Raw genomic sequence first — 47,548 nt, forward strand, 5'->3', positions numbered from 1 at the left:
ACCGTCCAGACCGACGTTGCCGCGCCCGTCGGTCACGAGGACGAGTAGCGGTCGCAGTCCCGGATCTTTGAGGAGCAGGGGTCGCACGACCTCGCAGGCCTTGACCAGCCCAGTTGACAGTGGGGTGCGCCCACCGATCGGCAGTTGTGCTAAACCGCGCTGTGCTACCTCCACTGAGGAGGTCACCGGCACTAGAACTTCGGCCCGGTCGCGACGGAAACCGATGAGGCACACCCGGTCACGTTTGACGTAGGCGTCTAAGAGGAGGGACAGCACGGCCCCTTTGGAGGCGGTCATCCGGCCTCGTGACCCCATCGACCCGGAAGCGTCGACCACGAAGACCACGCAGGAGGCGGCTCGCCCGGCCCGTACCTTGGCCCGCCAGTCGATCGGCTTGACGTGCACCGCCACGTCAGGACGATCGTGGGTTCGACGTGACTTCTGATGAACCGCCGCTGCACGGAGGGTGGCGTCCAGGGCGAGATCTTCGGGACTGTCGGTGGGGCGGGCGGAAATGTAGCGGCCGCGCCAATCGCTGCTACGGGTGCGCAGTCGTCGCCCGGAAGCACGTCGGGCGTGGCGATCCTGGCCGGGCTCCAAGGGGCGAACAGCGAAAGGGTCACCGATGGCAGCTACCTGTTCGCCGATGCTTGATGGTTGATTCTGCTGGTCGTGCTGGCCGTTGTCCCGCTGATTGTGGGGGTCTTCCCGGTTGCCGGGTTGTTGTTCGCTTTGTTGCTCGCTTGAGTTGGCGAGCGGCGGGGCAGAATTCTCGCCCCCCTGCGGGCCTCCCGTCTGCGGGCTGGGCTGCTCGGGCTCCGGGGGACGTTGCTCGTGCTGGTCCGACTGATCATGAGAGTGTTGGCTTCGCGGCGGAGGAGGGTCCGACGGGGTTTCGGCGCGACGACGGTGTCGCAGCACCATCTCGCTGATCGTTAACACGTCGTCTTCGGTGGCGATGCCGCGACCGGCTAGGGCGGCGTGGGCTCGGGTGGCTTCGGCCATGACGATGTCGGCGCGGTGCCCGGCGACGTGGTTCTGCCGACACAGGCAGGAGATAAGTTCGGTGACGACCTCGTCAAGTCGGACGCTAGTGACGAGGTGTCGGGCCTTCTCAATGGCTGCGGCCTGACGGTCCTGGTCACCTTGCCAGCGGGCGCCGAACCCGGTCGGATCTGCGTCGTGGTCGAAGCGTCGCCGGATGATCTCGGCCCGGGCGCTCGGGTCAGACTCACCGTGCACGTCGACGCACAGCCCGAACCGGTCAAGCAGTTGGGGCCGCAATGACCCCTCCTCAGGGTTCATCGTCCCCACCAGTACGAAACGGCTCGCCAAGGAGGCTGTCAGACCCTCACGCTCCACCCGAACCGTCCCAGCGCAGGCGTCAATGACGAGATCGACGAGGTGGTCGTCGAGGAGATTGACCTCGTCGACGTACAGCACCCCGCCGTCGACCTCGCTGAGCAAACCTGGCTGGAGCACTGGACGTCCAGACACCAAGGTTGCCTCAAGGTCCAATCCGCCGACGAGACGGTCCTCGGTAGCTCCCAGGGCCAAAGTGCGCATGGTGTGACCGGGTAGCAGCTCGACGAGACCACGAACCAGCGTCGACTTGGCCGTTCCCTTCTCCCCGCTGAGGACGACCCCGCCGATACGCGGGTTGACCGCGCACAACAGCAGGGCAAGTCTGGCGTCGTCCTGCGCGACGATGGCGGTGAACGGGTAGGTCATCAGATCAGCCCCAGCCCGGTCAGGTCGAGCCCACCGGCGAGGGACTGTGGAGGCGCACCCACCCGAGTGTCCGGGTCGGCGCGGGGGTCGTCAGAGACCTCTTCGATGGTGCCTTCGATGTCGGCGTAGGTGTTCTCCAGTTCCCCGACGGTGTTCGGATTGGCCTCCCAAACGTGGCGCTGGGCGGCGTCGAGTAGTTTGTCGACGATGTTGTGCAGGGCGTGCGGGTTGACTTGCCGGAACCATTCCTGCATCGCCGGGTCGAGGGCGTAACGACGCGCCACGGCTTCCCACAGACCGTCGTCGACGACGTCGGCGGTGGCGTCCCACCCGATGAGGATGTCGAGCACCTTGGACAGATCACCGGCCCCCTTGTATCCGTGCCGCTGCAACCCCTCGATCCACGACGGGTTGAGGATTCGCGAACGCAGGATGAGGCGAGCTTCCTCCGTGGTGGTGCGCGTGGCGATGCGGGCCGGATCCGAAGAGTCCCCCACCAGCGACATTGGTGCCTCTCCCCGTACCGTCGTCGCAGCAGCGATGAGCCCGCCGTAGTAGTTGTAGAAGTCGGTGCAGCTGAGCATGTCGTACTCGCGGGTGTCCTCATTCTTGACGGTGACATCCATGCGCTTCAGGCTCGCAGTGAACCTTTCGGTCTCCACGTCCCCGAACACCCCCTCACCGTAAGCGTGGGAGGAGGCGGCGATGTAGGCCCTACCTAGGTCAGTCTTGTCCTGCCACGCTTTGGTTTCGATGAGTTCTTCCACCCCGGCACCGTATCCGCCAGGCGGGCATCCAAAGACCCGGAGGGTGGCCTTGCGACGAGCTTGCTCGACGTCAACACCCTGGGCGATCAGCTCGGTGACGTCGGCCTCGACATGCGTGCGCAGCATGTTGTCGTCGTCAGGTTCTGGGAGGGTCGCGACCATCCGCACCGCCCGGTCGACCATCTCGACGAGATTGGGGAAGGCATCGCGGAACAAGCCGGAGATGCGCGCAGAGACGTCGATACGGGGACGCCCCAGTTCGGAGGGTTCGATGATCTGCAACCCGCTGACGAGCCCGGAAGTCTCCCAGACTGGACGCACCCCCATGAGATACAGGATTTCGGCGATGTCGGCCCCGCCGCTACGCATGTTCGGGGTACCCCAAACCACCACCCCGACGGTGCGCGGCCACGGCTGGTCAGGGTGGGTTTGGGCATACTCGCGCAGGAGTTGATCGGCCAATTCGATCCCTTCACGCCATCCTGTCGGGGTGGGCATGGTTTGGGGGTCCAGGGAGAAGAAATTGCGTCCGCTCGGCAAGATGTGGGCGTTACCGCGGCTGGGCGCTCCCGATGGTCCGGGGGCCACGAACCCGCCGTCGAGAGCCGTCATGATGGCGTCGATCTCGTTGCTGGTGGCGTCTAGCCGTGGCATGAGGTCAGTAAGCACCCAGGTGAGCGTCTCGATGACGTCGCCGCGTTCGGCACCGAGCTGTTGGCGGCACAACTGGGCGGCCAAATCGTGCGCTCCGGTACCGTCAGAGCACCTGTTGTGGTGGTGGGCGACAACAGGGGTGAGCAGCTCCACGCAGCGGCGGTGCGCCTCGGCCATGAGCTGCCGGCCGGTCAGGCCATCGGGCAGGTCGGCGATGACGGGCACCGGCTCACCGGCTTTGGCACTGACCTCGTCGAGGCTGGTTCCCCAGGCATCCAGCACGGCTTCGCGCAGGGACGGTATCGGCCCGTTAGGCTGACGGGTGAGTTGGGCCACGTACTCCACTTCGGCGGCGATCGGGTTGTCGAGGTCGGCGACGACCCTGCCCAGCACGTGCAGACCATCGGCGATCTCGCGGTCCTGCAAGTCGAGCAGATGGTGGTGGACCCTGTCGAGCACCTCGACGGGATCGGCGTCGACGTCGGCACTTGTCAAACCCAGATCGGTGTCTAGACCAGCCTCGACGACCGCCTTCCATACCTGCTTCGCGACGGTTCTGGCCCGCTGGGGACTTTGCGACTGTGCCCCGGCGTGTTCACGCAGGATGCGGTCGATCTCGGCAGTGGAGTCGTACAACCCGGCCTGACGCATCGGTGGGGTGAGGTGGTCGACGAGGGCTGCGGCACTGCGCCGTTTAGCCTGGGTGCCCTCCCCAGGGTTGTTGATGAGGTATGGGTAGATGTTGACCATCCGGTCCAAGGCGAGCTCGGGGTAGCACTCCTCGGACAGGCCTAGCCCCTTGCCCGGCAGCCACTCCAGGCTCCCGTGGGTGCCGACGTGGATGACGGCGTCGGCCTTGAAGACGTCACGGATCCAACGGTAGTGGGCTAGGTAGTGGTGGGGAGGGGGAAGGAGGGGGTCGTGGAGGTCGGAATCGGTGACGGCCTCGAAATATCCTCGCGGGGGCTGGATCGTCAGCAGCACGTTGCCGTCGAGGTGCCCGGCGAAGGAAAACTCGTCGTTGTGGACGAACAGGGTGCCCGGATGCGGGCCCCAGGCGCGGTCCATCGACTCGCGCACCGTCGGTGGCAGGGCCCGGTACCACGGGCGGGAGGTTGCTAGGTCGGCGTGGGCCTCGGCGCGCTGATGCATTTGCTCGGGGGTGAGCCAGCGCTGGTCGCACGTCAGAGACGACAACAACGCCTGGGCGATGTCGTCGGCCGACTCGAACTGGTCGGGGACGTCGTAGCCCTCCTCGGCCATCCGGATGAGCAGCTGGCGTGCCGACTCGAAGGTGTCCAGTCCGCTGGCACAGCCGATCCGGTCGTTGCGCGGCGGATGGTGGTGGAAAACTATCGCCACTTTGCGTTGACTGGCCGGAGTGCGAGCCAGCCGGGCCCACGAAAGGGCCAACTGGGCCATCGCCTCGGGACGACCAGGGACGGGGACCAAGTGTGGCACGACGGCTCCGGTGAGGTCGTCGACCTTGTCAATCTCTCGGGTGGCCAGGAACTTGGTAATAAGGGCACCATCGAACTCCGGTTGAGCGGCCTGGGTGGCAACGTCCATCGCCCCCATCCCCTGGGCCTCCCATGCCGCATGCGGAGCATAAGAAGTGAGGGCATGCAACACGCTTACCCCGAGCTTCGGGTAGGCGTCGGCATTGGCAGGCACACCGACCGTCATGGACATGCCGTGGACGTCAATAAGAGTGTCGATGACGCGGTTGCCGTTCTCGTCGTACAGCAAGGTCTCCAGAGTTTGGGCCATGCCGAGATTGCCGCGGCGAGCGTCAGGCAGGCGCAGACAAAAGAAGGGCACGGTGTTGGCATCGAGGGCTTCAACCGCCTCAACGAGAGCCTCAATATGCGCGGTGTTGTGCTCCAACCAGTAGCTACGCGGAAAGGTGATCCCAACGGTGGGCCGATCGGGGTCTAGGTGGCACCGGTACTCAGCGAGGTTGGTGAACAGGCCGTAACGAGGATGCCAGATCCCCTCGGTGGGGGCGGGGATGACGTCGGGGATGGGGGCTGATCCTCCGTTCACCCGGTCGATGAGGACCCGCAGCGCTGCTTCGACATTGTCCGGGCCGCCCATCTCCAGCAGCCCGACGAGACCCCTCCAGGTGCCGTCGTCGAGTCCGCTGGCCCAGTCCTGGGCGGCCAGGAGCCCGTCGTCATCACCAGAGGTGGGTTGGATGTGGATCCACGGCAGCGGCAGACCGGATTCGCGACGGGATCTCCACGCCTCAATCAGCGCGGGCCATGCCGGGCAGGAGGTGGTACCGCCGTGGAAACTGAGCACCACGGCGTCACTGCGGGCGGCCGCCTGGGCGAAGGCGCGGGCCAGTTCCGGGTCGGTGACCTGCTCCTTAGTGCGGCCGAAGAGGGTGATATCGAGACCGATGGTGCGTAGCCGGGACAAGGCTTGGCTGACGAGTGTGAGCTCGCCGCCGGTGGCAGAGAAGAAGCACAGGGTGGTCATGATGCACACTCCAGACGGGCGAGGGTGCCGTCGACGAGGCAGGCTAGTGGGGTGCGGCGCTGTTCCGGGTCGGCCCAGGCGTTGGCCTCTACGCGGGATGGGCAGTCGCCGGGGCATCGCCCTGCTAGAGCACAGCTGTGGCAGGGCCCGTGCAAGGTGTGGCGATCCGGTGCGAAACGTCGCCGTAAGTTCTGCCAGTCGATGCTATGGACGGTTCCCGCCCGGGACGCCACATCCCCGACGGCTTGGGAACAGGGGTAGATGCTGCCATCGGGGGCGACCGCCATCGATTCCCCGACCGCCGCATGACAGTAGGGTCGGTTCGTTACGGGAAGCAGGCTTCGGCCCGAAGGGTCGACGGTGCTTGTCGTAGGTATCGGGCCACTGCGGAGCGCAGTTCTGACGGTCTCTAACTCTCGCCAGCGCAGGGGCGTGGCGCGCAGTGCGTTGATCTGTGCCAGGCTCCGGTAGAGCGTGGTGATTCCGTCGATGACGGCCTGGTCAGCGGGGACGAGATCATCTCGCTCGGCTGCGTTCCCGATTGCCACAAGTGGGTCGAGCCCGAACCCGGTGATGTTGGGGAACCCCGCCAGCGTGAGGGCCAGCTCATCGAGGTGATCGACATTGCGGGCCGACAGCACCGTCGTTACCCGCACCGGAATGTCGGCTTGGGCGAGCGCGAATAGGCCGCGGAAGGTCTGCGCTGCTGATCCGCGCGTCGCCTCTTGCACGGCGGGTGGCCCGTCGATGCTCACCCCGACCCGGAGGCCGTAGCGTTTCAGCATGGCGATCATGTCGCCGTTGAGGCGGGCGCCATTGGTCTGGATGCCGCAGGTGACCGTTGCTCCCCTGATTGCCACAACCCGTCGGGCGACGTGCTCGACGACAGAGGGCACCAGGGTCGGCTCACCACCGGCCAGTTGGACGTGGGCAGGCCGTCCGGTGGCTCGTGCACCTTCCTCGACGAGGTCCAAGGCGGCGTCTGCCACTTCGATGGGCATCCGGGCGCCTCGACGGTCGCGGCGGTAACAATAGGAACAGGCGAGGTCGCAGGCCGCGGTTGGCCACAGGACGAGGTAGCGCACGGTCATGGCCGGGTCTGCCCCTTCCGGAGAGCGATCAGGTGATCATGGAGTTGGGACAGGGTGAGCAGCACACGGTCGTTGACCGCCCAACCTTCGGCGGTGACGCTGATTGTCAGCACTTCCTCACCTGGCTGCTCGACGACCCGATACCCGGATCGGTTCAGAACATGATGGGCAAGATCGGCGTCCACACCGTGCCCAACGACCCGTGCGACCGGACGCCCGGTATCGGACTGCCAGAAGGTGAGAGTGTGAAGGTCAAAGGTGATTCCTTCGGTGCGGAAGGCCGATTCGAGTGCGCCGTTGCGGGCTAGATCCTCCGGCCCTCCGATCGTCACGTCCGTGTCGTGTCCGGCTACCCATAGGGTGTCGGCGTAACGCATCACCGGCTCGATGTCATGGCTGCACACCACTACGGCGATGTTCCGGTCCGTGCATACCCCGCGCAGCATGCCGAGTAGGGCGATCCGTCCTGGCGGATCGAGGAAGGAGGTTGGCTCGTCGAGCAGCAGTATGGACGGCTCCTGGGTCAGCGCTCGAGCGACCATCACCCGTTGGCGCTGACCGTCCGACAGCTCGCCGATGAAGGCGTCGGCTAGATCGGTCGCTCCGACGGCTGTCAAAGAGTCATCGATGACGGCGTGGTCGCGGGGCCTCAGACGTCCCCCGATGCCAGAGTGCGGGTGACGCCCTAGCGAAACAATGTCTCGACACGTGAGACGAGCTACCGACACTTTATCAGTGAGGACGGTCGACAGGGTTTGGGCGATCTGACGGCGCGACATCCGTGACGTCGCTGTGCCGTTGAGCTCCACCTCGCCCCGTAGACTCGGCTGCAATCCCGCCACCGAGCGCAGCAGGGTCGACTTGCCGGCACCGTTGGGGCCGACGAGCCCGACCATCTGTCCGGCCTCCACCGAGCCCGTCACCCCAGACAGCACTGTGGTGGTGTGGTGGCCTGACCGGTATCCGACGTCCAGGCTCTTTACAGCGAGACCCATCACGTCGCCTCCGCCTCCCGGTACCAACGGATGAGGATGACCATGACGACCGGCGCGCCGAACACCGCATTGACCGCGTTGACGGGCAGCACATCGTCACCCGGCAGCTGGGCCAGAATGTCCGCCACCAAGGCTAGTGAGCCGCCCGTAAGAATGCACCCGGGCAGCAGATAGCGGTGGTCGGCGGTGCCCAGCACGCCGCGCGTCAAGTGAGGTACCGCAATTCCAAGAAAGCTGATCGGCCCGCAGAAAGCGGTGGCCGCCCCGGCAAGGATGGCCGTGCTGGCGACCAGCAGGGAGCGCACCACCTTGAGGTTCATCCCCATCGTCTGGGCGTACCGTTCCCCCAGTAGGAGGGCATTGAGGGGTTTGGCGAGCGGCAGACTGGCCCCGATCATGATCACCATAATCGGGACCATCACCTTGAGGTTATCCCAGGTCACGCCGTGGTAACTGCCAAACTGCCAGCGGGTGTATTGAGCAACGAGTTCTGGGCTGGCGCGCGACAGCAGTACCGTCACCCCCGACGACACGAAATACCCGATCATGACACCGAGCAGCAACAGGATCGTTGAGGAGTGGATAAACCGTCCTGTCAGCATGACGATGCATAACACGACGGTCGCGCCTAGAGCAGCCGCAACCATGATCAACAGGTCCGAGCCGATGCCCAACCCAGAGGCGAAGGCGGCCGCCCCCATCGACGTGGAGGCGGACAACACCACCAGGGCGACGCCCAGACTGGCTCCTGAAGAGATACCAAGCACGTAGGGGTCAGCCAGTGGATTGCGAAATAAGGTTTGCATCTCCAGACCCGATATCCCCAATGCTGCTCCGACGAGCAGCGCGGCGATGGTGCGGGGTTCGCGAACGTCGCTGACGATCGTCAAGGCGACCGGATCGACGTGGGTGCCGCCGGTGATGATCGTCATGACGTCACCGATCGGGATGTTCACTGAGCCTAGGGCCAATCCGGCGAGGGCCACCAAGACGAAGATCACGGTGAGGATCACGAAACGGACGGGCAACGGTAGCCCTCGCCGTCGTCGCTGCGTCGTCACTTGGCGGTGGCCTTTCGGTAGAAGGTGAACTGGTGGTCGGTGCTGAGTTCAGGGTGAAGGATCGCCGACAGGTCCGCCAGCACAAGGTCGGGCCGGACGACACCGGTCTGCCAGTAGTCGTTGCCGTGTCTCGGATCGGCGCGCAGGGTGGCGTCCCAGACATTGCCGGTATGCATCGCCTTGAGGGTCTTCATTCGCGGATCGGCCCTGATGATGTCGGGTATCGATGACTTTTCCGGTTCGTTGATCTGACCATCGATCCAGAAGTCGGCGTTGTGGGCTTTCTTAAGGATGGTCTCGGTGGTCATCTTCGACGAGGCCACCCCATGCACGTCTTTGAAGACGTACTCGCCGCCGGCATCGCGCAGGAACTGGATGGAATAGTTTTCGTCGGGCTTGATGTACCAGATGCCCTTGAACTGGTAGCCGTACAGCACGCTGGGCCGCGTTGTCACTGTGGCGGTGTGCTGAACAGTCTGGTGGTACTTCTTGGCGATCTCGTCGTATTTCTGGTTCGCGACGCGCTCGGCATTGACGAACAGTGAGTCGTACTTGATCCATTCGGCGCGTCCCAGTGGGGTGTTCTCAAGGAAATCGGGCTCGGCGACTACTGGTGTACCCATCTCCTTGACTTTGGCGAACTTGCTCGGGTCGTCGTGGCCGCTGACGATGAACAGGTCGGAGCGCAGTGAGGCAAGCTTCTCGGTGTTGATCTCGGTGGTGCCGTCCCCGGCGGCGAAATCCGCGACCTTGTGGGCCTTGAGAGCTTCGCGGGTCTTCGGGTCGCCAACCCTGTCCACATTGGCCATCCCAACCACGGTGTCCAGCTTGTTCATCATCTGGAACTTCAAGGGTTCGGTGGTTGATCCGAGTGCAACCCGGGTAGTGGGGATGCTGATCCGCTGCGCCGTGGCGAGATCGCCGGTCAACGACGGCTTGGGGGCACCGCACTGCACCAGAACGTACGTGGCCTTCCTTGGTGAGGTGTTTGACGGGTGCTTGATCGTCACCACCTTGTAGGACTTGTGATACGAAACCGTGATGCCGCGAGCGTCACTGAAAGTGGCCTTCTCGGGGAAGTAGTCCTTCTGCGGGTCGAAGTTCTTGATGCAGGACCGCCCAGACTGGGTCGAAGAGTCTGGGGACCCTGAGCACCCGGCGAGGGCCGCGAGAACCAGAGCGACGACTGTCAGACCCGCGATGGGATGATGGATGTGCATGCGTGCTCCAAAGGGAAGCCGTGGTGCGCGGCGGGATCAGGCGAGCTTCTGGTAGTAGTACGGCGTGTACCCGGGCATGAGGTCGGGATGGAAGATGTACGTGAGGTCCTTGAGGACAATGTCGGGGTGAACGACTCCGGATTGCCAAAAGTCATTGCCGGTGTCGGGGGCGGTGCGCTTGGTCGGATTCCAAACCTTTCCCTTCTGGAAGGCCAGTAGGTTGCCGTAGCGTGGGTTTTGCTTCAGGGCGTCCGCCTTGGTTTTCCACGTCGTCATAGACATGTAGTTGCCGTTGAGCCAGAAGTCGGCCTTGGAGCCGTATTTGAAAACCACCTCCGAGTCGGTGGGAACGGCGCCGGTCTTCTTGACGGCCCCACCCATGACATCGGATGCCCCGGCGTCGGACATGAACCGGATCATGTAGGAATCGGTGCCAGGAACGTACCACTGGCCTTTGGTCTCCTGGCCGACGAGGACGCTAGGCCTGGAGGTGCCACCCTTAGCCGTTTTCGCAACCTCGTCGTAGCGCTTGGTGATGTCGTCGAAAGCTTTGGCGCTCAGAGCCTCTTTGTTGAGCAGCACGCCGTAGGCCTTCATCCATTCGGCGCGGGCCAGCGGGTCGGACTCGAGGTAGTCGAGGTCCGGCATTACGGGGATGTTGGCAGACTGTACCTGTTTGAATCCCTCCACTGCGGCGCTGGCGGCGAGCACGATGTTGGGTTTAAGGGCGATGATCTTCTCCGGGTCGGTGTTCATCCCAGCCGCCCCGTAGCTGGCAACCTTACGGGCTTCCAAAGTATCGCGAGCCGGGCCGCGGTAGATCTGCTTGAGCTGGTTGACGCCGACGATGGTGTCCAGGGAGTTGAGGGTTTGGAAGACCGGTATCTGGGTGGTCGAGGAGGCGGCGACCCGCTTGACCGGCACGTCGACGATCTGGGCCTTGGCAAGGTCGCCGGTCAACGACGGCTTGGGCGCGCCGCACTGCAGCAATACCAAGGTTTGCGCCATCTTGCCCTTCTTGCCGAAGGTCATCACCTTGTAGGACTTGTGGTAGCTGATGCTGACCTCTTTGGCTCCGGTAAAGGTGACCTTGTCGGGGAAATAGTCCTTGTCCTTGTTGAAAGATCCTGCCGGGATGCACCCGGACATATTGGCGCCGGTGCCAGACGATGAGGTCTTCGCCGACCCCTCCCCGGAAGTGGAGCCGGTACCGGAACAGCCGGCCAGAGCGAGGCTGGGGGCGACGAGAAGGGTGATGAGGGCCGAGATCCTTCTCGACGCCGTCTTCGGAATGCTCATGCGGTTCTCCCTGCGGTCATGCCGCAGGACCAGCACACATTTGTGCTCGGCGGACCTCTGCGGCGAAAGTCGTCACTGCCCCTCCGCAGCAAGTCGACCGGGCTGAGCCTGGTGGCATCACCGTTGCGCGAGAGCGTCGGACTTGCACCGACTTCGCTCACTGTGGAGTGCCTCGGACCGAGTCCGATTCGAGGCAATCGCACATTAACACCATGCACATGGGGTGCGTTGCGGGGGCTGGGATGTGGGTTCGCCAACGGGGTGCTGGCACTTCCTGTCTCACACCACCGAACTGAGACAACCGATGACCTCCCAGGGTCGCTGCGGGGCCACCAATTCGTGCAGCTCTTCGACGTCGCCGGGGGCACAGGCCAGCACGAGGCAAGTCGACGGCCCGCCAGAGTGCGTCAAGTCGACATCGGTGTGCTGGGATTCGACGCGCAGCCCCGCCGTGGCGGCCAGCTGCTCGGCCTCCCACGCTACCCCGTGAGACCCAACCGGGACGCAGTCGTGCACCTTCCCCGAGGCCATCAGTGCCCGAACCTCCGCGACGTCTACAATCTCATCCCTACCAGGGGCGACGTCGTCGTCAGGAGCGGAGATCGGAGCTCCGACGCACACCACGGCGTCACTGTCCTGGGCTTTCGGCAACTCGCCGTCCGGCATGACACCGATGACCGTCACCCCGATGCCGGTCTGGGTCGTGGCGACGTTATCCTCCGTTGACCCGGTGACCGCATCGGGGTCGATCCCGGCTGCGGTGGCACAACGTTGGAACTCGGCGATCATGGGCTGGGCAGATGCATGGTCTTGACACAGAGTGTCGACAAGGATGAGCGGACGTGCACCGGCGCACAGTACTTCCAGCAGTGGCACCCGCGCCCCCAGATGAGCACACCACACTGGGTCAGCTGGATAGGGATCGTCAGGTCGCGATCCGATGCCGCCGATAGCGTCGCAGGCGATGACCAGACGGGAGGCCGGAACGTCGGCCACCAGCAGATCGCGCAGACGAGTGACGGGCAATCTCATTGCGGGGACATGGTTCGGGGCGATCACGGTCTCATTCAACCGCGACCGCCCCGAAACCGCATCGTCACGACGTCACGGCAGGATGTCCTCGTAGTAGGTGTTCTTCAACAGCTTCGACAACAGCCACCCACCCGGCAGACGTCCGTTGTTCAGCGTCTTCGCCGAAGCCAGCAGGGAGCGGATGTCATATTGGGCTGGCCAGATGGGCGGAATGTCACGGTCAAGGTCGAGCAACCCGTAGACGGCCATCATTGCGGTGCGGGCCGAGCCCTCCGTAGTGAAGATGCAGTCGTCAGGGGTTTCAACAAACTGCCCAAGGCAGGCGAGGTTGACGCAGCCATCGGGAATGACCTCGGGCCGATCGCCCTTGCCACGCGGCATGAAAAAGGCTGTGACGTAGGGCATCGTGGCAATGCGCACCTTGGTGCGAGCCTTGATCTCCTCGAACTGGTCGAGCAGGCCAAAGTGGTAGCAGTATTCCTTGAGTAATTCCTCGCCGGTGCACTCCAGCATCGGCTTGTGCACACAGTCACCCTTCGCGAAGGGGTACAGTCCGTAGGCCCAAGCCACCCCCCAGTCCTCGGGCTGGCCGTGGAACTGCGGCTGGCGGTTCATCGTCAACGACAGGCACCACGAAGAGTCCTCGGCTGTGATGATGCCACCGGTGACGGTGCGTCCCGACAGTGGATCATTGCCGGTCAGTTCCTTGATCTTCTTGAGGAACGGGTGGTCGCGTCCGATGAAGTTGAAGCTGATCGACTGCCACACCGTCTTGTCGGGATCGGCGCAGAAGACATCCGGGCGTCCAAAGACTGGGGAACGTTTCACCAGGTTGCGCCATAACTGCCAGCCGGCCTCCATCTCCTTGTGGTAAGGGGCAGCGTGGTCCATGTCACCGTAGCCGGTGCATTCAGTGAGCGAGCCGTTGGTGACGAAGACCAGATCCTTGGGGGTCATCTCGATGCGGTGGTTGCCGCCTTGGGCATCGCGGTACAAGACGGCGCGGGCGATCTTGCGGTGCGCAGTGATCTCTAAGTCGACGTCGTAAACCAGCGACTCGTACTGGAAGTTGACCCCCTGATCGGTCAACCAGCGCACAAGTGGCACGACGAACGAGTCGTACTGGTTGTACCTGGAGAATCTCAGGCACGACAGATCGGAGAACCCGGGCAGATACTGCAAGAAGCGATGCATGTAGCGCTTGAGCTCGGTTAGCGACTGCCACTGCTCGAAGGCGAACATCGTCTTCCACAAGGTGTAGAAGGTCGACTGGAGGAAATCCTCGTCGAACCAGTCCTCGATGGACTTGTAGTAGGTGTCGGACTCCTTGGCCAGCAGAAGCCTGACGATCGCCAGCTGACCTTTCTTATTGAGCCCCATTTTCGAGGCGTCGCGCTTGTGACCGCAATTATTAATGATCCGGCACCGGTTGATGTTGGGATCGTTCTCGTTCACGATACGGAACTCGTCAAGCACCGAATAGGGAGCCGGCATCTCCAAAGCTGGAATGTCCTGCATGATGTCCCAGAAGCATTCAAAATGCTGGCCCATTTCGCGCCCGCCGCGGGCAATGAAGCCCGCCTCGGTGTCGCCGTTGCCGTCGAAAGCGCCGCCAGGGACCTTGAGCTCCTCGAGGATGGTGATGTTAGCTCCGGGCAGCTGACCGTCGCGGATGAGGAAGGCGGCGGCGGTCAGGGCCGCGATCCCCGAGCCGACGATGTAGGCCTTGCGCTCGGCAGCATCGTCGGGGGTACGGGTCGGTTGTGGGTGTAGGTGCCCAGATCGTTGTGGACGTACGCATTGCCATCAGGGCTGGTCGGGTAGCTGCGTTGGTAGATGTGTTGGAAGTTCGTCATGATTTACTCCTCGCGCGACTCTCCCGGAAGTTCTTCGGTGAACCTCGACCATCTCCACGATAGCGCTGCCGCAGCGCAATGGAACTTCGCCGCCAGCCTTTGCAGGAATTCTTAAGGTGCGCCGTCAGTTCTCAGCAACGGAGCACGAGTCCTTGTCACTGCAAGGTGCCATACTGGTCCTTGGACACGGGGTGCGCCTTGGTGGCGCTGAGATCACACCCGTGGAACCTGATCTAGTTCGTACTGGCGAAGGGATGTCCAAGATGGTTATTTCCACCACCGACGCGGCTGCTGAGCGGGGGGCAATTCCCCGCGTGCTATCGATTGCGGGAACCGATCCGTCCGGGGGCGCTGGCACCGCAGCCGACACCAAGTCGATCACCGCAGCAGGTGGATATGCGATGACTGTTGCCACCTCCCTGGTGGCCCAAAACACCACGGGGGTGCGGGCCCTCCACACCCCGTCCACCGAGTTCCTGGAGCAGCAGCTGTCAGCTATCAGCGACGATGTGACGATCGACGCCGTCAAGACGGGGATGCTCGGCACCGTTGAGATCGTCGACACGGTTGCGGCCTTCCTCGACGTGCACCGACCGCCGGTGGTTGTTGTCGATCCGGTCATGGTCGCCACTAGCGGGGACCGCCTCCTTGCCCCCGACGCCGAAGCAGCCATGCGCGAGTTTTGTCGCCGCGCGACCGTCATCACCCCGAATACTTCAGAGCTTGCGGTGCTGTGCCAAAGTGACCCGGCGACGACTCAGGAACAGGCAGTGGAGCAGGCTCGGCGGTGGGCGGCTGAGACGGGAACGGCCGTCGTCGTCAAAACCGGCCATCTGGATTCGCAGCGAGTCGACAACGTGTGGGTGACACCAGACGGGACGACGTACACCGCCCCGGCAGCGCGAGTGGAGACGACCAACACCCACGGCACTGGATGCTCGCTGTCGTCGGCACTGGCGACCCGGTTGGGTGCTGGTGATACCCCAGGGAACGCTCTGGTGTGGGTCACCGACTGGCTACACGAGGCGATTCAGTACGGGTCGGCGCTGAACGTCGGTAAAGGCCACGGCCCAGTGGACCATTCTCATCGGGCACGTCGGCTGGCCGAGGATGCCTCAGCGGTGGCGTGGCTCGCGCCAATCGACCCATTGGAGTCTCCAGAAGACTTGGTTGGATCGGCTGAGCCTGTACCGGAGGCGGTCGTTGCCCCAGGCGGGCCATGGACGACAGCCCTGTGGCAAGCAAGCGGGGACATCGCGCGTCGCATCGAGGACGCTAACTTCGTTGCCGCTCTCGTCGACGGCACCCTGTCGAAATCGGCCTTCGAATTCTACCTGGGGCAAGACGCTCAGTACCTCACCTACTACTCACGAGCCTTGGCGTCCTTGGCGGCTCGTGCTGTCGATCCGGAAGAGTCGGTGTGGTGGGCGCAGTCCTTCCAGGCGTGCCTTGTCGAGGAAGCAGAACTGCACCGCTCCTGGCTGGGGGACCGCGGCGAGGCGATCGCGGGGCCGGTGACCATGGCCTACACGGATTTCCTATTAGCCCGGACGCTAGGTGATGACTACGTTGTCGGTACGGCAGCGGTGCTGCCCTGCTTCTGGCTTTATGCGCACCTGGGTGCCAAGGTTCCGCATGTTCCCGAGGACCACCCTTATGCCTCATGGCTGCAGACCTACGGAGACCCAGAGTTCGTCGAGGGGACGTCACACACCATCAGCGTGGTAGAAAAAGCCTTCGAGAACGCCTCCCCGGTCGGTCGGGCCCGCGCTGCCCACGCCTACCTGACCGCCTGCCGCCACGAGTTGGAATTCTTCGATCAGGCCTTGCGGGTCTGACTGGCTCGTCAAGGATCCACATGACCGCACCTGTGTTTGCTACGCCTCGGACCCCAGCAGGAACATCAATGCCCGGTGAGAGGCGCGCTGCTTCGTGGGTTTGTCATCGGCAACATCCACGTCTCCCTTCGCCTGGCGGCCCTAGGACTGCAATTATCGACGGGCGAGATACCGACATCAACGATGTGGCGAGGGCGGCATGACGGTTGACGAGGTTGCTGCAGCGGTGCGTCGCCGGGCTGTGATGGTCCATTGCCTCACCGCCACTGTCAGCATGTCGCTGGTGGCCGACGGCTTGTTGGCGGCAGGGCTGCGTCCCATGATGACCGAGACCCTGGAAGAGGCGCCGGTCATCGTCACGGCTGCGGACGCATTGTTGGTGAATCTGGGAACCCTCTCCACCGACGGGATGGCCGGCATCCCGGCCACCGTTGCCGCGCGTCCCGAGGAAACCCCGTGGGTGCTTGACCCGACGGCCATCGGGCTGGCCCCGGTGCGTACCCGGATGGCCCGAGAGCTCCTTGATGCTAGGCCTGACATCGTTAAAGGGAACGCCTCAGAGGTCCTCGCCCTCGCCGGCGGAAAAGGTGGACGCGGAGCCGATTCTGCTGACACCCCACAACACGCCGCCGATGCGGCCATCGAGGTGGCGCGCCGCACCGGGGGAGTCGTGGTGGTCTCGGGGCCGACAGATATCGTCGTAACCGCTGATGGGGTGGCTGAGAGAATCGCGCGCGGACATCCGATGATGGCGCGGGTGACAGGGACCGGATGCCTGCTAGGCGCTTTGGCTGCGGGGTGCCTCGTGACAGCCGATGACGCAGTTGAAGCCGCGGTGGCGGCCGTGACGTGGCTCGACGTAGCCGGGGAGATCGCGGCAGCGCGTGCTGGCGGACCCGGAAGTTTTCGGGTGCAGTTACTTGACGCCCTTGACGAAGCGGCGACAACTGGAAAAGAGGAGGCGAGATGACCCTAGACCTGCGGTGCTATTTAGTGACATCGGGGAGCGATCGCCACACCGTCGAGACGGCCGCGTTAGCCGCTGGGGCGGGCGCCGGAATGGTGCAGGTGCGGGCCAAGGAATTGTCCACTCGCGACCTGCTTAGCCTGGTTTTGCAGGTTGGCGAAGCGGTTCGTAGGGCGAATCCCGCGACCCGGGTGGTTGTAGATGATCGCGCCGATGTCGCCTGGGCAGCCATGCGGGCGCAAGGGAACGTCCACGGGGTGCACGTCGGATCGCAGGATCTCCCGGTACGTGACACGCGGGCGATGCTGGGCCCCGACGCGATTGTTGGTTACACGACGGGGACCTTGGACCTGGTGAGATCGGCCGAGCTGTTCGCCGATGCACTCGACTATGTGGGCGCCGGGCCCTTCCGACCTACCCCGACCAAGGAATCGGGCCGCTCCCCCCTCGGCGTTCAGGGGTATCCGGCCTTAGTAGCGGCGAGCAGCCTGCCGATTGTGGCCATCGGTGATGTCCAGGTGGCGGATGTCCCTGCGCTGGCAGCTACCGGTGTGGCGGGCATCGCGATGGTGCGGGCCATCATGGCCTCTGCTGATCCCGCTGCAGTGGTGCGGCAGGTTGTGCAGGCCTTCGATGAAGTCCGGGTCAGTTCAGGCTCCTAAGCGGTTTCGTGGGTTGAAGTTTTCCCCTGTCAGGGTGGCAGATGGCGGTCCCGCCTTACTTTGCGAAGCTGTGACTTTGCTGCCGGTATCTCTGTCCTTTCCCTTGCGACCTCTTCCCCTGCTACCTCCGTGTGGTGATACGGGTCGTGATCATCAGAGATGCCTGGTGGTGTTGCAGGTCGTGCGGTCATAACCCCGATTTCCACAACTGGGCATAACCACCTGTCATCTAGCTAGAGAGGTCAGCAGGTTTTACGTCGGTATGGCGCCATTCATGATCTGGCGCAGAACCTGGTTGGTGAACGTGGTCTTGGGGCGGTGGCGTTTGTGCAAGTGATTGATAATCCAGTCGAGTACGAACTTCGGATCGCGCCGCAGCATCGTCGGGGTGGTGTGCAAGATCCTCCACCCGGCCTGCTCCAGATGGGCCGAACGCAACATCATCGCCTCATACCCCTCCGGGGTGCCGTGGACCGAGCGGCCTTCCATCTCCACATCCACCATTTCAGCCTGGAACGCTTGATCCAGGAAATAGTGATAATTCTCCTCACCAACCCATACTTCGTGGTTTGGCCTATGACCAGTAATCCCGGCTGCCCGTAGGATCCGCGTCAATTCCAGTTCGGGGATTGACCAGGGGTTCAGGTCGATGTCGGCTAGCGCACGGTCGACTTCGGATTTCGAGTAGCGGCCGGTGAGGGCTTTGCGAGCTGCCCGACATGAGGCCGGGGTCACTAGGCGTTGGCGCAGGGCCTGGCACACCCAGTCCCACTGACCTTGGATCGCCAGGATGATCACCGATACCTCCGGAATCGCGACCTGTACCCCGGCATCTTCGGTGGTGAAGTCGTGGGGCACGTGCCAGCGATGTACCCAGATACGGGGTCGTGTCAGGCGGCGGGTGGGTGAGAACGCCTCGATGGTCTTGATGCCGGTGTAGTCCCAGCGCCGCTGAGTGACCGGATTTTCCAGCCCGAGTAATACCAGGGCGGCCATGCCGACCAGTGTCGCGTCGCGGTGCCACAACTGCAGCGCCTGGATCAACGTAGTGACGTGGCGGGCAACCCCGGTCGCGGCCACCACTCCCGGCAGGACTCGTGCTGCATCGCCTCGGGCGACGGCTCGGTCAGCCTGCCCCCGCAATGGGCTGTCACGGACAATGCGCGCCGCCCCGCCGTTGTGGCGCAGCTCTAGTTCAAGATTTTCCCTCATGTCCACAGTTATCGGCGTGGACTCGCAGATGCGCCATGCTTTTCCAAACCTGTGGACGACCCAGCTCAGGCCACCCGACCTGGCTGTGGATAATTCGCGGCCCACCCTCACCCCAACCACGCAGGATGGCACCACGGGCAGTTGTAGCCCCGATCGCCACAGCCAGGCTGGAGGAGGGGAGGGCCACTGTGGGGGTCGTGAAGAGAGCGACCGGGGTGACACGCTCCCGGAGCCAATTCGGACCGGCGATGTTAGGAAAACGTCAGGATCTGGCACACCCCCATATGGGATCCGTAGGGAAGCGCGACAACGCCCTGGTCACACGGTTTCGATGGGTGGTGGTGCCACAACCGGCACCCCCGGAAAACCCGGGTCATCGTCAAGGAGCCTGTCATGCTCGACGTCATCTGGCTGCTCGGTGTCATCGCCTTGTTCATCTTGCTTGCCCTGTGCGTGAAGGGAGTCGATGCGCTATGACCATCCTCAATCTGGTGGCCGCCATCCTCGGTATATCCGCCGTTGTGTACCTCGTGATCGCCCTTATCCGCCCGGAGCGTTTCTGATGACGTGGTTCTATTTCCTGGCGAGTCTGGCTCTGCTCGCTATCGCGCTCGGTATCGCCCAACATCACCTGGGCGCCTACATGGCCCGTGTCTTCACCTCTGATGAGGACACGAGGATCGAGAGCTGGTGCTACCGCATCATGGGGGTCAACCCTCGCGCCGGTCAGACGTGGAAGTCGTATGCTCGCGCGGTATTGGCCTTCAGCTTGTGCGGTGTCGTCTTCCTTTACGCCCTGCAACGTCTTCAGCCGTGGCTGCCATGGTCGTTGGGCAAGCGATCGGTAAATCCGGCAGTTTCCTTCAACACCGCAATCTCTTTCGTCACGAACACCAACTGGCAGGCCTACTCCCCGGAGGCGACCCTCGGGCACTTCGTCCAGTTCGTCGGCCTGTGCGTGCAGAATTTCGTCTCCGCCGCCACCGGTATTGCCGTTGCGGTTGCGCTGGTGCGCGGATTCGTCGGCCGCGGGAAGCACACCATCGGCAACTTCTGGGTAGATCTCACCCGTTGCACGCTGCGCATTCTCATGCCGACTGCCGCAGCCGCGGCTTTCCTGCTTATCGCTGGTGGCGCGGTCCAGAACTTCACCGGGTTCCTGCACGTGACTGGTGTGGCTGGCGGAGATCAGGTCATCCCGGGCGGCCCCGTCGCCTCTCAGGAGGCCATCAAAGAGCTTGGCACCAATGGTGGCGGCTTCTTTAACGGCAACTCGTCCCACCCCTTCGAGAATCCGCAGCCGTGGACGAACATGCTCGAGATCTTCCTCATCCTGCTCATCCCATTCTCGCTGCCTCGCACCTTCGGGAAGATGGTGGAAGATGTGCGGCAGGGTAGGGCAATACTCGCTGCGATGGTCGTCTTGTTCACCATCAACCTATTTGCCATGGCCGCCGCCGAATTCTCCGGCCACGGTACTGCCGCACGCCTAGCGGGAGCCGCGATGGAGGGCAAGGAGCAGCGGTTTGGACTGGCCCAGTCGGTCCTGTTCGCTAACTCGACGACGATGACTTCCACCGGCGCAGTTGACTCGATGCACGACTCCTTTACCGCTATCGGAGGCATGTTCACCATGCTGAACATGATGCTCGGCGAAGTTAGCCCTGGCGGTGTGGGAACTGGCCTGTATGGCATGCTCGTTGTTGCGGTCATCGCGGTCTTCATTGCCGGGCTTCTGGTCGGTCGTACGCCGGAATACCTCGGCAAGAAGATCGGCCCGCGCGAGATGAAGCTGTCTGCCCTGTACATCCTCGTCATGCCAGCCCTGGTGCTGTGCGGTGTATCCCTGAGCCTGGCTGTCCCAGGCATACGTAGTAGTGTCGTCCATACCTCGATCGCTAATCCGGGTGAGCACGGGCTGTCCGAGTTGGTGTACGCCTTCACCTCAGCTGCCAACAACAATGGTTCGGCCTTCGCTGGTTTGGACGCCTCGACGAATTGGATGTGTGCCGCTCTCGGTGTGGTTATGCTCCTCGGACGCTTCGTACCGATCATCCTCATCCTGGCTCTGTCGGGTGCTTTGGTTGAACGCGACCCAGTGCCGGTCACCGCTGGCACCCTTCCCACTCACAACGCACTGTTCACCACCCTGATCGTGTTCACCGCCATCCTCGTCACAGCGCTTGTCTTCTTCCCGGTCCTCACGCTCGGACCGCTGGCCGAAGGATTGATCTGATCATGACCGTCATCCCCTCGAATTCGCGTTCTCACGGTCTCACCGGGGCTCAGGTGCGTCAGGCCCTGCCCGGTGCCATCCGCAAACTCGACCCGCGCTCCCAGTGGCGCAACCCGGTCATGTTTCTAGTGTGGGTTGGTGCAGCCCTGACAACCATTATTGCTGCTCTGGAGCTGCTCACTGGTGACACCGACGGCGGCGTCTCCATCGGCTTTTCCGCGGTCATCGCGGTGTGGCTGTGGTTGACTGTCATCTTTGCCAATCTTGCCGAGTCGATTGCTGAGGGTCGCGGCAAGGCCCAGGCCGAGACCCTGCGCAAGACCCGCACCGCCACCAGTGCGATTCGCGTCGACGGCTGGGACGAGCGGAACGATCCGTCCGCTGAGCGCACCGCGACAACCGAGGTCGTCTCCTCGGAGCTCAAGTATGGCGACGTCGTCGTTGTGGCGGCGGGCCAGACGATCCCGGGTGATGGGGACATCGTCTGGGGCATCGCTTCGGTCGACGAATCGGCCATCACCGGCGAGTCAGCCCCTGTGGTGCGTGAGTCCGGCGGTGACCGATCTGCCGTCACCGGCGGCACGACAGTGCTTTCGGACCGCATCGTCGTCAAAATCACCTCGAAGCCCGGGCAGAGTTTCGTCGACCGTATGATCGCTTTGGTTGAGGGCTCCGGACGTCAGAAGACCCCCAACGAGATTGCCCTCAATATTTTGTTGGCGAGCCTCTCGATCGTCTTCGTCCTCGTTACTCTGACCCTCAACCCGATCGCATCCTTGGCCGCTAAGCCGGTGAGTATCACGGTATTGGTGGCGCTGTTGGTTTGCCTCGTCCCGACGACGATCGGCGCTCTCCTGTCGGCTATCGGCATCGCGGGTATGGACCGTCTAGTGCAGCACAACGTGTTGGCGATGTCTGGACGCGCGGTGGAGGCTGCCGGTGATGTAACGACCCTTCTGCTCGACAAGACTGGCACCATCACCTACGGAAACCGTCGTGCCAGCGAGTTCCTCCCGATGCCGGGTGTCAGCGACGCAGAGATTCGTGACGCGGCCGCCCGGTCCTCACTGGCCGACCCGACTCCGGAGGGCACCTCCATCGTCGATCTGGCCCGCGAGCAGGGCTTTTCTCCTGATGCCTACGGCGAGCAGGGGGAGGTCGTTCCCTTCACCGCACAGACCAGAATGTCGGGCATCGACCTTCCTGACGGCACCGAGATCCGTAAAGGTGCTGGATCCGCTGTACGCGCCTGGCTGACGGAGTCCCACATCAATATGGACATCGACACGCTGGCGCACATGGATCGCCGGGTCGACTCGGTGTCCCAGTCCGGTGGTACTCCGCTCGTCGTGGCGGTACGCACCCCCGACCACTCGGGCAAGGTGCTCGGCGTCGTTCACCTCAAGGACATCGTCAAGGAGGGTCTAACCGACCGGTTTGCTGAGCTGCGTCGAATGGGCATCCGCACCGTCATGGTGACCGGAGACAACCCGCTGACCGCAGCCGCCATTGCCAAGGAGGCTGGCGTGGACGATTTCCTCGCCGAGGCCACCCCGGAGGACAAGCTCGCCTACATCCGCAAGGAGCAGGAGGGTGGCCGGATGGTCGCGATGACCGGTGACGGCACCAACGATGCCCCGGCTCTGGCCCAGGCGGACGTCGGCGTCGCGATGAACACCGGCACCTCGGCTGCTAAGGAGGCCGGCAACATGGTGGACCTTGACTCCGACCCGACGAAGCTCATCAGCATTGTCGGAATCGGCAAGCAACTACTCATCACGCGCGGTGCCCTGACGACCTTCTCGATCGCCAACGATATTGCCAAGTATTTTGCGATCATCCCAGCGATCTTCATGGCGACCTACCCGGGTCTGTCGGCCCTCAACATTATGGGTTTGCATTCCCCAGCGTCAGCGGTGCTCTCGGCGATCATCTTTAACGCCATCATCATCGTTATTTTGGTTCCGCTGGCCCTCAAAGGCGTGGCATACAAGCCCGCCGGGGCGTCGAAAATCCTCGCACGGAACCTGCGCATCTACGGGTTGGGCGGTGTTGTTGCGCCGTTCATCGGCATCTGGCTTATCGACCTGATTATCCGTCTCATTCCCGGCTTCTGATCGGAGTTCATCATGATCATCTCCTCTAGGACTCGCACCGTCCTCGTCGGGTTGCGCTCGATGCTGCTGTTTACTGTTATCGTCGGCGTCGTGTACACCGGCCTTATGACTGGGCTGGGCCAGTTGATGCTCCATCACCAAGCCAACGGCTCGCAGTTGGAGGTCAACGGCAAGGTGGTCGGCTCGACCCTCATCGGCCAGTCCTTCACCGACAAGGGTGGAAGGCCGTTGCCGAAGTACTTCCAGCCGCGTCCCTCGGCTGCCGGTGACGACGGTTACGATGCCGGGTCCTCGGGCGGTTCCAACATGGGCCCGGAAAACCCGGACCTGGCGAAGGCCATCAAGGAGCGTCGCAGCCAGGTGGCGGCCTTCAACCACGTCGATGCTGACCGGGTACCCGCTGATGCTGTGACGGCGTCGTCGTCGGGTCTGGACCCACATATCAGCCCCGAATACGCCAATATCCAGATCGCTCGGGTGGCGAAGGCTCGTCATCTCGACAAGGCCGTCGTACGGCGGATCGTTGACGATAACACCACGGGACGCCAACTCGGGTTCCTCGGTGAGACTAAGGTCAACGTCGTGACGCTCAATGCCGAACTGGATCGCCAGCACTGACGGTGCTGACGGTCGGGTAATCATGGCCTAGGAGGACGCGGTGGCTGTTCGGGGAAGGTTGCGGGTGCTGCTGGGCGCGGCACCGGGCGTCGGCAAGACCTACGCCATGCTTGACGAGGGCAAGCACCTGCGCGCCGGGGGGTCTGATGTCGTTATCGCCGTTGTTGAGACTCACGGCCGGGCAGCTACTGCGGCAATGACCGAGGGGATGGAGGTCATCCCGCGGCACTACGTCGAGTGCCGTGGCATTGAGCTGCCGGAGATGGATCTTGACGGGGTGCTGGCCCAGCACCCTGACGTCGCCCTCGTCGACGAACTTGCCCACACCAACGCCCCCGGGTCCCGTAATGAGAAGCGTTGGCAGGACGTTGAGGAGCTTCTGGAGGCCGGGATTGACGTCATCTCGACGGTCAACATCCAGCACATCGAGTCCCTCAACGACGTCGTTGAGCAAATCACTGGGGTACCACAGCGCGAGACTGTCCCGGACACCGTGCTGCGCAGGGCCAGCCAGGTGGAGGTCGTCGACCTCGCCCCGCAGGCCCTGCGCGACCGGTTGTCGAGCGGCAAGGTGTATCCGGCCGAGCGGATCGACGCGGCCTTGTCAAACTACTTCCGGCTCGGCAATCTCACCGCCCTGCGTGAGTTGGCCTTGTTGTGGGTGGCCGACGAGGTCGATCACGCGCTGGTCGACTACCGTAGCGAGCACGGCATCGACTCCCGTTGGGAAGCCCGTGAACGGGTAGTCGTCGCCCTGACAGGGGGTCGGGAGGGCGAAACCCTGCTGCGACGCGGTGCCCGGATCGCGGTTCGAGCCGGTGGCGGAGAGTTGCTGGCGGTGCACGTCACCACCGAGGACGGGCTGCGCTCCCCGCATCCGGGGGAACTAGCCCGGCAACGAGGGTTGGTGGACAAGCTAGGAGGGTCCTTCCACCAGCTCGTTGGCGATGACATCCCCGAGACTCTCATCGAGTTCGCGAAGTCGGTCAACGCCACCCAGCTCGTCATCGGGGCTAGTCGGCGTGGCAAACTCTCGCGGCTGTTGACCGGACACGACGTCGAGGCAGACATCATCCGGGCTTCCGGTGCTATCGACGTTCACATCGTCAGTCATGACGCCCAGGCGAAGGCGCTACGTTTGCCGCGGATGGGTGGGTCGTTGTCGACGCGGCGTCGGATCGCTGGTTTCGCTGTGCTGGCGGTGCTCGGGCCACTCTTGACGTGGCTGTTGGTGTCGTCGCGTAGCCCGGAGGCGCTGACGACCGATGTGCTGGCTTACGAGTTGCTGGCCGTCGTGGTGGCCTTGGTAGGTGGGGCATTTTCGTCGCTCATTGCGGCTCTGGCCTCGGGTTTTGCGCTGGACTATTTTTTCACCAAACCTTTCTACACCGTCACCGTCAACGAACCGTTACACCTGGTGGCACTGTTGCTGTACCTGCTCACCGCGGCCCTGGTGAGTGTTGTTGTCGATCGCGCTGCCCGTAAGACCCGGGTGGCTCGACGCGCCGCCGCTGAGTCGGGACTGTTGCAGTCGGTGGCCGGTTTGGTGCTGCGCGGCGAGGACGCCGTTGAGTCGTTGTTGTCCAGGGCGACTGAGGCTTTCGGGCTATCTGGGGCGCGATTGATGACCGACGGAAAGGTTGTGGCAAATTGGGGTACAACGAGTGATCAAGTCACGGAGCATCGCATCGACGACCATAGCGTGGTGGAATTCCACGGCCCGGAGCCGGACGCCTCGGAGCGTCGGCTGATGTCGGTCATCGCCGCCCAGTTGGGGACAGCCTTGGAGCAGCATCAGCTGGAGGAGACGGCGAAGGCGGTGGAGCCGTTAGCGGCCACCGACCGGGTGCGCACGGCGTTGTTGTCAGCGGTCGGTCACGACCTGCGTCGCCCCCTGGCGGCTGCCACCGCGGCTGTGTCTGGGCTGCGCAGCGAGTGGTCGAAGCTTTCTGACCAGGATCGTGCCGATTTGTTGGAAACCGCTGATGAGGCGTTGTCGCAGTTGGCGAATCTGGTCACCGACCTTCTCGACGTCTCCCGGTTGCAGTCGGGGGTGCTGGGGGTCTCGGTGATGGCGGTAGACCCGGCGGAGGTCATCATGCCGGCGTTGGACGAGTTGTCCCTGGGGCCGGCCGATGTGGAGATTGATCTGGGTTCTGACGTCCCCGAGATGATCGCTGACCCGGCCTTGTTGCAGCGAGTCGTCGTCAACCTGCTGTCGAATGCGCTGCGCTATGAGCCGGCAGGCAGTCGGGTGCGGTTGGCGGAGAGCAGCTTCGCCAACCAGGTGGAGATTCGGGTTATCGATCATGGCCCGGGCATTCCGGAGGACCGCCGTGACGATGTCATGGTGCCTTTCCAGCGGCTAGGTGATACGGATTCCAGCGTAGGGCTGGGGCTTGGCCTGGCGCTGTCGAAGGGGTTCGTCGAGGGAATGGACGGCACCCTGGCCTTGGAGGACACTCCCGGTGGGGGACTGACGATGGTGATCAGCTTGCCCCGAGTAGGGGATGAGGAGGCAAGTGCGCAATGAGAATTCTTATCGCTGATGACGACCCGCAGTTCCTGCGAGCCTTGCGGATCACTTTGAGAGCTAGGGGATACGAGGTCTTGTTGGCGCGTGATGGGCAGCACGCCTTGGAGATGGCCATCGATCACAAGCCGGACATCATTTTGCTGGATCTCGGAATGCCGCGTCTCGACGGGGTAAAGGTCATTGAGGCGGTGCGCGGCTGGTCGTCGGCGCCGATCCTGGTGATCTCGGGACGATCCGGGTCGGCCGAGAAGGTGGAAGCCCTTGACGCTGGGGCTGACGACTACGTCACCAAACCATTCTCGATGGATGAGTTGCTTGCCCGTATCCGCGTTTTGACAAGGCGTATCGGCCAGGACGAGGGAGATGAGGAACCAATCGTCGCTTTCGGGTCGGTGTGGGTGGATCTGGCTGCGCACACCGTGACCCGTGACGGGGCCAATGTCAGGCTGACGCCGACCGAGTGGCGGGTGCTGGAGCTGCTCATCCGTAATGAAGGTCGGCTGGTGACTCGTCAGACCATGCTGAGTCAGGTCTGGGGCTCCGAGCACGTCACCGACACCGGCTACCTGAGGCTCTACATTTCCCAGTTGCGCAAGAAGCTGGAGCCCGAGCCGAGTAGGCCGCGGTATCTCATCACTGATGCCGGAATGGGGTACCGGTTGGTGCTTGACCCCTGATATATGCATATAATAATGCACATGCCCACTAGAAACGTGTATGTCTCCGACGAAGACCAAAACCTGTTCCAAGAAGCAGCCGAGCTTGCAGGAGGGTTTTCACCTGCAGTGAGCGAAGCTCTGCGCGAGTACGTGAAACGTCGCAAGCTGATGAGGGGAGGGGCCGAGCAGGTTGAGGTAGATCTGCGTACTGACGGGATCGATCACCGTGTCTCGTTCATGGGGCGTCGGTTGGTCAAGGTGCAACGAGACCACGAGCAGGGCTGTCGCATTGATACCGTCTACGCGACTGCCAGGAAGCAATTTGCCGTGGTGTCGAAGGTGCGTCGTGCTCTGCCAAGCTGGGCCGGAGGCAAGGAAGATCTTTGGTCGCATCCAGAAACGTGGGACAAGGAATTCTGGACGGTCGGAGATCGTACGCTTAAAGTTTTTGCGAATTTGGATGAGTTGCGAGCGGCCGATGGTGAACTTGCAGAACGGGTCGACTCAGCGCTGCACGTCGCACCCTATGAGGTTCTGGACATTTAACACGTAGGGGGCTTGAGCGGTGGCCTGAGAGGTAGTGGTCGTCCATCTGCCGGCTACCACGTTTGACTGTTTTCGCTCGTCAGAAGCGTTTCGTCACCGATCAGTGGACCTACTATGCAGAGAGTTTGAACTGTGGCTCGGCTGCACGAACCGCGTGTTCTCGCTTGTCGCGAGGGGTTTACCGGGCATCGAAGCGGCCACCGGAACCCTGTGTTGTGGACTCTCGGGGTCAGTCTGTCCGCTCACTTGAGATGGCTTAACATTTCTGACCGACGCCGAAGTCTACGAACGCTGCGAAACGCCAACCGACGCCTTTGCAACCAAGCCTTCTTCATCAAGATCTACATCGACGAAGACGACCAACTCCGCGTCGAGAACAACCGACCTTTCGAAATGCTCCTCGACCCTCAGATCAACGCCAACGCCCTCACCTGGGCCCAGAACGGCAACAAGGCCCGAATCGAAACTAAGGGGTTCGAGCCTTGTGCGTGGGGTTACTTAGACGTTCATTTTGATACAAGGATCTGGGTGGGTGCACGGAGGGGCTAGGTGGGTGCATTGCATCCTGACAGGAGCGCCGGGTGAGTTCTGGTTGACTACCAGCAGCGTGTTCGGTATGGTAAAGGATAGTTACGCGACAGCGTCCGTTCCAATTTCTGGGAGTGTGTTAATTCCGATGGTGCTGTGATCTCCGTTCGGCTACGCCGAGAAGCGTCCAAATGTTTCGACGGTTTTGGGGATCAATATGTCTGCTATCGAGGTAATCAATCTTTCTTTTTCATTTTCCGCTCAGCCACTCTTGGATAACGTTTCATTCAGCGTTGGCGATAGCGAGCGCGCAGTACTTGTGGGGCCTAATGGCTCTGGCAAAACCACTCTCCTGCGCCTGATACGAGGAGAGCTAACCCCGGATCGAGGACATATCGCCATCAGTGATGCAGGAGATGCAGGTTCTTGTCGCTTCCCTTATGTTCGTGACGCCACTGGCACAGTTCAGGACTATCTGGACGACGTGTTGGCTGGCCCATGGGAGTTGCTCACTCGCTTCGACCACGTGACGAAGCAACTATCGGCTGCCCAAAGTTCAGCGAGTCTCGCTAAAGAGTACGATCACATACTCACCAGTCTTACTCTGGCCGACGTATGGTCGCTCGAAGCTCGAATCGATGAAGTGTTAGCCGGTTTAGGTCTAGGCCAGCTGACCGGACGCGGTCGACAGCGCGCACTCGGCTCACTCTCCCCTGGCCAGGCAGTGCGGCTCGAACTGGCAGGCATCATTATGGTCAGACCAGTAACTCTGGTCTTGGATGAACCCACCAATCATCTTGATGACGAAGCCGTAGGCTTTCTGATCCAGCAAATAACAGATTGGCCGGGGCCAGTGCTCATGGCCAGTCATAATCGTGCGTTTATTGAAGAGACAGCCACGGTCATCTATGACCTCGATATTGCCCCGTGGCAGGCTTTGGCCACAGCTGAAGGAGAGGCTGTGTCTGGCGTGTACCGGTGCACTGGCGCCTATAGTGATTATCTTGGCGCCAAACAACACGCCCGCATGGAGCATCAAAAGCTTCACGCCACCCAGCAATCTGAAAAACGCGCGATTCGAAGTCATCGCCGTCGCAGCGAAGATATCGCTCGTGGTGGAGTGAAATTAGCGAAGGCGCAGGGCATGGCACGTAAGTTCTTCTCTGACCGGGCAGAAAAGACCGCGCTGCGACGCACGCGTAACGACGATCAACGCTTACACGATCTTGCTGAACATGAGGTGCGAAAACCCCGCAACTACCAACTTAAGCTCAACCTTCCACCAGTCGGCTCGCGTGGCGGGTTAGCCGTCACGGCACGAAGCGCCTTCATTCCAGGCAGGCTTCTCCCAATCACGTTCGACCTTGCCACGGGGGAACATTTAATACTGACTGGCCCGAATGGAGCGGGGAAAACCACGCTCTTGAATTGGCTTGCTAGTGGGAAAACAACAATCGACCCTAGATCCGAAGCCAGCGGCACTATCTCTGTCAGCGGGCGGCTTGCTTACGTCCCACAGCGCCTACCACGCACAGGAGATTCCTACTTTCACCCAGAACATTGGAAAGACGGGATCAGAGAACTTGGCACGGGAATACTCCACCCATCCATGTGGGCCACCCCAGTCGGCCAACTTTCAGATGGAAACCAGCGTCGAGCCCAGATCGCGTTAGCCGTGGCGCAGAAACCCGAGATTCTTGTCATTGACGAACCAACCAACTACCTCGACCTCGCCACGCTTGAAGAACTAGAGGACGCGCTAGGCCAATGGAACGGCACACTCATCATCGCCAGTCACGACCGCTGGCTTATCAACCACTGGCAGGGAACACAAATCGAATTATGCCCCACAGATCCAGCGCCCGGATCACCGAATCCCCTCTTACTCGTTAAGAGCCGGTTCGAGCCGTGGTAGTGCCGTCCTTGAGTGTGAGTTTGATAGCGCCGTCGTGGTTGACGGTGGTGTGATCGACGAGGGTGTTCCAGGCTTGGTCGGAGTATTCGAGTGGTGGTTGGGTGGCAAGGTAGTCGCGTACTTCGATTGCTTGTGCTCGGCGGTGGCGCAGATCGTCGATCTGGTCGCTGATCCGTTGATGCTCGGCCTCAAGTTGGTGGTGCCGATCTTCAAGCTCGTGGTAACGGCGGTCGTAGTCGTCAGGGTCGTGGGCGGTCGTGGCTGCGGGGTGATGAGTTGGTTCATCAGCGTGATGGTTTCTTCGATCCGCTCCCCCAGCGTGGCCTGCTTGGTTTCGAGCTCGCGGGTGTCGTAGACGGTTTCGTCGAGCAGGCGCATGGTGTCATCGAGCACGTCGTTGCCGGTGACCCGCTTAGCCAGGGCTGCGACGAAGGCGTCTTTGATCTGGTCTTCGGTGACGTGGGGTGTCGCGCAGTGATGATCCTTGTTGTATTTGTTGTTGCAGCGCCAGATGTAGCGGCGGTATTTGCTGGTGGAGTGCCAGACTTTCCGCCCAAACCTCCCGCCGCAATCGGAGCAGGTGATCGTGTTGGCGAAGGGGTGGGTGTTGGAGGTGCCTTTGCCTGCGCGGCGGGCGAGTTCTGCTTGGACGGTGTCCCAGGTGACGGGATCAATGATGGGTTCGTGGTTGCTGGTGACGTAGTACTGGGGTACTTCGCCTTCGTTGATTTTCATGGTTTGGTTAGGAAGTCGGTGGTGAAGCTCTTTTGCAGCAGCGCGTCGCCTTTGTATTTCTCGTTGGCAAGGATCGACCGCACAGTGGAGGGCGACCAGATTTGTTTGCCACGCGGGGTGGGGATGCCATCGGATGTGAATTCTTTGGCGATGGTTTGTGGGGTTGCGCCTTCGAGGAAGCGGGCATAAATACGACGGACGGTTGGTGCTTGGGTTTCGTCGATGGCGAGGTTGCCGTCTTCGCCTTTCTTGTAGCCGAGCAGGGACGCGTAGGGCACCATGATTTTCCCGTCGGCGAAGCGTTTACGGTGGTCCCAGGTGACATTCTCGGAAATGGAGCGGGATTCTTCTTGGGTGAGGCTGGACATGATGGTGATGAGTAGTTCGCCTTTGGAATCGAGTGTCCAGATGTTTTCTTTTTCGAAGTAGACCTCTACGCCTTTGTCTTTGAGCTGGCGGACGTGGATGAGGGTGTCGACGGTGTTGCGGGCGAACCGGGACACGCTCTTGGTGAGGATCAAATCGATTTTTCCGGCGAGGGTGTCGGCGATCATGGTTTTGAAGCCTTCACGGTGTTTGGTGCTGGTGCCAGTGATGCCTTCGTCGGCGTACATGCCTGCGAATTCCCACTCTGTGCGGGATTGGATGTGGCTCGTGTAGTAGTCGATTTGTGCCTCGTAGGAGGAGGCTTGTTCTTCCATCTCGGTGGATACCCGCGCGTAGGCCGCTACCCTGCGCCGACGCCGAGTACCCTGCACCGTGGTGTGTCCGGGTATTTTTGTGGCTGGGATCGCGGTGACACGCTTGTTCCGAATCTGCTTGGTGGTCATATCGCACTTTCCTCGTCCAGGCTCACCGCCACTGGCACTTCGCCGCTAATGGTGTGGATGGTGAGCGTACGATCGGGATTGACAACGATTTTCACGAGGCGCGTCAGCGCATACTCGTCGTCCCAGTCGTCGAGGCCAAGCACGCGGGTGCAGATCTGGGTGAGATGGGTTTCTCGGATTTGTGGTGCCTGGCAGGGATTGCCTTTACCTTTGGTGGCGGTTTCGCACCACCAAAACTTGTAGGACGTGTGGCGGCGTGTCTTGGTGCGGCGGTGATAAAACCTGCTACAGACAGAGCATTCAATCCGAGAGGTGAGCCCGGTCGTTCTAGCTGACGGCGTGGCTCCACGTCCGAGATGTCTGCGCCGGGCGAGCTCGGCCTGGACGGCGCCGAACGTGGTCTGGTCGATGATGGGCGGGTGGGATTCGTCGACGAGGTAGCGTGGCAGCTCGCCGGTGTTGGTATGGCAGTTCAATTCTGCAACGTTTGGCCGGTAATACTTTTGCAGGATTACGCGGCCGGTGTAGATTTCATTTTCGAGCCATTTGCGGATCGTCTTACCGCGAAACTTGGCTCCCCGCCTAGGCTTGACCCCTTCAGCATTCAACTGACTGATGATCTTGGCTTCAGTCTCGATGATAGCCAAGTCACTACCCACGTATTGGTAGCCGTAGGGTTGGCGCGAATGCATGAGCCCGTCGGCGTATTTCTTCCTTATCCCCCATTTAACATTCTTCGACATGGATCGAGATTCCTCCTGCGCAAACGATGCCAGCAGGGTCAGCAGGAGTTCACCGTCAGCGGTCGCGGTATCGATCTGTTCACGCTCGAAACGCACTGAGACGCCGAGGATTTTGAGTTCGCGGACGGCATCGAGCAGGTCGACGGTGTTGCGAGTCAGCCTGGATATCGACTTCGTCAAAATCATGTCGATGTCGCCGGAGCGGGCGGCGGCCATCATGGTCTGGAACCCCTCTCGACGGACGGTACTGGTGCCGGTGATGCCTTCGTCGATGAACACGCCTGCATAGTCCCAACCAGGGGTGGATTGAATCAGATGAGAGTAGTACGACACCTGGGCGGCAATCGAAGATAGCTGGCGTTCGTGCTCGGTCGATACCCGCGCATACCCTGCTACTCGTAGCCGACGTGGCGTGGCGGGTCTAGGTGGGATAACTCGAAAACTACGCGAGGTCACTCCCTGCTTCTCTTTCTTCTATGGCGACAGGTGTTTTGGTTGTATCCATCTACGCTCTAAACCTGAGTCTTATCCAGTCGAACCTGCAGCAACAATGCCCCCACTGGCGCGGTTGCTTCATGCCCGATCCGCGTAAGGATCACGTGGCTTTCGTTTGGGGTGAGTGCGCCGGTTTCGGTGAGCCGATCAATAAAGGCGACCTGGCGGGCAAGATCGACTTCGGCATTGAACATGGCACCCGTCACGGTCTGCCACCTCGGGTGCTGAAGCGGTGCCTGATATAGCAGGCATGCGAGCAATACTTACGGTGCTTGTTTCCGTAGGCCTCGAAGCTCTCACCGCAAGCAACGCAGGTGAAGGTGTATATTGCCCGCCGGTTGAGCCGTTCGGGGTGGGCGTGCTACCACGACAAACGACACACATCCGAACAGAACCTTTGCCCCGCCACCGCAGCTTCAAAATGCCCATTACAGTGTTCGCATGCCTTAGCAGGCTCAACATCAACCGCCGGATCGATGTTGATGTCAGCTCTGCGACAGATCGACTTCACCGTATTGCGCGACATGCCCAATCTGGTGGCGATCTGCCCATACGATGCGCCTCGGCATCGCAGCTCCACAACTCGCTCACGGGTAATCTCACGTGCCATGACGCGCTCCTGCTCAATAGAAATAAGGTCTCTACTGACAGGGCTTCGACCCACCCCGATTTATAACCACCACTGTCCTGGTGCGATGGGAACAAAAATGGCCCCGCCACCACCTCATGTAGTGAGGCAGCGACGGGGCGAAACAGGACAGTTTTCATGAGTCTTGGTTTAGTGGCGGAGTTTTTCGTTGACCCGGCGCTGGACGGCGTCGTAGTTGGATCCGAGTCTGCGTCGGCGTTCGTTGCCGTTGCCGTATTCGCCGCGGATGACCGCGTCAGCGAGCGCGTCAATGTTCGGTGCCGGCTTCGGTGTGGGTGCGGGTTTCGGTGCCGGCGCGGGTGCGGGCGTGTTGCCGGTCATGTGGTCGTACCAGTACTGGGCGCGAGCCATATAGGCGGCGTGCTGAGTACCGGCCAGCGATGCTGGGCATTCGGTGGCTGAGAAGTTTTTGTGCCCGAACACGTTCTTACCCCAGGTAGGGCGGCCGAGCTTGTAATACCGACAGATCGCGGCCACCAAATGTGCGCCGTTGTCGAGGCAGGCGTCAGAGATTTTCCATGGGTTAGAAGAGGCGTCGGCGTGCTCGATACCAATGCTGGTGGTATTGGCTGCCCAGTTTCCGGCGTGCCAGGCGGTGTCGCGGTCCCACACGAGCTGCCCGATCCGCCCGGAGGTTTCTACCTGGTAGTGGGCGGAGGCGGGCCGGGTCTGCCACACGTCCCAGCACCCTTTGATGGTGAGGTTGCCGGCGTTGTGGTGGATGATCACCTTGTCGATTCGGTGGCCGGAGCGTCCTTTGGTGGAGCATAGGGGACTCGAACCCCTGACCTACTGCTTGCAAAGCAGCCGCGCTACCAACTGCGCCAATGCCCCGTGGACCTCCATAGTGTAGAGGATGCGCGGTGGTTTGGGCGAGTCGAAGCCTCGCGCAATGTCGTCTGGTCCTGCCAAAAAGTCGAGATTGTGACGGTACCATCGCGTTTTCGGGGCAGTTTGTGACGCATCGGCCCGGTTACGACAACACCTCGGCGGGACTAACGATAACGGCCTCGAGTCCACGCTCAGCCAGTGCGGGAGCCAACTCTTCGGCCTGACCGCAGATACCGATCCGCCAGCTGTCGGGGATCAGCAACTCCCGCCAGGCTCGGTTCACCGACCATTCCCCAGCACTCGCCCTCGCTGATGCCACGGCGGCGAGGTGATCGTCGACCCAGTTCGGTGCCAGTCCGGCCCCGACCAGAGCTGCCACTTGGTGGGCGACCGTACCGGCGGTGTCGTACTGCAATGGGGCGATGCCAACCGAGTGGTCGCGGGCGGCATCCACTTCGTCGGCCCTCAGGTCGTCGCTGGAGGTGAGAATGCGTAATGCCTCGGCCACGGCGTCGGCTCCAACCTCAGTGCGGAAGGACCCCGCAACGGTCGCCACTCCACCATCGGGGAGTGGGCGGCTCGACATTCCGACCCCGTAAGACCATCCCTTGTCTTCCCGCAGCACCTGGTTGAGACGCGACCCGAACGTCCCGCCGAGGGCTCCGCATGCGACCTTGAGGGCGGCCCAACCCGGGTGGGAGCGCCCCACAGTGGCCTGCTGGATACGCACGTCGGCCTGCACAGCGTCGGGGCGGTCGACAAGAATCACCCGTGGTCCGTCGAGGCGTGGCTGGAGTGGAGCAACCTGCGAGGGGGAACCGCTGGTCGTCCACTCCTTGAATATTGACAAGTCGAGGTCCTCGACTCCCTCTCCGGCAACCACCAGCACGGCATCGGAGATCGTCCAGTGCGCGGCCCAGAATTCTCGTGCGGCTGCAGCGTTGAGCTTTTCTACCGACGAGAGGGTGCCGATCGTGGGCAGGGACGACCGTGACCCCACTGGCCATAGCGCCCGTGCTGCTGCCATCTCGGCTAGGGACGATCCGCGCTGGCTGGTCTGGGCCAGGGAGGCTCGCGCCGCGTCGATCTGACGAGCGATGTCCTCTTCGACCAGGCTCGTGGTGTTCAACAATTCGACGAAGAGTTCAGCCGCTGCATCGAACCTTGTCACGGGCACATCGACGCCGACGTGGCTTCCAGCCACCCCTGCCGAGCCGTCGTAGCTGGCCCCGATCGACTCCATGGCCTCGGCGAAGGCTGCACCGGGATGGGGGCCGGTGGATTCGTCAGCCGTGCGGACGACGAGTCCAGCAAGACCTTCGAAACCAGCAGGTTCAGCACCCACGGGCGCGTCCAACCCGATTTCCATAGTGATAATGCGCTGGCCGGGCATCGGGACGCGCACCACCGGCAGGCCGGTTGGCAGGGCCTCGACGATGCACTGCGGAAAGGACCACGGCGAGCGTGGACGCACGGTGGGGCGGCTGGTGACAGGACGATCATTAAAGGTTTTCATCACGCCTCCTGGTGGACGACGGTCGACGCCTGAGCGGGGGCTAGCCATCGCTGTGTCGCACCAGCGACCTGATCACCCGTGACGGCGCGAATCCGGTCGAGATAGGTGTTGACGAGAGTGGCGTCACCCAGCAGGGTCTCATGCATGTTGAGCAGGTCGGCACGCTCGTCGACGACGGCCAGTGACTCCAGCCAGCCGCGTTCGACCTGGGCGCGCGCCCGCTCCAATTCGGCCTGGCTCGGCCCGTTGGTGGCGAGTTCGGTGATGATCTTATCGACAGCCCCGGTCAATTCCTCCTCGCAGACCCCCGGCTTGAGGTGCGCCGATATCAGAGTTGCCGATGCTCCCCGTGCCAGCCCGAAGTCGCTCATACCTACGCCGTCGACGAGGTGACGCTCCCTTTCCAGGGTGCGAATGAGTCGGGAGCTCATCCCCGACCCGAGTACGTCAGCCGCCATCGCCACAGCAAGGTTGTCGGGGTCGGTGATGGGCGGAGTAGCCCATGCCCGGGTCACCGCAGTTCGCGGGAGGGGACGTGTGACGACGACGCGAGGGTTGTCGTGGCGAATTGGTCCCTGAACGCGCTCAGGGAGGTTTCCGGTGGCAGCGGGAACCGCCCCGAGGTATTTATCGGCCAAGGTCAGCCCTTCGTCGGCATCGACACACCCGGAGATGACAAGAACGGCATTGTCGGGCCGATACCAGGTGGAATGAAAGGCGGTGACGTCGTCGAGACAGGCGGCGTCGAGGTCGGGGACCGAACCGATGGTCGGGTGGCCATAGGGATGCTCGTTCCCAAACCTCCCGTCAAGGAGTAGATCGAGCAGGTCACCGTAGGGGGTGTTGTCGTAACGCTGTCGTTTCTCTTCCTTCACTACCTCGCGCTGTGTGGCCAAGTTCTCTTCTGTGACGGCTAGGTGGGCTAGTCGTTCGGCCTCTAGCCACAGTGCGAGTTCCAGTGCCCCGGCTGGCACCGTCTCGAAATAATTGGTGCGGTCGAAGCTGGTCGACGCATTCGCTGACCCACCTACCGACTCGATCGTTGCCAGATGTTCGCTCGATGCGATGCCGCTCGTCGTACCTGAGAACATCAGGTGCTCGAAGAGGTGGGCGAACCCGAAGTGTCCGGCTTCTTCATCGGCCGATCCCACCCGGTACCAGATGTTGACGGCGACGCCGGGCAACGTCATGTCGGGATTGATGACTACGCGCATCCCGTTGGAGAGGGTCGCGCGTCGCAACTGGAGGGCTTCGGACATAAGTCCGAGCATAGGGGTAATGGTTCGGGCCCCTCTACGAGACCGCGGTGGTGAACCTTCACGAACCTTCTACGAGACCGGTGTGGTGAATGTGTTGGGGGTCGGGTTTGATGCCAGCAGGGATGGCAGCCCCCGCCCTTGCCAACCCGATTGCCACGCGGGGCTCGAAGTAGGTGCGGCGGACTCTTCGAGAACGCACCGTCGAACACGGGTGCTGCGGAGTCGTCTGAGCAGCGCCGTACTCTTGGGGGCATGCAGACGCAGCGAAACGTGGTCTCCCACGCCCTGCAACGCCGTCATACTCTGGAGGCGTTGCGCAGCCCCCAGGTCGATCTCAATGCTCCGACGGCATGTGATGCCGACCCTATGTTGGTGCGTGCCGCCATGCACCATGGCGAGCCTCTTGACCACGACTGCCCGGTCTGTGAGTCCCCGCGCTTAGCTCTGCTGCGCCACGCCTTTGGCCACCAGCTGGGCCAGTACTCGGGACGCATCCGCACTCTTGACGAATTAGAGGATATGGAGCACCAGTTCGGCGAGTTTCACGTCTATGAAGTCGAGGTCTGCCCCGACTGTCTGTGGAACCACATCCTCGTCGACTATGTCCTGGGTGACGGCCGACGCCGCCGCCCACCTCGCCATCAGCCGACCGTGGAGGACATCTATGGCTGACCACAAATCCGCCCGGAAAGCATCGAGGCGCCACGGCCCCGCGTTCGGAGGCAGCACCAAAGGTGTTCGTCGGACCGCCGGGAGGCACAACCGGCATCCTAAGTTGAGAAAGTTCTTCCGCGGTCTGTTGATCGCCATCCTGTCTTTGGCGATCATCGCCGTTATTGGGCTCTTTGTCGCCTACGAGCGCACCGAGCTTCCTGACCCTAACCGTGACTTCCAGACGAACACCTCATTCATCTACTACCGGGATGGCAGTCGCCTCGGATCCTTTTCGGTGCAAAACCGTCAATCGGTTCCTTATGAGTCGATGCCGAAAACTCTGCGTGACGCCGTCGTCTCGGCGGAGAACCGCACGTTCTGGTCTGACCCGGGTATCTCGGTTAAGGGCATGACGCGCGCCGCCTGGGCGATTGCGCGCGGCGGTGAGATGCAGGGCGGCTCGACGATCACCCAGCAGTACATCAAGGTGTTGTACCTGTCCCAGGAACGCACCATGGGCCGCAAGTTCAAGGAGCTCCTCCTGGCGGTCAAGACAGGCAAGGAAGTGCCCAAGCAGGACATCCTCGCCGGATACCTCAACACCATCTACTTCGGCCGGGGTGCCTACGGTGCCCAGGCCGCGGCCAAGGCCTTCTTCTACACCGATGCCTCGAAGCTCACCCTGTCTCAGTCGGCGGTGCTGGCCGCCGTACTCAACAGCCCGTCGAACTTTGACCCCAGTGGTGGCGTAGCGGCTCGCGAGAGGCTGCTCCAGCGGTACCGATATGTCCTCGACGGCATGCTTGAGGCCGGCAATATCACCCAGGCTCAGCATGATGAGACCTACCGGAAACTACCGAAATTTCCTAAGGTCCCCGATTACAACCGATGGGCGGGAACCGACGGCTACCTCATGAAGATGGTTCATGATGAGCTCATCGCCAAAGGGTTCTCCGATCAACAGATCAAGGGTGGCGGCCTCAAAGTGACGACCACCCTGGACCGCCAGGATCAGAAGGCTGCCGTGGCCGCGGGCCAGAAGTATAAGAAGATCGCAGGCCGTAACGCTGGTCCTAAGGGAGCCAAGAATTTGCATCCTGCGATCGCTTCAGTCGACGTCAGTTCCGGTGGCGTCTTGGCTCTTTATGGTGGCGATGACTACATCTCCAACACCCGTAATTGGGCGCGTACCGCGCGTCCGGCGGCGTCCACCTTCAAGACCTACGCGGCTGTGGCGGGGATGCGTCACGGATTCAGTTTGCGCTCCCGGTTGGATGGCAACGCTTTCACACCTGATGGCGGCAAAACAGAGGTCCGCAACGAGAACGATAAGAGCTACGGCACCGTTAGTTTGCGTCAGGCTATTGCGAAGTCGATTAACACTGCTTTCGTCGACATGGTTTCGCGAACGAAAAATGGTCCGAAGGCCGTTGTCCAGGCTGCCACTGACGCTGGGGTTCCTCGGGGAACCGGGTGGGATCTCAACAACCGCATCGCTTTGGGTACTGCTGAGGTCAGTCCGCTGGCCCAGGCGGGTGGCTATGCCACGATTGCCGATGGCGGTAAAAAGGTCACCCCACACGTTGTGGACAAGGTCGTCGACCAATCAGGCAAGGTCCTTTACCACGCTCCTTCGCCGTCTGAGCAGACCATTGAGGCCGATATCAGCCACGATGTCACCTACGCCCTGCGGTCGGTAGTTGAGGAAGGTACGGGAAGGATCGTGGCCGACTTTGACCACCAGGTGGCTGGGAAGACGGGCACCTCGGGAGTTGGTGAGGGGGTGACAGCAGCGTGGTTTGTCGCTTATACCAAGCAGATCTCGACGGCTGTCATGTTCGTGGCCGGGAACAGCGGCAACGAAAACCTCGACCCTTACGCCCGAGCGGGAGCCACTGGCTTCCACGGTGGTGATTACCCGGCGCGCACCTGGCTCGACTACATGCAGACGGCGATGAAGGGGCTGCCCAACAAGTCCTTCGCCGATCCAGACTGGGTAAACCTGTCCGGCAAGCATTATGGCTCTACCACGCGTCCGCAGATGCCGGCTGAGGAGGATTCCCCTCGCGACTCGGACCGGTCGAACCAGGATGATCCAGAGTCGCCGGACGAGTCGTCTATGCCGACTTCGACTCCCACTCGAGCCTCCACTGCGGAGCCGCCTCGAGAGCAATCCGCCGAGCCCTCCGCAACGAGGGCCGCACCGGCCCATACGCCTACCCAAACCGCTAGGCCCACACAGACTTCAGAGCCTACGCACACGTCTAGCCCTACGCATACATCCACGCATGCCTCTAGACCGACGCACACTTCTCGTCCGACCTCGGCGACGCGCGATGGGAGCCAATCGAGTGATCGGGCACACAGTGGGTAGCCTGACCACGTGACGATCCCCGATCCGAAAGACGACGCCATGGCTGCTAGGAGGCGTGTCGTCGCACACCCAAGCGATGGATCCACGGGTTACGTGGCTCGCCGTGCCCGTGATGTTCCGCGAGGGTCTCGTGTGTCTCAGCTGGGACTAGACCGTCGTATTGGCGGGCGTATAGGCCGTCATGCCTGGCCGCGCGGCATCTTCTTTGATCCGGGTCCGTGGGCCATCATGAGTGCCATCGTGGTCTGGTTGCTGACGATCTATCGCGTCACTCCGTGTGTGCAGCACGATGCAGCTAAGGCTGTTGATCAGTATCAGCGGCAGTGCTACTCGGATATCCCGACGATGTATCGGTCTTCCGGGATGGGTCATGGCGGGTCGTTGTTCGCGAACCCTGATATTGCCCAGACCCCCCTCGTAACTGTTGTCATGGCGTTTTGCCGCCGGGTGGTGGGGGTGTTTGGCGCAGAGGTCTCTCCGAAGGCCACGGATCAGCAAGTCCTTGACGCCGCCAACGCCTACTGGGGGGTGGCCCAGGTTGTGCTCTTCGTGGCTTTTCTGGCTGTCACGATCTCGGTCATGCTGCTGGGGCGCGGATCGGACACGAACCTTCCGGTCGATGACAAGGGCCGTCCGACCCAGGCTCGGCGGCGATCCTGGGATGTTTTCTGGGTGGTGTTGTGCCCGGCGGTGTACCTCGCCGGCCTCATCGATTTTTCCATGGTCCCGGTTGCGTTGGCGATGACCTCGATGCTGGCGTGGGCGCGTCGGCGCCCTGGGCTGGCCGGGATCCTGATGGGTCTGGCGTGTGCCGGGAGTCTGCAAACGGCCGTGGTGGCCTTTGCCGTCTTGGTGTGCTGTTTGCGTGCGACTCGGTTGCCAGAGCTGGGGCGGTACCTCTTGTCGGGATTTGTGGTGCTGGTGGTGTGCCACCTCGTCGCGGCCTGTGTGAGCTTCACCGCCTGGTGGACTTATGTGCGTTCGGCTTTCTGGTCGGGTACCGGTCTGGGAACGATCTGGTACGTCATTCAGGACTCCTCCGGTGGCACAATTCCCGGGATTGGCTGGATTACGGGCACCTTGACAGTCGGCGGTCTGCTCGGTCTGGCATGGCTGTCGATGACGGTGCCGAGGCGTCCGCGCATCGCCCAGGTGGCCTGTGTGGCGCTGTTGATTTTGTTCATCACCAATAAGGTGTATTCGCCGCAGTGGGTGCTCCTCCTTGTCCCGCTTGCGGCCTTGGCCCGTCCCGATCTGAGGGACTGGGCTGTGCTCATGGTGGGGGAGTGTTTCTACTGCTTGGCTGTGTGGGCCCATCTGGGTGGGCTGTCCCTGCCTGGTGGTTCCGATGCTGACATCGTCTATTGGGCGTCGGTAGTGCTGCGTCTGGTTTGCGAGACTTGGTTCGCGTGGGGTGTCCTGGATGACATCCGACGGCCCTGGAATGATGTCGTCAGGGTGGGGTATGCCGACGATCCCACCGGTGGCGTTCTCGATCACGCCCCGGATCCGGTTCCTGAACCTGTTGAGGATTCCAGCGCGGAGGCTGCTCGATGACGCGCACCAGACGCTCGACGGCTAGGAGATTCGCTCCCGCTGCTGAGGGACGCCTGGTGGCCCAGAGTTGGTTGGGCAGCCGTGCGGTCCTGCTGATCGTCGCCGTAATCGTCATGGCCGGGTACCACCGCACCTTTTCTCAGGTGACGGGGAACTGGGACGTGCAGCACTACATGTCGATCGCTCGCAACGGCTACGCCGATCCTCTCGAAATGGCTTTCTTTCCCGGGCTTCCGGCCTTGCTGAAAGGTGGCAGCCTCCTAAGCATTCCCATGGAAGTCACCGGGGTGATCCTCGGTCTGATCGGTTCAGCCCTTGCCGCGTGGGCTCTCTTCCGGATTGGTGGGATGCTCCCCGCCTGTCTGTGGCTCATCGCACCGACAGCCGTGTTTACCATTGTCGGTTACACCGAGGCACCCTTCTGTGCTGCTGCTTTCTGGGCCTGGGAGCGTGCTCGTGCTGGGCGGTGGTGGGCGGCAGCCCTCCTCGCCGGTGTGGCATGCACGTTCCGAGTGTCAGGTCTGTTCCTGATAGGGGCGCTGGCAGTCTTGGCAGTCCTCGGTGATGGGGATGAGGCCCGTCCGACGAGCCAGGCTGCCCGGCGTCGCCGCACCGTAGATGTCGTCAATCGATTGTCCACTCTGCTGGTGCCCACCGCCGTGCTGGTGGCTTTCGTGGTGTGGCTACATCGGCTGACAGGGTCGTGGACTGCGTGGTCTCAGGCCCAGACGGAGGGGTGGGGACGCGGATTCACGACCCCGGTAGAGACGTTGCGGCACACCTTGCCCGCGACCCGCCCGGAGACCTGGCAGTCCACCTACGGCGCTGGGGCCACTGGTGTGGCCATCGTGTTTCGGCTTGAGTTAGTTTCGGTGGCGCTGGGCGTCGTGGTGTTTCTGTACTGCCTTATCCGATGTCGCTGGGCCTCGGCGTCCTGGGTGGGTATTCAAGTGGTGGCCTTTTCGATCGGATACTGGTACATGAGCGTCAACCGTGCCACCTTATTGTGGTTCCCGCTCTTCGTCGCCCTCGCTGAGGCCAGTCGTGGCCCGTCCAAGCCGCCCGGTTTGGTGCTGCTGTGGCGGGGAATTACGAGCATTATCGTCGCTGCTGATTTTGCCGTCATGGTGTGGTGGAGTTGGCGATTCTTTACCGGGGGGTGGACTAGTTGAGCCGTGCGGTCCTCATCGGGCCGGGACGTTACCGGCGGGCCATAGGTTCGCTGACCTCTTGGGGTCTATTAGCACTCGTAGTTGTCGAGACGTTCGCTGATCTCCGGCATGGGCCCACCTCGCCGCCCTGGATCGTCAGTAGCTACCTCGTCGTTGACGCGCTGGTCATCCTGGTCTGTGGACCGGCGTTGTGGCTGCGTCGTCATGACTTTGGGCGGGCCGGACGGTGGATACTCGGTGGGGCGTTAGGCCTCATGGTGTGGGCTATCGTCTCGGCATCCGTGTGTCCGCTGCCTGATCTCGGGTTGGAGCCGGTGGGCAGACCCTTACTAGTGATGGCACCGGTCACAGCGGTTGCAACCCTGCTCGCTGGTCTGTCGGTGGCCGCGGGGCTGACGGCCAGCTCCTCTCGACGGGTAGTGATCGAACGATTGTGGTGGCCTGCCGCGGCCATGACGTGCGCGTCTTATCTTCAGTGGCCTCGCGCTATGAGGGTGCACGGATCCACGCGGCTCGCGACCGGTATGGGCGGCTCCGCGGTGCTCCACGTCGCCTTGTTGCTGGCTTGTGGTGTATTGGTGGCGGCTGCGGTGGCCGGTTACCGGCGCGTCGCCAGCGGGATATTGGCTGCTGGTGCCCTCGTCGCCATCATATTGACGGGTTCGCGATCGGGGCTGGCCTGTGCGACCCTGTTCGTGCTCGGATGTGCGATCGGCTCAGTGGTGTGGCGCCGCTCCCGGGTAGTGAGCTGGGCTGGTCATCGGCGAATGGTCTGGGGAGGGCTCACAGCACTGGCTGTAGTCGTCGTCGGTATGGTGATTTTGGTTCCCGGGCTGCGACGCATGCTAAACCCGTCTGATCCGATGAGGTCGCGCACGCTACGCACCGGGATAGAGGTGTGGTCGAGCGACCTCAACCATGTTTTTTTCGGACTCGGGTCGGGGCGGCTGTGGCCGTGGTATTTGTACGACTCCCATGCCCGACGCGAACCTTGGCGCGGGTTGATGACGACGCAGTGGGGACCCACTCTCAGCAGCGCGCATTCCACCGTGTTGGCGGTCCTCGTGGAGCTTGGCTTGCTGGGCTTGGTGCTGCTCCTGCCTGTGCTGCTAGTTCCCGTGGTGGAGCTGGTTCGCCGTCTACTTGACGGTACCTGCCCTCCTGCAGAGGTCGTGCTGCGGTGGGCGGTCGTCGCTACACTGCCGGCCTTCCTTCTTGATACCTACCTCGTCAAAAACTTCGGCGTGAGCATGTGGTGGTGGGTGGTCGTCCTGCCGACCGTGGCGTGGGCCGATCAGCGTCCGCCCAGCACCTCGCGACAGAACTCGGGGTAGACGACAGAGGCGCGGAACTTTTCCTCCCATACTTGGCGGGAGGCCTGGCACACCTGCTGGTACTCGTCTTCAGGCAGACGTGCCAGTTGCACGAACGCGTCAGATGCCTGGGCGTCGGTGAACTCGGCAGGCAGTACATGCCCGTTCCTCGATGAGACGATTTCTCCCACCCCACCGACGCCGGTCGCAATGATGGGGATACCGAGGGAGGCAACCTCCATCATTGATACGGGGAGCCCTTCCGAGGAGGAGAGGTTAACGAAGACCGACGGTTTGAGATCACGCTGGGTTGCCATGACCTGAGCGTTGTCGACGTGGCCGAGCAGGGTGACGGCGTCCGTGACGCCGTGAACGGCAACTTCCTGACGCAGGGTGTCCATCTGTGGTCCATCACCGAGATGAGTCCAGCGCGCGTCGATGCCAGTTGCTCGCACTCTGGCGAGGATGGCGGGCATCCGGGTCATTCTCTTGATGGGGACGAGGTGGGCGCAACTGATGATGGTAAAGGGGGTACGTCGGCAGTGGGCCGGCTGTTGGGGGTCAGAGGTGCCCAGGTAGCGAGTGTGTATCTTCTCGGCGAACTGGGGCCACGTTGTTTGCAGTTCCTGGGTCCCCTGCTCGGAGACCGGGCAGATCCCGTTAAGGGACTGCAGGAGAAGGCGACGTTCTGGGATGTGATGGCGCGGGGAGACGCTGGGATACAGGTCGTAGCCATGGGCTCGGGATATCACACGGTCCACGGTGACTCCTTGGGCGCGCAACTGGTCGGCTAGCAGGGTCGCGGTGCGGGCTGTGATGTGCAGCCAGAAGGAATAGATCGTGACATGGGATTCCGGGGTCAGCCTGAGGCTAGGGAGTTTGGCAAGGATGCCGTCGAGGGCTGCTTGGGCGCGACCCTCGAAGTGAGCGTCAGAGACGAGTAGGCGGGGTTGGTGTCGGGCCTCAGCCCAGTCCACCCCGGTGGGTGGGAGTCGAAGCAATCCCCTCGCGGTGGTGAGGAGCCGGTTGAGGTCTCGGTGCGAGGTTCGGGCAATGTGCATGACCTGGGCGTTGCCCGGGATGGCCCGTGTCTGTACATCGTTGGGGCCAGCTTGGATTGGGATGATCACCACCCGGTCGAAGGCGCGGCCCACATGGTCGATTTCATTTTCGAGGAACTCCTCCCCGCGCGACAGCGGGTAGGTGTTCGTCAGGAGGATCAACGTCGACTCTTGATGTGCCATGTGGTGATCCTAACCTGCCTGGCCCGTCATTCTCGCGGTGCGGGGCCGCCCCCAGGCCGATCCCGCGTGGCAATACGGTTGGCGCAGGGGGTTGGTGCCATCCAGGATCGCTAGGAGGCGGTTCTCGAACGCGATTGCCACAGGGGTGAGGTATGCGTGTGCGTCGTTGTGCCGTCTCATCGTCATGCCTTGGTAGACCTCGGGTACCGTTGCGGTGAATAGCTCGGCGAATCGGAGGACAAGCCATGTCACAGACCGGACCAGCCCGCGAGGTCCGACGCTGCATCTACCACGTCCCCTACCCGCTTGACCCGAACACGACGTTCGGAGGGCAAAAACGCGCTGTGGCGATGTTCAAGGCCTTGGCGCAATGGGGAGAAGTGTGGGTGGTTGCCGGTGACGCCCGTCAGCGGCGTCGTCAGATGCAGGTGGTGATGGACGCCGTCCGTGGCGGCACCCGCTTCGAGTTCTGCTACTCGGAGTCTTCGACCATGCCGACAACTCTCACTGAACCTCATCACCTGCCGACCCACCCCTTCGAGGATTTCGCTTTCCTGGCCCGACTGCGTCGGCACGGCATTCCGGTGGGCCTGTTCTATCGGGACGTGTACTGGAAGTTTCCGCTTTACGGTGAGGGGGTCCCGAAGGCCAAGCAGCTCGTGGCCCAGGCGATGTACCGCTACGACTTGCTCGCCTACCGGCAGTGCCTCGACGTCCTTTTCCTGCCTTCGCTGCGTATGGGAGAGTGGGTTGACGTCGGTGATCGGGTGAAAAAGGTTGCCCTGCCCCCCGGCCACGACATCGACGGGACCCCCGCGGCCCCCCCGTCATCGCCGCTGTCGATGTTCTACGTCGGCGGATTGGGATCCCTTTACGACCTGCGTGCTTTCTGCGAGGCAGTCGCCAGCGTCCCCGAGGCGTCCCTGACGATCTGCACCCGGCCTCGTGAGTGGGGGCAGGCCCGCAAGGACTACGAGCCGCTTATGGGGGGCAACATTAAGGTTGTCCATGCCAACGGCAAGAAGGAGCTGGAACCATATTTCGCGGCGGCCAATGTGGCCGTTTTGGCGATGGCCCCGCATGAGTACCGAGACTTTGCGGCGCCTCTTAAGCTCTTTGAGTACATCGGCAACGGCAAGCCAATCATCGCCACCGAGGGCACCTTCGTCGGAGATGTCGTGACGCGCGACAAACTTGGATGGACGGTGAAGGCCTCGGTGGAGGAGTTCACGGCCCTCTTAGAGCAGCTCACCCAGCATCCAGAGCGGATCAATGCAACCCGTGACAGAGTCATGGCCGCACGTGGCCAGCATACTTGGCCAGCCCGGGTGGAGGAGTTGGCTACGGCCCTGGCTGCGGTGGATCAGCGATGAGCGTCGTTGAGCGAACGGCAGTATCGCCGCTGGACCGGCAAACAGTGGCGAGCCGAGCCACGTCGGGGGTGTGGCTGGGGGCAGTCGCCGCCGTGCTGGTGATGCGGCTGCCCATGGGTTTCCTGCTTTTCCTGATCGTGCCATGGGTCATCCTGGCGGTACAGACGCGGTTCCCTTCCAGGCTCAGGGTGGCTCCGCTTGCCGCGGTCGAGGTGTGCTGCATGGTGGCTTCTGGGGTGGCCGTGACACTCTTCCACCCCAGTCTTCTGGCCGACACCGGGAACAGTGCCTTCATCATGCTTGCGGTCATTGGTACGACTCTTGTGGTGTTTCGCTCAGCTGAGCCGGGTAGGACAGCTCGTCAGGTCCTCAGCGGCCTGTACTGGGGCGCAATCCTCGTGTGGCTCATCGGCATGGGGGAGATCGTGACCGGTATCAAGCTGTTGCCACTGCTCTACCCGGAAGCCAACACGTTAGGCGCGGTGTCAAAGAGCCGGTGGATCGTCACTGCAACCTACCCCAACTACAATGACTACGGCGTCGTTATGGCGATGCTTTTCACCGCTGTGCTAGCCCGGCTGTGGTTCAACCCGCGGGGTGGCGCGATCCGTCTTGGACGGTTGTTCGTCCTGGTGACGTGTCTGGCAATGATCCTCATCGGCGGGTCGCGAGGTGCCCTCTTAGGTTGCATCTGTGCCGTCATCCTGTTGTTTGTCCTCAACGTTCGTCGTCTCCACACAGCCGCTATGGGGGTGCGTGCCTTCTTCTGGGGTGGAGCC

General features: G+C 62.2%; 36 protein-coding genes, 1 tRNA gene, 3 pseudogenes and 1 riboswitch (1 of these 41 only partly in view). Of the genes and pseudogenes, 20 read left to right on the forward strand and 20 right to left on the reverse strand.

Annotated elements, in window-relative coordinates; all coding sequences use genetic code 11:
• The 9 genes and pseudogenes from A5483_RS00710 to A5483_RS00750 all read right to left on the reverse strand — a co-directional run.
• A protein-coding gene (locus tag A5483_RS00710) for a magnesium chelatase subunit D family protein (RefSeq protein ID WP_063810720.1) crosses the window boundary here: on the reverse strand, positions 1 to 1,731 show its 5' portion. Its footprint begins 246 nt before the window's first position; 1,731 of the gene's 1,977 nt are visible here — the first part of the coding sequence; its start codon is at positions 1,729 to 1,731; the stop codon falls past the left edge of the window.
• A complete protein-coding gene (gene cobN, locus A5483_RS00715; protein ID WP_063810722.1) occupies positions 1,731 to 5,636 on the reverse strand; it encodes a cobaltochelatase subunit CobN in 3,906 nt (1,301 codons plus the stop codon). Before cobN ends, A5483_RS00710 begins: the two co-directional genes overlap by 1 nt.
• A complete protein-coding gene (locus tag A5483_RS00720; RefSeq protein ID WP_082863951.1) occupies positions 5,633 to 6,727 on the reverse strand; it encodes a radical SAM/SPASM domain-containing protein in 1,095 nt (364 codons plus the stop codon). The genes cobN and A5483_RS00720 overlap by 4 nt, the downstream gene beginning before the upstream one ends.
• Entirely contained in the window at positions 6,724 to 7,722 is a 999-nt protein-coding gene (locus A5483_RS00725) for an ABC transporter ATP-binding protein (RefSeq protein ID WP_420911583.1), read from the reverse strand. Before A5483_RS00725 ends, A5483_RS00720 begins: the two co-directional genes overlap by 4 nt.
• Positions 7,722 to 8,783, reverse strand: a complete 1,062-nt coding sequence (locus A5483_RS00730) for an iron chelate uptake ABC transporter family permease subunit (protein ID WP_334339082.1) — start codon at positions 8,781 to 8,783, stop codon at positions 7,722 to 7,724. The genes A5483_RS00725 and A5483_RS00730 overlap by 1 nt, the downstream gene beginning before the upstream one ends.
• On the reverse strand, positions 8,780 to 10,003 hold the full coding sequence (locus tag A5483_RS00735) for an ABC transporter substrate-binding protein (protein WP_063810728.1): 1,224 nt from the start codon (positions 10,001 to 10,003) through the stop codon (positions 8,780 to 8,782). Before A5483_RS00735 ends, A5483_RS00730 begins: the two co-directional genes overlap by 4 nt.
• A 36-nt stretch (positions 10,004 to 10,039) precedes the next feature.
• Positions 10,040 to 11,152, reverse strand: a complete 1,113-nt coding sequence (locus A5483_RS00740) for an ABC transporter substrate-binding protein (RefSeq protein ID WP_063810929.1) — start codon at positions 11,150 to 11,152, stop codon at positions 10,040 to 10,042.
• A gap of 429 nt (positions 11,153 to 11,581) precedes the next feature.
• Entirely contained in the window at positions 11,582 to 12,361 is a 780-nt protein-coding gene (locus tag A5483_RS00745) for an AIR synthase related protein (protein ID WP_002550144.1), read from the reverse strand.
• 45 nt (positions 12,362 to 12,406) lie between these two features.
• A pseudogene (locus tag A5483_RS00750) lies at positions 12,407 to 14,190 on the reverse strand (oleate hydratase).
• Between the two features lie 177 nt (positions 14,191 to 14,367).
• Positions 14,368 to 14,462: riboswitch (TPP riboswitch) on the forward strand.
• On the opposite strand from A5483_RS00750, the gene A5483_RS00755 reads away from it, so the two are divergent.
• From A5483_RS00755 to A5483_RS00765, 3 genes are all read left to right on the forward strand, one after another.
• Positions 14,445 to 16,028: a bifunctional hydroxymethylpyrimidine kinase/phosphomethylpyrimidine kinase gene (locus A5483_RS00755; protein WP_153023060.1), complete on the forward strand. Its 1,584-nt coding sequence runs from the start codon at positions 14,445 to 14,447 to the stop codon at positions 16,026 to 16,028. It overlaps the preceding riboswitch by 18 nt.
• Positions 16,029 to 16,227: 199 nt before the next feature.
• Entirely contained in the window at positions 16,228 to 16,998 is a 771-nt protein-coding gene (thiM, locus tag A5483_RS00760) for a hydroxyethylthiazole kinase (protein WP_063810729.1), read from the forward strand.
• The gene (locus tag A5483_RS00765) at positions 16,995 to 17,657 is read left to right on the forward strand and encodes a thiamine phosphate synthase (protein WP_002550230.1); all 663 of its coding nucleotides are present in this window, start codon (positions 16,995 to 16,997) and stop codon (positions 17,655 to 17,657) included. The genes thiM and A5483_RS00765 overlap by 4 nt, the downstream gene beginning before the upstream one ends.
• 252 nt (positions 17,658 to 17,909) lie before the next feature.
• On the opposite strand, the gene A5483_RS00770 is transcribed toward A5483_RS00765, so the two are convergent.
• Positions 17,910 to 18,869 (reverse strand): endonuclease domain-containing protein, encoded by a 960-nt coding sequence (locus A5483_RS00770; protein WP_063810730.1) that lies wholly within the window; start codon positions 18,867 to 18,869, stop codon positions 17,910 to 17,912.
• Between the two features lie 284 nt (positions 18,870 to 19,153).
• Here A5483_RS00770 and A5483_RS11770 point away from each other — a divergent pair.
• The 10 genes and pseudogenes from A5483_RS11770 to A5483_RS00820 all read left to right on the forward strand — a co-directional run bounded on the left by A5483_RS11770 (position 19,154) and on the right by A5483_RS00820 (position 30,024).
• A pseudogene (locus A5483_RS11770) lies at positions 19,154 to 19,346 on the forward strand (hypothetical protein).
• The gene (locus tag A5483_RS00780; protein ID WP_042843186.1) at positions 19,343 to 19,432 is read left to right on the forward strand and encodes a potassium-transporting ATPase subunit F; all 90 of its coding nucleotides are present in this window, start codon (positions 19,343 to 19,345) and stop codon (positions 19,430 to 19,432) included. The pseudogene A5483_RS11770 and the gene A5483_RS00780 overlap by 4 nt, the downstream one beginning before the upstream one ends.
• Positions 19,432 to 21,105, forward strand: coding sequence for a potassium-transporting ATPase subunit KdpA (gene kdpA, locus A5483_RS00785; RefSeq protein ID WP_063810731.1), 1,674 nt, complete (start codon positions 19,432 to 19,434; stop codon positions 21,103 to 21,105). The genes A5483_RS00780 and kdpA overlap by 1 nt, the downstream gene beginning before the upstream one ends.
• Before the next feature lie 2 nt (positions 21,106 to 21,107).
• Positions 21,108 to 23,222: a potassium-transporting ATPase subunit KdpB gene (kdpB, locus tag A5483_RS00790; RefSeq protein ID WP_063810732.1), complete on the forward strand. Its 2,115-nt coding sequence runs from the start codon at positions 21,108 to 21,110 to the stop codon at positions 23,220 to 23,222.
• 12 nt (positions 23,223 to 23,234) lie between these two features.
• On the forward strand, positions 23,235 to 23,840 hold the full coding sequence (gene kdpC / locus A5483_RS00795) for a potassium-transporting ATPase subunit KdpC (RefSeq protein WP_002519872.1): 606 nt from the start codon (positions 23,235 to 23,237) through the stop codon (positions 23,838 to 23,840).
• Between the two features lie 40 nt (positions 23,841 to 23,880).
• A complete protein-coding gene (locus tag A5483_RS00800; protein WP_277619682.1) occupies positions 23,881 to 26,373 on the forward strand; it encodes a sensor histidine kinase in 2,493 nt (830 codons plus the stop codon).
• On the forward strand, positions 26,370 to 27,053 hold the full coding sequence (locus A5483_RS00805) for a response regulator (RefSeq protein ID WP_063810734.1): 684 nt from the start codon (positions 26,370 to 26,372) through the stop codon (positions 27,051 to 27,053). Before A5483_RS00800 ends, A5483_RS00805 begins: the two co-directional genes overlap by 4 nt.
• 3 nt (positions 27,054 to 27,056) lie before the next feature.
• Positions 27,057 to 27,581 carry an EXLDI protein gene (locus tag A5483_RS00810; RefSeq protein WP_063810735.1) on the forward strand — a complete coding sequence of 175 codons (525 nt, stop codon included), beginning with the start codon at positions 27,057 to 27,059 and terminating at the stop codon, positions 27,579 to 27,581.
• Positions 27,582 to 27,791: 210 nt separating this feature from the next.
• Positions 27,792 to 28,130, forward strand: coding sequence for a hypothetical protein (locus A5483_RS12580; RefSeq protein WP_002519875.1), 339 nt, complete (start codon positions 27,792 to 27,794; stop codon positions 28,128 to 28,130).
• Positions 28,131 to 28,326: 196 nt separating this feature from the next.
• Entirely contained in the window at positions 28,327 to 30,024 is a 1,698-nt protein-coding gene (locus tag A5483_RS00820; RefSeq protein WP_063810736.1) for an ABC-F family ATP-binding cassette domain-containing protein, read from the forward strand.
• Here the strand turns inward: A5483_RS00820 and A5483_RS12195 are convergent.
• The 9 genes from A5483_RS12195 to A5483_RS00865 all read right to left on the reverse strand — a co-directional run bounded on the left by A5483_RS12195 (position 29,992) and on the right by A5483_RS00865 (position 37,094).
• A complete protein-coding gene (locus A5483_RS12195; RefSeq protein ID WP_002519877.1) occupies positions 29,992 to 30,759 on the reverse strand; it encodes a recombinase zinc ribbon domain-containing protein in 768 nt (255 codons plus the stop codon). The genes A5483_RS00820 and A5483_RS12195 overlap by 33 nt on opposite strands.
• On the reverse strand, positions 30,756 to 31,589 hold the full coding sequence (locus tag A5483_RS12200) for a recombinase family protein (RefSeq protein ID WP_008598638.1): 834 nt from the start codon (positions 31,587 to 31,589) through the stop codon (positions 30,756 to 30,758). The genes A5483_RS12195 and A5483_RS12200 overlap by 4 nt, the downstream gene beginning before the upstream one ends.
• Complete coding sequence (locus A5483_RS00835) at positions 31,586 to 32,788, reverse strand: recombinase family protein (protein WP_002548057.1); 1,203 nt, start codon at positions 32,786 to 32,788, stop codon at positions 31,586 to 31,588. The genes A5483_RS12200 and A5483_RS00835 overlap by 4 nt, the downstream gene beginning before the upstream one ends.
• Before the next feature lie 56 nt (positions 32,789 to 32,844).
• The gene (locus A5483_RS00840; protein ID WP_008598641.1) at positions 32,845 to 33,033 is read right to left on the reverse strand and encodes a hypothetical protein; all 189 of its coding nucleotides are present in this window, start codon (positions 33,031 to 33,033) and stop codon (positions 32,845 to 32,847) included.
• A gap of 155 nt (positions 33,034 to 33,188) precedes the next feature.
• Positions 33,189 to 33,437, reverse strand: coding sequence for a helix-turn-helix domain-containing protein (locus A5483_RS00845; protein WP_002519881.1), 249 nt, complete (start codon positions 33,435 to 33,437; stop codon positions 33,189 to 33,191).
• Between the two features lie 168 nt (positions 33,438 to 33,605).
• Entirely contained in the window at positions 33,606 to 34,214 is a 609-nt protein-coding gene (locus tag A5483_RS00850) for an N-acetylmuramoyl-L-alanine amidase (RefSeq protein WP_254926916.1), read from the reverse strand.
• Between the two features lie 20 nt (positions 34,215 to 34,234).
• Positions 34,235 to 34,310 (reverse strand) — tRNA-Ala (locus tag A5483_RS00855).
• Between the two features lie 139 nt (positions 34,311 to 34,449).
• A complete protein-coding gene (locus tag A5483_RS00860; RefSeq protein ID WP_193790418.1) occupies positions 34,450 to 35,700 on the reverse strand; it encodes a M16 family metallopeptidase in 1,251 nt (416 codons plus the stop codon).
• A 122-nt stretch (positions 35,701 to 35,822) separates the two neighbouring features.
• Positions 35,823 to 37,094 (reverse strand): M16 family metallopeptidase, encoded by a 1,272-nt coding sequence (locus A5483_RS00865; RefSeq protein WP_063810738.1) that lies wholly within the window; start codon positions 37,092 to 37,094, stop codon positions 35,823 to 35,825.
• A 240-nt stretch (positions 37,095 to 37,334) separates the two neighbouring features.
• On the opposite strand from A5483_RS00865, the gene A5483_RS00870 reads away from it, so the two are divergent.
• The 5 genes from A5483_RS00870 (at position 37,335) to A5483_RS00890 (ending at position 44,173) form a co-directional block, all read left to right on the forward strand.
• The gene (locus A5483_RS00870) at positions 37,335 to 37,754 is read left to right on the forward strand and encodes a DUF5318 family protein (protein ID WP_042843188.1); all 420 of its coding nucleotides are present in this window, start codon (positions 37,335 to 37,337) and stop codon (positions 37,752 to 37,754) included.
• On the forward strand, positions 37,747 to 40,110 hold the full coding sequence (locus A5483_RS00875) for a transglycosylase domain-containing protein (protein ID WP_063810739.1): 2,364 nt from the start codon (positions 37,747 to 37,749) through the stop codon (positions 40,108 to 40,110). The genes A5483_RS00870 and A5483_RS00875 overlap by 8 nt, the downstream gene beginning before the upstream one ends.
• A gap of 171 nt (positions 40,111 to 40,281) precedes the next feature.
• A complete protein-coding gene (locus tag A5483_RS00880) occupies positions 40,282 to 41,667 on the forward strand; it encodes a hypothetical protein (RefSeq protein ID WP_063810931.1) in 1,386 nt (461 codons plus the stop codon).
• Entirely contained in the window at positions 41,664 to 42,839 is a 1,176-nt protein-coding gene (locus tag A5483_RS00885; protein ID WP_063810740.1) for a hypothetical protein, read from the forward strand. The genes A5483_RS00880 and A5483_RS00885 overlap by 4 nt, the downstream gene beginning before the upstream one ends.
• Positions 42,836 to 44,173 (forward strand): O-antigen ligase family protein, encoded by a 1,338-nt coding sequence (locus A5483_RS00890; RefSeq protein WP_063810741.1) that lies wholly within the window; start codon positions 42,836 to 42,838, stop codon positions 44,171 to 44,173. Before A5483_RS00885 ends, A5483_RS00890 begins: the two co-directional genes overlap by 4 nt.
• Here the strand turns inward: A5483_RS00890 and A5483_RS00895 are convergent.
• Entirely contained in the window at positions 44,134 to 45,396 is a 1,263-nt protein-coding gene (locus tag A5483_RS00895) for a glycosyltransferase (protein ID WP_063810742.1), read from the reverse strand. The two genes, A5483_RS00890 and A5483_RS00895, sit on opposite strands and share 40 nt — an antisense overlap.
• A gap of 245 nt (positions 45,397 to 45,641) precedes the next feature.
• On the opposite strand from A5483_RS00895, the gene A5483_RS00900 reads away from it, so the two are divergent.
• On the forward strand, positions 45,642 to 46,769 hold the full coding sequence (locus A5483_RS00900) for a glycosyltransferase (RefSeq protein ID WP_063810743.1): 1,128 nt from the start codon (positions 45,642 to 45,644) through the stop codon (positions 46,767 to 46,769).
• Positions 46,766 to 47,548: pseudogene (locus tag A5483_RS00905) on the forward strand (O-antigen ligase family protein); the annotation flags it as partial. The gene A5483_RS00900 and the pseudogene A5483_RS00905, both read left to right, overlap by 4 nt.

The organism is Cutibacterium namnetense (genome assembly GCF_001642025.1).
GTDB lineage: Bacteria > Actinomycetota > Actinomycetes > Propionibacteriales > Propionibacteriaceae > Cutibacterium > Cutibacterium namnetense.

Excerpts from the sequence above, each read along its gene's own strand:
- A5483_RS00875 (WP_063810739.1), top strand. The coding sequence starts at position 37,747 with ATGGCTGACCACAAATCCGCCCGGAAAGCATCGAGGCGCCACGGCCCC.
- A5483_RS00820 (WP_063810736.1), top strand. The coding sequence starts at position 28,327 with ATGTCTGCTATCGAGGTAATCAATCTTTCTTTTTCATTTTCCGCTCAG.
- A5483_RS00900 (WP_063810743.1), top strand. The coding sequence starts at position 45,642 with ATGTCACAGACCGGACCAGCCCGCGAGGTCCGACGCTGCATCTACCAC.
- A5483_RS00870 (WP_042843188.1), top strand. The coding sequence starts at position 37,335 with ATGCAGACGCAGCGAAACGTGGTCTCCCACGCCCTGCAACGCCGTCAT.
- A5483_RS00720 (WP_082863951.1), bottom strand. The coding sequence starts at position 6,727 with ATGACCGTGCGCTACCTCGTCCTGTGGCCAACCGCGGCCTGCGACCTC.
- kdpA (WP_063810731.1), top strand. The coding sequence starts at position 19,432 with ATGACGTGGTTCTATTTCCTGGCGAGTCTGGCTCTGCTCGCTATCGCG.
- A5483_RS00810 (WP_063810735.1), top strand. The coding sequence starts at position 27,057 with ATGCATATAATAATGCACATGCCCACTAGAAACGTGTATGTCTCCGAC.
- A5483_RS00740 (WP_063810929.1), bottom strand. The coding sequence starts at position 11,152 with ATGTCCGGGTGCATCCCGGCAGGATCTTTCAACAAGGACAAGGACTAT.
- A5483_RS00765 (WP_002550230.1), top strand. The coding sequence starts at position 16,995 with ATGACCCTAGACCTGCGGTGCTATTTAGTGACATCGGGGAGCGATCGC.
- A5483_RS00725 (WP_420911583.1), bottom strand. The coding sequence starts at position 7,722 with ATGGGTCTCGCTGTAAAGAGCCTGGACGTCGGATACCGGTCAGGCCAC.
- A5483_RS00865 (WP_063810738.1), bottom strand. The coding sequence starts at position 37,094 with ATGCTCGGACTTATGTCCGAAGCCCTCCAGTTGCGACGCGCGACCCTC.
- kdpB (WP_063810732.1), top strand. The coding sequence starts at position 21,108 with ATGACCGTCATCCCCTCGAATTCGCGTTCTCACGGTCTCACCGGGGCT.
- A5483_RS00895 (WP_063810742.1), bottom strand. The coding sequence starts at position 45,396 with ATGGCACATCAAGAGTCGACGTTGATCCTCCTGACGAACACCTACCCG.
- A5483_RS12200 (WP_008598638.1), bottom strand. The coding sequence starts at position 31,589 with ATGACCACCAAGCAGATTCGGAACAAGCGTGTCACCGCGATCCCAGCC.
- A5483_RS00805 (WP_063810734.1), top strand. The coding sequence starts at position 26,370 with ATGAGAATTCTTATCGCTGATGACGACCCGCAGTTCCTGCGAGCCTTG.
- A5483_RS12195 (WP_002519877.1), bottom strand. The coding sequence starts at position 30,759 with ATGAAAATCAACGAAGGCGAAGTACCCCAGTACTACGTCACCAGCAAC.
- cobN (WP_063810722.1), bottom strand. The coding sequence starts at position 5,636 with ATGACCACCCTGTGCTTCTTCTCTGCCACCGGCGGCGAGCTCACACTC.
- A5483_RS00770 (WP_063810730.1), bottom strand. The coding sequence starts at position 18,869 with ATGAGGGAAAATCTTGAACTAGAGCTGCGCCACAACGGCGGGGCGGCG.
- A5483_RS00755 (WP_153023060.1), top strand. The coding sequence starts at position 14,445 with ATGTCCAAGATGGTTATTTCCACCACCGACGCGGCTGCTGAGCGGGGG.
- A5483_RS00885 (WP_063810740.1), top strand. The coding sequence starts at position 41,664 with ATGACGCGCACCAGACGCTCGACGGCTAGGAGATTCGCTCCCGCTGCT.
- kdpC (WP_002519872.1), top strand. The coding sequence starts at position 23,235 with ATGATCATCTCCTCTAGGACTCGCACCGTCCTCGTCGGGTTGCGCTCG.
- thiM (WP_063810729.1), top strand. The coding sequence starts at position 16,228 with ATGACGGTTGACGAGGTTGCTGCAGCGGTGCGTCGCCGGGCTGTGATG.
- A5483_RS00735 (WP_063810728.1), bottom strand. The coding sequence starts at position 10,003 with ATGCACATCCATCATCCCATCGCGGGTCTGACAGTCGTCGCTCTGGTT.
- A5483_RS00860 (WP_193790418.1), bottom strand. The coding sequence starts at position 35,700 with ATGCCCGGCCAGCGCATTATCACTATGGAAATCGGGTTGGACGCGCCC.
- A5483_RS00780 (WP_042843186.1), top strand. The coding sequence starts at position 19,343 with ATGACCATCCTCAATCTGGTGGCCGCCATCCTCGGTATATCCGCCGTT.
- A5483_RS00845 (WP_002519881.1), bottom strand. The coding sequence starts at position 33,437 with ATGGCACGTGAGATTACCCGTGAGCGAGTTGTGGAGCTGCGATGCCGA.